Annotated in this window: 51 protein-coding genes; 28 read left to right on the top strand and 23 right to left on the bottom strand. The window is 55.7% G+C overall.

Annotated elements, in window-relative coordinates; genetic code table 11:
- Positions 1-184 precede the first annotated feature (184 nt).
- Together JX360_RS10950 and JX360_RS10945 are read left to right on the top strand one after the other, a co-directional pair.
- A complete protein-coding gene (locus JX360_RS10950) occupies positions 185-574 on the top strand; it encodes a hypothetical protein (protein WP_244350755.1) in 390 nt (129 codons plus the stop codon).
- A gap of 48 nt (positions 575-622) precedes the next feature.
- On the top strand, positions 623-2,011 hold the full coding sequence (locus JX360_RS10945; protein WP_244350753.1) for a SagB/ThcOx family dehydrogenase: 1,389 nt from the start codon (positions 623-625) through the stop codon (positions 2,009-2,011).
- A 32-nt stretch (positions 2,012-2,043) separates the two neighbouring features.
- On the opposite strand, the gene JX360_RS10940 is transcribed toward JX360_RS10945, so the two are convergent.
- The 4 genes from JX360_RS10940 to minC all read right to left on the bottom strand — a co-directional run bounded on the left by JX360_RS10940 (position 2,044) and on the right by minC (position 6,663).
- Entirely contained in the window at positions 2,044-4,314 is a 2,271-nt protein-coding gene (locus JX360_RS10940) for a cation:proton antiporter (protein ID WP_244350751.1), read from the bottom strand.
- Positions 4,315-4,699: 385 nt separating this feature from the next.
- Positions 4,700-5,002, bottom strand: coding sequence for a cell division topological specificity factor MinE (gene minE, locus JX360_RS10935; RefSeq protein WP_244350749.1), 303 nt, complete (start codon positions 5,000-5,002; stop codon positions 4,700-4,702).
- A 111-nt stretch (positions 5,003-5,113) separates the two neighbouring features.
- Positions 5,114-5,920 (bottom strand): septum site-determining protein MinD, encoded by an 807-nt coding sequence (gene minD, locus JX360_RS10930; protein WP_244350744.1) that lies wholly within the window; start codon positions 5,918-5,920, stop codon positions 5,114-5,116.
- A complete protein-coding gene (minC, locus tag JX360_RS10925; RefSeq protein ID WP_244350743.1) occupies positions 5,917-6,663 on the bottom strand; it encodes a septum site-determining protein MinC in 747 nt (248 codons plus the stop codon). Before minC ends, minD begins: the two co-directional genes overlap by 4 nt.
- A gap of 296 nt (positions 6,664-6,959) precedes the next feature.
- Here minC and JX360_RS10920 point away from each other — a divergent pair, with 296 nt between their 5' ends.
- Complete coding sequence (locus JX360_RS10920; protein ID WP_244350742.1) at positions 6,960-7,856, top strand: M48 family metallopeptidase; 897 nt, start codon at positions 6,960-6,962, stop codon at positions 7,854-7,856.
- A gap of 63 nt (positions 7,857-7,919) precedes the next feature.
- Here the strand turns inward: JX360_RS10920 and JX360_RS10915 are convergent, their stop codons facing one another.
- Entirely contained in the window at positions 7,920-8,282 is a 363-nt protein-coding gene (locus JX360_RS10915; protein ID WP_244350741.1) for a hypothetical protein, read from the bottom strand.
- A 301-nt stretch (positions 8,283-8,583) separates the two neighbouring features.
- Between JX360_RS10915 and JX360_RS10910 the strand changes: the two genes are divergently transcribed.
- Together JX360_RS10910 and JX360_RS10905 are read left to right on the top strand one after the other, a co-directional pair.
- Positions 8,584-9,024 carry a hypothetical protein gene (locus JX360_RS10910; protein ID WP_244350740.1) on the top strand — a complete coding sequence of 147 codons (441 nt, stop codon included), beginning with the start codon at positions 8,584-8,586 and terminating at the stop codon, positions 9,022-9,024.
- Between the two features lie 85 nt (positions 9,025-9,109).
- A complete protein-coding gene (locus tag JX360_RS10905; protein WP_244350739.1) occupies positions 9,110-9,931 on the top strand; it encodes an LmeA family phospholipid-binding protein in 822 nt (273 codons plus the stop codon).
- 3 nt (positions 9,932-9,934) lie between these two features.
- On the opposite strand, the gene JX360_RS10900 is transcribed toward JX360_RS10905, so the two are convergent.
- Entirely contained in the window at positions 9,935-10,219 is a 285-nt protein-coding gene (locus tag JX360_RS10900; protein WP_244350738.1) for a YiaA/YiaB family inner membrane protein, read from the bottom strand.
- A 199-nt stretch (positions 10,220-10,418) separates the two neighbouring features.
- Here JX360_RS10900 and JX360_RS10895 point away from each other — a divergent pair, with 199 nt between their 5' ends.
- The 3 genes from JX360_RS10895 to JX360_RS10885 all read left to right on the top strand — a co-directional run bounded on the left by JX360_RS10895 (position 10,419) and on the right by JX360_RS10885 (position 12,979).
- Positions 10,419-11,045, top strand: a complete 627-nt coding sequence (locus JX360_RS10895) for a GerMN domain-containing protein (protein WP_244350737.1) — start codon at positions 10,419-10,421, stop codon at positions 11,043-11,045.
- Positions 11,046-11,063: 18 nt separating this feature from the next.
- A complete protein-coding gene (locus tag JX360_RS10890; RefSeq protein WP_244350736.1) occupies positions 11,064-11,831 on the top strand; it encodes an MlaE family lipid ABC transporter permease subunit in 768 nt (255 codons plus the stop codon).
- 161 nt (positions 11,832-11,992) lie between these two features.
- Positions 11,993-12,979, top strand: coding sequence for a succinate dehydrogenase/fumarate reductase iron-sulfur subunit (locus JX360_RS10885; RefSeq protein ID WP_244350735.1), 987 nt, complete (start codon positions 11,993-11,995; stop codon positions 12,977-12,979).
- A gap of 97 nt (positions 12,980-13,076) precedes the next feature.
- Here the strand turns inward: JX360_RS10885 and JX360_RS10880 are convergent, their stop codons facing one another.
- On the bottom strand, positions 13,077-14,180 hold the full coding sequence (locus JX360_RS10880) for a peptidylprolyl isomerase (protein ID WP_244350734.1): 1,104 nt from the start codon (positions 14,178-14,180) through the stop codon (positions 13,077-13,079).
- Between the two features lie 281 nt (positions 14,181-14,461).
- Here JX360_RS10880 and JX360_RS10875 point away from each other — a divergent pair, with 281 nt between their 5' ends.
- Entirely contained in the window at positions 14,462-15,160 is a 699-nt protein-coding gene (locus JX360_RS10875) for a hypothetical protein (RefSeq protein ID WP_244350732.1), read from the top strand.
- On the opposite strand, the gene tyrS is transcribed toward JX360_RS10875, so the two are convergent.
- Positions 15,157-16,419 (bottom strand): tyrosine--tRNA ligase, encoded by a 1,263-nt coding sequence (gene tyrS, locus JX360_RS10870; RefSeq protein WP_244350731.1) that lies wholly within the window; start codon positions 16,417-16,419, stop codon positions 15,157-15,159. The genes JX360_RS10875 and tyrS overlap by 4 nt on opposite strands.
- Between tyrS and JX360_RS17605 the strand changes: the two genes are divergently transcribed.
- Both JX360_RS17605 and JX360_RS10860 read left to right on the top strand, forming a co-directional pair.
- Complete coding sequence (locus JX360_RS17605; protein ID WP_341830547.1) at positions 16,389-16,850, top strand: CopD family protein; 462 nt, start codon at positions 16,389-16,391, stop codon at positions 16,848-16,850. The two genes, tyrS and JX360_RS17605, sit on opposite strands and share 31 nt — an antisense overlap.
- A 66-nt stretch (positions 16,851-16,916) precedes the next feature.
- The gene (locus JX360_RS10860) at positions 16,917-17,228 is read left to right on the top strand and encodes a hypothetical protein (protein WP_244350729.1); all 312 of its coding nucleotides are present in this window, start codon (positions 16,917-16,919) and stop codon (positions 17,226-17,228) included.
- Between the two features lie 73 nt (positions 17,229-17,301).
- On the opposite strand, the gene groL is transcribed toward JX360_RS10860, so the two are convergent.
- Both groL and JX360_RS10850 read right to left on the bottom strand, forming a co-directional pair.
- Positions 17,302-18,948: a chaperonin GroEL gene (gene groL / locus JX360_RS10855; RefSeq protein ID WP_244350728.1), complete on the bottom strand. Its 1,647-nt coding sequence runs from the start codon at positions 18,946-18,948 to the stop codon at positions 17,302-17,304.
- A gap of 185 nt (positions 18,949-19,133) precedes the next feature.
- Positions 19,134-19,433, bottom strand: a complete 300-nt coding sequence (locus JX360_RS10850) for a 30S ribosomal protein PSRP-3 (protein WP_244350727.1) — start codon at positions 19,431-19,433, stop codon at positions 19,134-19,136.
- A gap of 308 nt (positions 19,434-19,741) precedes the next feature.
- On the opposite strand from JX360_RS10850, the gene JX360_RS10845 reads away from it, so the two are divergent.
- The 7 genes from JX360_RS10845 (at position 19,742) to JX360_RS10815 (ending at position 26,690) form a co-directional block, all read left to right on the top strand.
- Positions 19,742-20,713: an alpha-ketoacid dehydrogenase subunit beta gene (locus tag JX360_RS10845; RefSeq protein WP_244350724.1), complete on the top strand. Its 972-nt coding sequence runs from the start codon at positions 19,742-19,744 to the stop codon at positions 20,711-20,713.
- Positions 20,714-20,800: 87 nt separating this feature from the next.
- On the top strand, positions 20,801-22,174 hold the full coding sequence (locus tag JX360_RS10840) for a DUF3084 domain-containing protein (RefSeq protein WP_244350722.1): 1,374 nt from the start codon (positions 20,801-20,803) through the stop codon (positions 22,172-22,174).
- Positions 22,175-22,177: 3 nt separating this feature from the next.
- Complete coding sequence (locus tag JX360_RS10835; RefSeq protein WP_244350720.1) at positions 22,178-22,624, top strand: RuvC family protein; 447 nt, start codon at positions 22,178-22,180, stop codon at positions 22,622-22,624.
- Complete coding sequence (locus JX360_RS10830) at positions 22,605-23,735, top strand: extracellular solute-binding protein (RefSeq protein WP_244350717.1); 1,131 nt, start codon at positions 22,605-22,607, stop codon at positions 23,733-23,735. Before JX360_RS10835 ends, JX360_RS10830 begins: the two co-directional genes overlap by 20 nt.
- Positions 23,736-23,949: 214 nt before the next feature.
- The gene (locus JX360_RS10825) at positions 23,950-24,279 is read left to right on the top strand and encodes a Nif11-like leader peptide family natural product precursor (RefSeq protein ID WP_244350709.1); all 330 of its coding nucleotides are present in this window, start codon (positions 23,950-23,952) and stop codon (positions 24,277-24,279) included.
- Between the two features lie 165 nt (positions 24,280-24,444).
- A complete protein-coding gene (locus JX360_RS10820) occupies positions 24,445-25,038 on the top strand; it encodes a TraB/TrbI/VirB10 family type IV secretion system protein (protein WP_244350707.1) in 594 nt (197 codons plus the stop codon).
- A 125-nt stretch (positions 25,039-25,163) separates the two neighbouring features.
- Positions 25,164-26,690: a S10 family peptidase gene (locus tag JX360_RS10815; RefSeq protein WP_244350705.1), complete on the top strand. Its 1,527-nt coding sequence runs from the start codon at positions 25,164-25,166 to the stop codon at positions 26,688-26,690.
- Positions 26,691-27,135: 445 nt separating this feature from the next.
- Here the strand turns inward: JX360_RS10815 and JX360_RS10810 are convergent, their stop codons facing one another.
- The 6 genes from JX360_RS10810 to JX360_RS10785 form a co-directional block, all read right to left on the bottom strand.
- Positions 27,136-28,203, bottom strand: coding sequence for a 4-hydroxyphenylpyruvate dioxygenase family protein (locus tag JX360_RS10810; protein ID WP_244350703.1), 1,068 nt, complete (start codon positions 28,201-28,203; stop codon positions 27,136-27,138).
- 230 nt (positions 28,204-28,433) lie between these two features.
- Positions 28,434-29,279 (bottom strand): SirB1 family protein, encoded by an 846-nt coding sequence (locus JX360_RS10805; RefSeq protein WP_244350701.1) that lies wholly within the window; start codon positions 29,277-29,279, stop codon positions 28,434-28,436.
- A gap of 27 nt (positions 29,280-29,306) precedes the next feature.
- The gene (locus tag JX360_RS10800; protein WP_244350699.1) at positions 29,307-29,936 is read right to left on the bottom strand and encodes a hypothetical protein; all 630 of its coding nucleotides are present in this window, start codon (positions 29,934-29,936) and stop codon (positions 29,307-29,309) included.
- A 56-nt stretch (positions 29,937-29,992) separates the two neighbouring features.
- Complete coding sequence (locus JX360_RS10795) at positions 29,993-30,454, bottom strand: divergent PAP2 family protein (RefSeq protein WP_244350697.1); 462 nt, start codon at positions 30,452-30,454, stop codon at positions 29,993-29,995.
- A gap of 79 nt (positions 30,455-30,533) precedes the next feature.
- On the bottom strand, positions 30,534-31,427 hold the full coding sequence (gene crtE / locus JX360_RS10790; protein WP_244350695.1) for a geranylgeranyl diphosphate synthase CrtE: 894 nt from the start codon (positions 31,425-31,427) through the stop codon (positions 30,534-30,536).
- A 78-nt stretch (positions 31,428-31,505) separates the two neighbouring features.
- Complete coding sequence (locus tag JX360_RS10785) at positions 31,506-31,991, bottom strand: cupin domain-containing protein (RefSeq protein ID WP_244350693.1); 486 nt, start codon at positions 31,989-31,991, stop codon at positions 31,506-31,508.
- Positions 31,992-32,242: 251 nt separating this feature from the next.
- Between JX360_RS10785 and JX360_RS10780 the strand changes: the two genes are divergently transcribed.
- Positions 32,243-32,860, top strand: coding sequence for a Ycf51 family protein (locus JX360_RS10780; RefSeq protein WP_244350690.1), 618 nt, complete (start codon positions 32,243-32,245; stop codon positions 32,858-32,860).
- Here the strand turns inward: JX360_RS10780 and JX360_RS10775 are convergent.
- Both JX360_RS10775 and JX360_RS10770 read right to left on the bottom strand, forming a co-directional pair.
- Positions 32,779-33,669, bottom strand: a complete 891-nt coding sequence (locus JX360_RS10775; protein ID WP_425244390.1) for an alpha/beta fold hydrolase — start codon at positions 33,667-33,669, stop codon at positions 32,779-32,781. The genes JX360_RS10780 and JX360_RS10775 overlap by 82 nt on opposite strands.
- Before the next feature lie 14 nt (positions 33,670-33,683).
- Positions 33,684-34,349, bottom strand: a complete 666-nt coding sequence (locus JX360_RS10770) for a Crp/Fnr family transcriptional regulator (RefSeq protein ID WP_244350681.1) — start codon at positions 34,347-34,349, stop codon at positions 33,684-33,686.
- A gap of 337 nt (positions 34,350-34,686) precedes the next feature.
- Here JX360_RS10770 and surE point away from each other — a divergent pair, with 337 nt between their 5' ends.
- Positions 34,687-35,466 carry a 5'/3'-nucleotidase SurE gene (gene surE, locus JX360_RS10765; RefSeq protein ID WP_244350679.1) on the top strand — a complete coding sequence of 260 codons (780 nt, stop codon included), beginning with the start codon at positions 34,687-34,689 and terminating at the stop codon, positions 35,464-35,466.
- Positions 35,467-35,499: 33 nt separating this feature from the next.
- Here the strand turns inward: surE and JX360_RS10760 are convergent, their stop codons facing one another.
- The 3 genes from JX360_RS10760 to hisH all read right to left on the bottom strand — a co-directional run bounded on the left by JX360_RS10760 (position 35,500) and on the right by hisH (position 37,760).
- Positions 35,500-36,519 (bottom strand): pentapeptide repeat-containing protein, encoded by a 1,020-nt coding sequence (locus JX360_RS10760; RefSeq protein ID WP_244350677.1) that lies wholly within the window; start codon positions 36,517-36,519, stop codon positions 35,500-35,502.
- Between the two features lie 95 nt (positions 36,520-36,614).
- Positions 36,615-37,085 carry an EVE domain-containing protein gene (locus JX360_RS10755; protein ID WP_244350675.1) on the bottom strand — a complete coding sequence of 157 codons (471 nt, stop codon included), beginning with the start codon at positions 37,083-37,085 and terminating at the stop codon, positions 36,615-36,617.
- A gap of 6 nt (positions 37,086-37,091) precedes the next feature.
- The gene (hisH, locus tag JX360_RS10750; protein ID WP_244350673.1) at positions 37,092-37,760 is read right to left on the bottom strand and encodes an imidazole glycerol phosphate synthase subunit HisH; all 669 of its coding nucleotides are present in this window, start codon (positions 37,758-37,760) and stop codon (positions 37,092-37,094) included.
- A 171-nt stretch (positions 37,761-37,931) separates the two neighbouring features.
- On the opposite strand from hisH, the gene hemW reads away from it, so the two are divergent.
- Positions 37,932-39,134 carry a radical SAM family heme chaperone HemW gene (hemW, locus tag JX360_RS10745; RefSeq protein WP_425244389.1) on the top strand — a complete coding sequence of 401 codons (1,203 nt, stop codon included), beginning with the start codon at positions 37,932-37,934 and terminating at the stop codon, positions 39,132-39,134.
- Between the two features lie 229 nt (positions 39,135-39,363).
- On the opposite strand, the gene JX360_RS10740 is transcribed toward hemW, so the two are convergent.
- Positions 39,364-39,855 carry a YajQ family cyclic di-GMP-binding protein gene (locus JX360_RS10740; protein ID WP_244350757.1) on the bottom strand — a complete coding sequence of 164 codons (492 nt, stop codon included), beginning with the start codon at positions 39,853-39,855 and terminating at the stop codon, positions 39,364-39,366.
- A 129-nt stretch (positions 39,856-39,984) separates the two neighbouring features.
- Between JX360_RS10740 and JX360_RS10735 the strand changes: the two genes are divergently transcribed.
- Positions 39,985-40,824 carry an SDR family oxidoreductase gene (locus tag JX360_RS10735; protein ID WP_244350668.1) on the top strand — a complete coding sequence of 280 codons (840 nt, stop codon included), beginning with the start codon at positions 39,985-39,987 and terminating at the stop codon, positions 40,822-40,824.
- 214 nt (positions 40,825-41,038) lie between these two features.
- Entirely contained in the window at positions 41,039-41,404 is a 366-nt protein-coding gene (locus JX360_RS10730) for an FHA domain-containing protein (protein ID WP_244350666.1), read from the top strand.
- Here JX360_RS10730 and JX360_RS10725 read toward each other — a convergent pair.
- On the bottom strand, positions 41,388-42,764 hold the full coding sequence (locus JX360_RS10725) for a lipopolysaccharide biosynthesis protein (RefSeq protein ID WP_244350660.1): 1,377 nt from the start codon (positions 42,762-42,764) through the stop codon (positions 41,388-41,390). The genes JX360_RS10730 and JX360_RS10725 overlap by 17 nt on opposite strands.
- Positions 42,765-42,862: 98 nt before the next feature.
- Between JX360_RS10725 and mrdA the strand changes: the two genes are divergently transcribed.
- The 5 genes from mrdA (at position 42,863) to JX360_RS10700 (ending at position 48,516) form a co-directional block, all read left to right on the top strand.
- Positions 42,863-44,728 (top strand): penicillin-binding protein 2, encoded by a 1,866-nt coding sequence (gene mrdA, locus JX360_RS10720; RefSeq protein ID WP_244350659.1) that lies wholly within the window; start codon positions 42,863-42,865, stop codon positions 44,726-44,728.
- Positions 44,729-45,031: 303 nt separating this feature from the next.
- The gene (locus JX360_RS10715; protein ID WP_244350658.1) at positions 45,032-45,337 is read left to right on the top strand and encodes an HU family DNA-binding protein; all 306 of its coding nucleotides are present in this window, start codon (positions 45,032-45,034) and stop codon (positions 45,335-45,337) included.
- 103 nt (positions 45,338-45,440) lie between these two features.
- Positions 45,441-46,604 (top strand): pyridoxal phosphate-dependent aminotransferase, encoded by a 1,164-nt coding sequence (locus JX360_RS10710; RefSeq protein WP_244350657.1) that lies wholly within the window; start codon positions 45,441-45,443, stop codon positions 46,602-46,604.
- A 38-nt stretch (positions 46,605-46,642) separates the two neighbouring features.
- Entirely contained in the window at positions 46,643-47,287 is a 645-nt protein-coding gene (locus tag JX360_RS10705) for an RNA polymerase sigma factor (protein ID WP_244350656.1), read from the top strand.
- Positions 47,288-47,445: 158 nt separating this feature from the next.
- Positions 47,446-48,516: a hypothetical protein gene (locus tag JX360_RS10700; protein WP_244350655.1), complete on the top strand. Its 1,071-nt coding sequence runs from the start codon at positions 47,446-47,448 to the stop codon at positions 48,514-48,516.
- The last annotated feature ends 361 nt before the right edge of the window (positions 48,517-48,877 follow it).

Genomic DNA, 48,877 nt, shown 5'->3' with positions numbered 1-48,877 from the left:
CACCTGTAACCGCGATCCTGAACCAACCATGGCGTCTCGGAAGCAGCATGACCAGCGTACCTATCGAATCGAATTCAAAATACACACGTACTGCTATGTCACCGATTAGTTTTGTCAGTCAACCAGGTTTTGGGCTATCGTCAGCGATGAACCCACTCATCTCCATACTTTCCAAGAATACGGCTTGCGGTTTGATATCGAAGAGGCATTTCTTGACGACCAATCCAACGGCTGGAACCTCCAAAAATCCCAGATTCGCTCGGTCTGTGCCCTCTCTCGCCTCTGGTTCCTCTTGGCAATCGCCACCCTCTATGTCACCGCTCAAGGAGTTGAGGTGGTCGCGTCCGGTAAACGTCGTTGGGTTGACCCCCATTGGTTTCGCGGCAATAGCTACTTTCGCATTGGCTGGGATTGGGTGAAGGCTGCCTTAGAGAACAGTTGGCAACTCATTCATCATGCCCGATTCACCTGTAACCGCGATCCTGAACCAACCATGGCGTCTCGGAAGCAGCATGACCAGCGTACCTATCGAATCGAATTCAAAATACACACGTACTGCTATGTCACCGATTAGTTTTGTCAGTCAACCAGATCCCAGCCTCCAGGTGAGGAGCTATCCCAGTTGGCGCGATGGCATCGGCGGCGGTTGTCGCAGTTGTTGTACTTCAGCTACGGGGTGACGTTGGTGATCCCCTATGCCAACCAACCGTTCTACATGCGGGCTGCCCCATCGGCGGGAGGATTGTATCCGGCTGAGCTGTATCTGATCTCACAGGGGGTAGCCGGGATCCCGGAAGGTTTGTACAACTATCAGGTGCGCAGCCACAGCTTGGTACGGTTTTGGGATGAAAGTCGCTGGCCCCGCTTGCAGGCCGGTTGTGCAGAAGCCGCGATTTTGAACCAGTGCTCGCTGGCTTTGGTGGTTTCGGCGGTGTTTTTTCGCTCTGCCTGGCGCTATGAGGATCGGGCCTATCGCCGCATTTGCCTGGATAGCGGCCATCTGCTGGGGAATATCGAGTTGGCGGCCAACCTCACCGGTTACCGAGCTTATCTCTTGGGGGGCTTTTGCGATCAAATCCTGGAGGAGCTATTGTTTTTGGATCCCCAAGAAGAGGGGATTTTGGCGGTTGTTCCGCTGTGGGATCTGTGGCAACCGACCTCTGCCGATACACCCCAAGAGATGCCTCAGTGGCCTGCCAATGAGTTCACCGCCCTCAGCTCCCCGATTGTTACCCACGTGCCTGAGCTACAGGAGGGGGATTGGTTACCGTTTTTGCACCGGGTGAGCCGGATCGAGAGCGGATCCCTGACCCGCCCGCCCGTGCCCGCTACAACCCCTGCCGAACCACCCGCCGACAAATACAACTTTCCCTTCTGCCTGCGAGTCAGTACCGCCACTCCACCCATCGATTGGGGACCACACCTACAAGAATTGGTGCGTAGCATCCTGAAACGGCGCTCTACCCGCCACTTCACCGGCGCAGACCTGCCACTGCAGCTGCTGCTGGCACTCCTGGATTTCACCTATCACCCGGAACACTACACTGCCCAAGGGTTGGATGGCAACCCCGATTATTTTGATCGCAGCTTGGTGGAAACCTTTGTGGTGGCCAATGGAGTGGAGGGACTAGAACCAGGGTGTTACTACTACGCGGTTCAGGCGCAAGAGTTGCGGCAGATTCGCTTCAGAAATTTCCGCAATGAGGTCTTCCAACTGTGCTTGGGGCAAGAATTGGGTCGGGATGCTGCAGCTGTTGTGTTTCACACGGCGGATTTAACCAAGGCGGTAGCGCGCTATGGGGAACGGGCCTATCGCTACCTGCATCTGGATGCGGGACATTTGGGTCAACGGCTGAACCTAGCGGCCATTGGCTTAGGCCTCGGGGTGAGCGGCATTGCTGGTTTTTTTGACAATCAAGTCAATGAAGTGCTCGGGATCCCGACATCAGAGGCCGCCCTCTACATCACCACCCTTGGGATCCCCCGTCAAGCCAGCCCCCCAAAGGGTTGAGTCATAGTTGAGTCATAGTTGAGTTAAAGAACTTAAAGATCAAAATGCAGCTTCACCCCATCTACGTACTGGGGCAGAGGCTCCAGCCCAATTGGATCCCGCTCTTCCGTCAGTGGTTCGGATTCCTTTGCCGACAGGGTATTGGCTTTGGCACCCGCATCCACCGGGCTGGAAATGCGCTCCAGGTAATAAATGCGATCCCCCCGTCGCCAAATCTCCGGTTCCGGCAGATAGAAAACCCGACTCGGCTGAGACAAATCACCGCTGACCCGCACGCCGCCGCCGCGAAACCAGCGCCCCAATCGTTGAGGCCGCAACAGCAACAGCGGCAAACACAGATCCGCCTTAATCCGGTAGGCAAACTGATCCCGCAGCCGTTCCAAAACGGGATCCTCAAGGCCCATCGGGGCCGAGAAGGGGTTGAGCAGGGTCGCTCGTGCCGCCGAGAGGGATTCTTTGGCGGGCGCAAAACCCAAGCCAGGATCGGTAGTGTTCAGGCCCAAATCCGCCAACGTGGGCAGAGTGATGGAGCGTAGCTCGGCCCGGTTGGCTTCTAAATAGCTAGCCCAGCGCTGCAGTTGCGGGAAGGGGTTTTGCAGGGTGCGGATCCCTTCCGAGATGGGCATATCGGGAAGCAACACCGTCCAGATGGTGGCAGAAACCGAGAGCTTCACCATCAACTCGGCAATCGCCCAGTTTACCTGCGGATTCAGGGTCATGATCAGCAGGGTTTCCGCATGTTCGATATCCGCCTTCAACAGCGCTGATTCGCTCAGCACCGCCTCCTGCAGGGATCCGGGGGCTGATTCTGATCTCAGGGGTTCTTCTGGGAGTTTGCCGTTGCTGGGTGTGCTTTTAGCCTCGCTGGGAGCCAGTTTCTCGCCACTTTTGCTGTAGGTGCCGTTGGCCTCTGCCCCCGTATGGATTGAGCCGGCAGCCGAACGATTGGATTTGTTGGATTTGTGGCCGTTTTGACCGTTTTGCCCACTTTTAGGGGATCCCTGGGCCGACAACAACGGGATCACCTCCACCGTTTGGTTGAGGGAACGCATCAACTGGGCCAACTGGCTGGTGAGGGGGTGATCGCCAATGATCACGGTGGAGCTGCCCTGATCCAAGCCCAACCAACGGGCCACCCAAGCGGCGGTTAGCCCCTGCACCGTCACCGTTAGAGAAATCGTCAGAAACACCAGCGCCTTGAGGGCATCTCCCCCGGTAATACCGCGCTCCGTCAGCAAGATGGCAAACAACGAAGCCACCGAAGCCGCCACAATCCCCCGGGGAGCCAACCAGGCAACGAACAGCTTCTGTCGCCAGTTGAGGTCACTGTTGAGGGTACAGAGCCAAACGCTCAAGGGGCGGATCAACACCATCAGGCAAACCACCGTCGCCAGGGATCCCCAGCCCAAAGCAAACACCGCCTTCAGGGAAAGGGTGGAGGTGAGCAAAATAAACAGCACCGAGATCGCCACCACCACCAACTGGCCGTGAAATTGCCGCACGCTGCGCTCGGCAATCGCCGCCTTTTGCCGCACCACCAACCCCGCCAGCACCACCGCCATCAGGCCCGCCTCAGACCGCAACGACTGGGCCAAGACAAAGACCGCCAGTGCCCCCGCCAGCACCACCGAGTTGCGCAAATCCTCCGTCAGAAATTGCCGCGACCAGAGCAGGAAGGATCCCATCAGCCAGCCCCCCAGCGCCCCCACCGCCGCCCCAATCGCCAATCGGCTGGACAACTGTTCCAGGGCCATGAGAAAGCTGGGATGACCGGAGAGCACCACTTGTAACACCACCACTGCTAGGATCGCCCCCACCGGATCGATCAACACCCCTTCTCCCTCCAGGAGGGTACTGACCGCCGTATCCACCCGCACCCGTTTTAGGATCGGGTTAATCACCGTTGGCCCCGTCACCACCACCAGGGATCCGAACAAAAAGGCCAAGCGCCAAGGGAATTCCCCCAAATAGTGGGCCGCCACCGCCCCCCCCACCAGCGTCAGCAGGGATCCAAACAGCACCAAGTTGCGCAAGCTATCGGAAACCTGATTCAGGCGTTGCAACCTAAGGTTAAGGCCCCCCTCAAACAAAATCAGGGCCACCGCCAAAGACACCAGCGCCTCCAGCCCGGATCCCATGGCTTGCGGATGCACCAAGCTCAAGCCATCTGGCCCCAGCAACAGGCCAAACAACAACAGGAAAACAATGCTCGGCACGCCGACAAAATTAGCCAGCACCTGAGCTCCGATCCCGGCCACCAAGGCCAGCGTAAACAGGATCGTCAGCTCAAATGAGTTTTCCATGCTGAGGCTCAACCTCCCTTAGCGAGGACTCCGTCCCACTGTTGCGGTTGCGTAAGCGGTCGCGCAAGCGATGCATAGCACCATGCGTGGCATGAACGGCTTAACGACTGGATGGTTCAGTTGCAGGGGGCTCCAGAGCTGGCCAGACAAAGGTGTGAGCGAAGAAAGAACATCATTATTCAAAACTTAATGTGACATTGCTGTCGCACTTCATTACAAGGTAACCCAGGCGGAGAATAGCCTCAACTGCACGCCACCGACAACCCTGGCAAATGACTGAACAGCCTCCTGCTCAAGAAACTCCAAGAAACTCATCGAGCCTACCCTAGCCTTGACAGCACCCTGAAGTTCAGTTGGAGAATAAGGAGGGAGCCCCTCCCCTCCTCTAGGCCCCTTCGCCTTCCGGATGGCTGAGGCTGATCTCCAAGGGTTTGACGCGGCGAATCGGTAGATTAGCAATTAAGGCCGTCGTCCCCTCTTCCGTAGCCAAACTAAATTGCAACCCCTCCGAATCCAACTCCACATAGCGCGACACCACCCCCAAGATCTCTAGGCGCATCGACTCCAGGGCTGCCGGGGTGAGATCGGCGCGGTCGTGGGCCAGGATCAACTTCAGTCGTTGTTTGGCTTGGTCACGGCTGCTACCGGAGTGGCGGGAAAAAAGCTGATCCAAAAAATCGAGGAGCATAGGCTTGGGTACTAAGTTACTAACGGTACTAACGGGTCAAAGGTGCCATTCAATCGAGACAATCTAGAGAAAACCTGTATAAAAGCAGTTCAACAGCGGTCAAAAGGCTGCTCAAATCACCCTTTGATTCAAAAACCGTTTGGCCCGTTCCCAAAACGACTCCCCCAAACTGGCCACATCTGGAAAGTCCACGGTTTCGCCTTCCAATCGGCGGGCAATACGCTGTAACGCCTGAGCCGCTAGGGGCGGGTTGCTGGAAAGCACCAGAGGTTCCCCTTTGTTGGTGGAGACGATCACCTCACGATCCTCCGGCACAATCCCCACCAACGGGATCGCCAGCACCTCCACCACATCCTCCACCGACATCATCTGGCTGGCCGCCACCATATCTGGGCGCAGACGGTTGACGATCAATCGCGTCGGTCGAATTTGTGCCGCTTCTAACAATCCCACCACCCGATCCGCATCCCGCACCGCTGCCAGCTCGGGCGTGGTGACAATGATCGCTTCGTTGGCCCCAGCTATTGCATTGCGAAACCCCTGCTCGATCCCGGCTGGACAGTCAATCAGCACATAATCATGGCTGCTGGAGAGCTTATCGATCAATTCGCGCATCTGCTCCGGCTTCACTGCCGTTTTGTTACGGCTTTGGGCGGCAGGCAACAACGAGAGATTGGGGGTGCGTTTGTCTTTCACCAAGGCTTGTTCGAGGCGACATTCTCCTGCAATCACCTCTAGGGCCGTGTAAACCACCCGGTTCTCCAGCCCCAGCAAGAGATCCAGATTGCGCAGGCCAAAATCCGCATCCACCACCACCACCGAGCGACCCAGCCGCGCCAAGGCTGTGCCCAAGTTGGCCGTTACCGTGGTTTTGCCAACTCCACCTTTACCGGAGGTCATGACAATGACTCGGCTCATACCTCTCTCCGCAGAAAATCCTGAATGGTGGCGATGCAGATGACATTATCCTGCAAGTAAACCACTTCAGGTGTGTTGGGCAGGGATCCCGCTTCGGGCGGACGGGCCACTTGATCGGCAATACGCAACTGGGTGGGATCCAGCTGGAGAGCCAAAATCAGGGCCTTTTCGTCACCATTGGCCCCAGCATGAACCACCCCCCGCAACCGTCCCCACACCCAAATATCCCCCCCAGCGATAATCTCTCCTCCAGGGTTAAGATCCCCCAGCAAAAAGACCGAACCACTGTGACGAACAGCGGTGCCAGAACGAACCGTGGAGCGCAAATACAAGGGAGTGGTATCGGTCGGAACAGGAGGAATCGCCTCCAAAGGGGAAGATTGTTCCACAGAATAGCCCAAAGTGGCCGCCGCAATTGCCGTCGAGCGGATGGTGGTTTGAACTCGCCGCAGCTGCAGCTGATACTGCGATACCAGGGCAGACAGGGTTTGCAACGTGGGCAGATCCAGCTCCCAATCCTGACTCCAGAGGGTGAGGGGGGTCGCTCCGGCCCAGAAGGGTTTGCGGCTGCGCAACTGCCAAATCAAACTTTCCCACACCTCATCCCAGTCCATGCCAGCGGGTAAATGCAGATGGAGCCCTTGGGAGTCGGAACGGAAATAGACAGTACCTGCCGCCAAATTGCGTGAAGCTGGAGTGGGCGGCGGGGAGCCTTGAGGGTTCAGTACAGGGGATCCCGTCATGACAGCAACGAGCAGAGGGATGAGGAGTCAGGGTAAACGACCGTGGGACAAAAGCCTATTCAAGCTCGACCAATTTGATCACGAGTTTGATCAACAGTAGTCAATTCAACCGTAGGCAACAATTCAAGGCAATCGCTAAAACCAAACACGAAGTCTTATCGTATTCCATTCCACGCAGCCAGTGGAGTATTTCCCAACATTTACCTTTCATGGCAGAGGAATTTCACCTTTGCGGTAACCCTATCGAAGCAGAAAATCGCTAGCTTGAGGGTAAGCCCTCTTGAGGAGGCCTCTCAATGCTGCAAACTTGCCCATTACCTTGGCTTGTTCGTTCGGGGGTGGCCCTGCTGGTGATGGGATCCCTGATTGGGGCACCCGCTCAAGCCCAAGACTGGGGTCGCTTGTTGCTCCAGGGGGTGCAACTGATGCAGGTGAGCCAACTGAGCGAGGCCCAAGAAGTCAGCCTGGGTCGCCAGATTGATCAGCACCTAAAAAGTCGGGGCGAGATTCGCCTCAGTAGGGATCCCTACTGGGTGAGTCGGGTGAACCGCATCGGCCAACGGGTGGCCGCCAGTAGCGAACGGCCCCACTTGCCTTACACTTTCCAGGTGGTTGAGGATCCGGCCATCAATGCCTTTGCCACGATGGGGGGGTTTGTGTACATCACCACCGGCGCTCTGCAAGCCGCCGACAACGACGACCAAATTGCAGCCGTCTTGGCCCACGAAGTAGCCCACATCAGCGAGCGCCACGGATTGCAACAACTGCAACAGGCAGCCACCGCCCGGTTTGGGGCGCAACTGTTGGGGGTGAATGACAACAACCTGGCGGCTCTGGCCCTAGAGGTCGGGATCCGACGACCGCAAAGCCGGGAAAACGAGTTTGTAGCCGATGAAAAAGGTCTCTGGGCAGCCTACCGAGCCGGATTTGACCCGCAGGGGATGCCGCAATTTTTGGCCAAGTTGCAGTCTCGTGGATCTCTACCGGATTTCTTGCGCACCCATCCACCTGTCCCGGAGCGCATCGCCCGCCTCAACCAACTGATTGCTCAGCACGGCATGGTTAGCCCAGCGGCCCAGACGGCCCCGCTGCCACCACAAGGCTCAGGCGGCTCCATTTTGCCTGTCGGACAACCGAGCCAAAGCCAACGTACCGAAATTGAGATTTTGCCGGTGCTGCCAGTGCTGCCTTGAACAGATGGGTCCGCCCCCTCTGTGTTGGAATTTCCGATTCCGGTATGGATTCAGTTGGGATCCCTAAAGCAACGGCAAACCGCGCATCTGGCGTAACTGATTCAAATGGGCGGGGCAGTCACAGCCAAAAAGCGCAATGGCGGTGTTGCTCTCCTCCAGGGTGAACTCCAAGAAAGGATGCTCTGCGTCATCCGCCCCCCATTCATCCGCGTCAGAAGGATCGGCTGGCTCAAAGACCATCGGGGGCCGTTGCCAGGGCAAAGTGCGGGAGCGGATAACATTCAAGTCGAACTGGGGCTGAGGCTCTAGAGCGGAGGCTTGGCTGGCCTGAGCCGCCTGGTTTGACAACAGCAGCAAAGCCAAGAGAGCCGGTGCAGCCCCGCTTGCCCAACACATGTACCAACGCAAAGGGTGGATCCCTGCCATCACTCCACAACCCACTCACTCCAGATGTAGTGTATCGCCAATTTCTGGTACCGTTCAGAGGGATCCCTGCACCTGACAGAAGAGGGGTTGTCATAAACAGATTCCAGTTTCAACCTCGGTTTAGGTTTAGGATGTTAGGATATCTTTAGATTTTTAGAATATCTTTAGCATTGGGGATCCCAACCTCACCGCCTCTGTGCCCTTAGGGGGTAGTGAGCACGCAAGCCCTTTTTCCTTTTGCAGTACTGCATCGAGCCCAACCCCGTCTTGTTTTCCCATTCCGTCAATTCAGGAGATTCCCATGGCTGCTCGTAATGGTCATTCCAGCACCCTATCGGAGCAAGATGCTCCTACTGGCTCTAGCAATGGGTTGAACTTGGCCCCCCGCCCTGAACAAGACTTGGCTTCTCAAGGTGCGTCTGAAGCCAGCGCTCTCGCCAAACCCATGAATCGGCCCGTGTTTGTGGGCGACGTCAAGATTAGTGAGATTGGCCCGGACAACCGCCCCATTGGAGCCTCTAGTCTCAAGGTGGTGGAATACTTCAGCGATCGTCCGGTGACTGCCTCCAGCCTCAAAGTGGTAGAAACCTGGGGAGAAGGCCGTCCCACCGTTGCGTCGAGCGCCAAGTTCATCACGGATCGCATCCCCAATCGCCCGGTGATGGTGGATGGCCTCAAAATCGCCAAAACCTTCATGGGCAATCGCCCCATCGAAGCCAGCTCTCTCAAGATGCTTCATTGACCGGGATCCTTGAGGGATTACTCGGTGGCATCTCTGAGGGATCCCGCTTGCTAACCTGGGTTGAGGCCACATTGGGGCATGGCACATGGAGATCCTGGCCGTTCTGTTGGGGTTGTTGACGGGGTTAGGAGGGGGAGCAGGCTATCTTGCGGATCAGTCGGCGCGGCAGCTGTTGCTGGATCAGCTGGATCGAGCAGAAATTCTCGAGGTGCGCATCCAAAGTCAGCCCAACTACCGCCTTCTAAATGGCGAGGCTGATCGCCTGTTGATTGCCGGACGAGGATTGTATCGAGCCCCTTTTCCTCGGATCGAGGTTTTAGAGCTGGAAACCGATGCCCTGGCGATCAACCCTTCCTCGTTTCAGGGGGATCCCTTACGGTTGGATCGGCCCCTACAGGCAGCGGTGCGCATCGTAGTACGGGCGGAGGACTTGAATGCCGCTCTGAACTCACCAGAAATTCTCAGCCAATTCCAGAACATTCAAGCGGATTTGCCCTTTGGTGGACGCCGGGAAGAACCCAGCCGTTTTGATTTGCGTCAGCCCCGTATCGATTTATTGGATCCCAATCGCATTCAACTTTCCGCCATTTTGGTGGAGCGCAACGGCGAGATGGAGCAATCCATCGATGTAGCGTTCAATGCCGGGATCCGCGTCGAGGGGGGGCAAAGCCTCAGGCTCCAGGATCCAGAGTTTGTGGTTGCCTCTGTGCGGGTGCCGGATGAAATTTCTGAGGCTTTTCTGGGTGGGCTGAATGAAGTGTTTAACCTCGAAGAACTGGAAGAACTCGGGATCCTGCTGCGGGTACTGAGCCTAGAGGTAGGATCCGATCAGCTGGAGGTCATCGGGTTTGTCCGGGTCGAGACCCTGGCTCATCTGACGGGATCCCGGCGGGCTGCTCTGCCTTGAAGCCTACAGCTTGTCGATTGTGCCGTGTTCCGCCAGGATCTTTTCGATGCGGGCCTCATCTAGGCGGGAAAACAGCCGCGCAGCCTCTTGGTTGTCCCGAATCGTTTTGGCCAAGGTAAAGCTGGAACTCATGGTGAACAAAAAGCTGACCGCCAGATAGCCTTTGGTCTGCTCCTCAATCGGCGCGTAAAGGATCCCGAGGGTACTAAACAGTACGGAAGCGATAAAGGCAATCCAAACCTGTGCGATCCAAGCCTGGGTATCCTTCTGAAAGGGCAAAGGTTTCATATCTTGCTCCAAATCTTGAGAATGGTGGGCCATCTATAACCGCTTACCTTTCAGTCTCCCGAACCGGGCTGCCCATGGCTGCTGAGGCTGTGCCAGTTTCATCGCTGTCCCGGACGCTTGGCTCCATTTCGGGGGATCCCCGCAGAGCCGCTCTTTCTTCGCTACCCTAGAGCTAGGTGAGATAGAGGGATTGCCAACGATGAGCCACTACGGAGGGCGTATAGCAGAGTTCGGATCCATTGGGTCGGCAGGACGGCGTTCCCGCCCACGGCGTGGCACTGCCCTGCAACTGGGGATCCTGGGTTTCTTAACCGGATTGGGGCTAATGGGGGGAGTTTGGTGGTACAGCATCGGGCCGCAACAAACCCTCTCCGTCTACTGGCTAACCACCGCTGACAACGCCATCTACTATGTACAGCAAGAGCGTACCGTGCGTGCCCTCGATGCCCAAGAAGGGATCCGCCTCGCTCTGCAGGAACTGATTGCTGGCCCCAACGACCCTCAACTCAGTACGGCGATCCCACCTGAAACGCAAGTACTGGATGTGCGGATCGAGGGAAACGATATTTTTCTCAATTTCTCTCCCGAATTCACCCAAGGTGGGGGATCCAGCATGATGATGGGCCGGATCACCCAGGTTCTCTACACAGCCACCAGCCAAAATCCCGACGCACGGGTGTGGATCTCGGTGGAGGGCCGCGCCCTAGAGGTCTTAGGAGGAGAGGGACTGATCATCGATCAACCCCTGACCCGCGCTTCGTTTGTGCCGAGTTTCCAACTCCCGGCAGAACCGGATGCTGAGCCAGCAGAAGTATCAGCCTCCTAGGGGCAGGGTAGAGGGCGCATGAGCTGGTTGAACCGGGTTGGCAATAGCTGGCTCTTGGCTGGGCAAGTGATTTTGCATCTCAGCCAAGGCCGTATTCATCGTCGCAATACCTTGGATCAGTTGTCTGCGGTCGGGCTGGAATCCTTGTTTATTGTTTTGATCACGGCTGTGGTGATCAGCGGTGTGTTCACCATCCAACTGGCGCGAGAGTTTATCAACTTTGGGGCTTCCTCCCTGATTGGGGGCGTTTTGGCCATTGCCCTCACCCGTGAACTCACCCCCGTGGTAACAGCTGTGATCCTGGCCGGTCGAGTGGGATCCGCCTTTGCCGCCGAACTGGGCACCATGAAGGTGACCGAACAGATCGATGCCTTGCAACTGTTGCGCACGGATCCCGTCGATTATCTGGTGATCCCGCGGGTTATGGCCTCGGGGCTGATGCTGCCCGTACTGACCATCCTGTCTTTGCTCACGGGGCTGGTGGGAGGGATGATCATCTGCGCTTCCGTCTACAACATCTCCCCCAACCTGTTCCTCACCTCAGCTCAAAACCTGCTCGCCCCCTGGGATTTACTGGTGTGTTGTTTTAAGGCGATGGTGTTCGGGTTCTTGATTGCCATTGTCGGCTCCAGTTGGGGCCTCTCCACAACCGGCGGGGCCAAAGGGGTGGGGCGCTCCACAACCGATGCGGTGGTGACCGCGTTGCTGGGGGTGTTCGTCACCAACTTTCTCATTTCCTGGTTGCTGTTTCAGGGGCCGGGGAGTGCCCTCAGCCGCGCATTTTAAGGGATCCCGTTCTAGCTTTTTCCGACTTCATGTAAGCTAGAAAGCCAAACGAAATCCTTGTCAGGCAGTAGATTCACCTCTATTAGCCGTAGTAGATACCACTGGAATCAGCTGTACTGCCGCTAAGATGAGGTCTCTTGTCTTTGCCTGGGTCTGAACTTATGCAAGTTGAATTTCAAATCTTTCGTCAATTACCCCCTGGCCCTCCCCGTCTGCAATCCTTCTGGCTAGAGACTTCCCCCAGTGCCACGATTCTGGATTGCCTCAACCAAATCAAATGGGAGCAAGATGGCAGCCTTGCCTTTCGCAAAAACTGCCGCAATACCATCTGTGGCAGCTGCGCCATGCGCATCAACGGTAGAGCCGCCCTGGCTTGTCAGCAACATGTCGAAGAGGAGCTGCAACCGAATCGCCCCCATCCCACCCGCATCACCATTGGCCCCATGGGTAACCTGCCGGTCTTGCGGGATCTGGTTGTGGATATGCAACCCTTCTGGAATGACCTCAGCCGGGTGGATCCCTTTGTCAGTACAGCGGGCCGTCGGATCCCAGAGCGGGAATTTCTCCAATCGCCTGCCGAGCGGGATCATCTTAACGCTGCCAGTGGCTGCATTCTCTGTGGAGCCTGCTATTCCGATTGCAACGCCAAAGAGGTGAACCCGGAGTTTGTCGGCCCTCATGCTCTAGCCAAAGCCAACCGCCTTGTGCAGGATAGCCGCGACAGCCGGCGGGAGGAGCGCCTGCAAGCTCAAGACAATCTGTCTGGGGTATGGGGATGTACCCGCTGCTGGAACTGCAACACCGTCTGCCCGATGGGGGTAGCACCGCTGGATCAGATTACGGAACTGAAGCAAGGGATCCTAGCCAGATATCCCAATGAGAAACCGGTTTCTGAAGTCAGCCGTCCGATTCGCCACCGCAAAACCCTGGTGCAACTGGTGCGCTCCGGGGGCTGGGTTGATGAACGTCGCTTTGGATTACAGGTGGTGGCCAATCAAGGACGGGATCCCAAGGGGTTGCTGAGTTTGGCGCCTTTGGGATTGCGCATGTTGGGCAAAGGCAAATTCCCTTTTCGATTTAAGGCTTCCTCAGGTACTGCAACGGTACGGCGGTTGATCGATGTGGTGCGGCAGGAGGGCCTGGAGTGAGCTACTGCCACTCCATTTCTGGGAGAGCCGCCGCTGCTGCACTGGAAGGCTGCAAGCTGGTCGATTGAGTTGCAAAGGGTATCTGTGAGCTTGGCCGTTATCCTACATTTCTAAGGTTCTCCTGTCTAAGGTTCTCCTGGCCCGAAACCAACCTAGCACTCAAAATCTGGTCACCCAACTTGATCTGGTGCAGCACTTCCGTCCCTTCCGTCACGTAGCCAAATACCGCATAGCGGCCATCCATCAGATTCAACCCTGCTGGGGTTAGATCTGGCTCTGCCATGAAAATAAAAAATTGTGAGGAGGCGCTGTTGGGATCCTCTGGGTAGCGAGCCATGGCCACTGTTCCTTCTGCCGAAAAGGGCAGAGCGGGTTCCACATCCCACATGCCCAACTGCTCAAAGGTTTGGCCGTAGTGGGGGATTACCTCTCCTTTGGCGCGAATTTCCAGTGGGATGGTACGGATTTTGCCGGTAGCCGGATCCACATACCCATCGGCAGGGCCAGGGGGATCCCCCGCTTGAATCACGTAGAAATTTTCCACCCGGTCAAAACTGAGGCCATCGTAGAAGCCCCGCTGCACCAAATCGGCGAAATTGCCAGCGGTAATCGGGGCACTGTAGCCATCTAGGGTGATCAACAGGTCTCCGGCGGTGGTTTTAAGCTCCACCTCAGCTCGACCCAGCAGTTGTGGCCTATCCGCATACTCGGCAGGGACATCGTAGGGAAAAGGCCCTAACCAGTTGTCCTCCAGGGATCCCAGGCTAGCCAAGAGGCGGTCGTAAGCAGCGCGGGCGGCCTCTTTGCCCTTGGATTTGCGCTGGGTTTCCTGACTCACCACTTGGAGTTGCTCACGGATGCTGGCCATCTGTTCAGAAGCGGCAGGCAGCTTGGCTTCCGGTAACCCGGCTAGCAACGGGGCTGCATAGCGATCCAGCAACCGCTCCACCAGACGAACATCCCCTCGTACTGCTGACCAACGGTTGTATTTCAGATCAGCATCGATTTTGGAGATCGCCTCGTCCAATTCCAGCAAGCTGGACTCCTGAATGGGTAAGGCTTGTCGTAGGAGGGTACGAGCATCGGTGATGGCATTGCCTTGCGGAAGGGCCAGTGCCGGAATCGCCCAGAAAAGAACACATATCAGACCGATAAGACGGAGCTGTGGCCAGGAAAGTACCCGTTTAACTTGCTGAATCATGATTCGCCACGAAAAGCGCTTTGTTCTCAGCCTGACATCCTTGCGTTACCGGCGGCAAGCGTTGAACCTGTTGATTCGGATATCGGGAGCCATTCAGGGTTAGGGCCGTCAACCGAGGGGAGCAGCTTTGCTACACTCAGAGGTAATTTGCAGGTCGTTTGCTTGGGATCCCGAGTTCAGTAGCTGTGACACTTAGGGATGCTCCCAGCCGAAGGGTGACCAGGTTGCAGGAGCTTGAGCGGTTGAAGAGGGATCCCTGGGGTGAGGAGGACGATTAGGTCATGGTGGCAAAGCAACTGAAGTTCTACTGGAGCCCACAGCATCAACTCTTTAGCTGTGATGGGGCCAAGCTAGAGGGGCATGGCTACATTCAAACCAATCCATCCCATGATTTGGTTCATCTACTGATTGCCGCCAACGGTAATATGCCCTGGCAACCGGTGGAGACCCGGGAGCAAACCTGCTTTGCCGAGTATAACGCGGTGATGCTAGAGCATCTGTTGGTGAATTGTTTCAACACAGCCGCTGTGGGATCCATGACGGCAGAACAAATCATTCCAGAAGCACGCAAGTTTCTCAAGTGGTTTGTTTCCGATCACTATGCTCCTTTTCCCGTTTCCGAAGAAGAAGCCTTTCGTCGTTTTGCCGAACATTTGGACATCGAGTGTATCGTGCGCCTGTTCCCCTATTTTTATAACTTGCGCGCCTGGGAATGGCTCAGCCCTGACTACCGCAACGAGATCTACGATCTTGAATTTACTTCTGAGGATGATCCCGTTCAAGACTCGCCAGAATGGGCAGCAGAAACCAATGTTTTAGAGACCCAAGAACTGGTGAGACAAAAGCTCACAGAGGCTCTGGCAGAGGCAAGGGTACTCAAACCCAAACCGGAGCCTGTAGTTGCCCAATTGCAATCCAATTTATCCAGCCAGAAGAAATGGAAATCCGGGACTGGTTTTAGCTCTGTTTGGGCTTACTAATTGGCCACTACAACAAGACGACGGAAAGACTTTTTGCCCACCTGTAGGATCTTTCCCTCTAGTTCAGCTGAACTGAGAAACTCGGTTTCAGGATCCTCAATTTTTTGGCCATCCAGACGGACAGCACCCCCTTGAATTTGTCGGCGGGCATCCGCAGCACTTTTGCACAAGCCCGATTCACGCAAGATGTAGTTCAGTTTGGCCGGATACTGCAGGTGAACAATGGAAAATTCGGGAATGGATCCCGTCTCTTGAGTGCTCCCCTGCAACACCAAAGATTGGGCTGTCCGCTGTGCTTCTTCTGCGGCGGCAGCGGAATGAAACTGGGCCACAATGGTTTTGGCCAAAAGAATCTGTCGTTCTCTAGGATTATCTGGCAACTCCGTCAACGGGATCCGGGTGAGCAATTCAAAATAACGCTCCACCAGATGATCCGGCACCTTCTCCAGCTTGGAGTACATGGTGAGGGGATCCTCCGTCAGCCCGACGTAATTGTTTTTGGACTTCGACATTTTCTGGTAGCCATCCAAGCCCTCCAACAGCGGCACCGTCAGACAGAACTGCGGCGTTTGTCCTTTCCAGATTTGCAAGTCCCGCCCTGTGAGCAGATTAAACCGTTGGTCGGTTCCCCCCAATTCCACGTCCGCCTCCAAAGCCACAGAATCATAGCCCTGCAAAAGCGGATATAGAAACTCGTGCAGATATACCGGTGTACCTGACTGGTAGCGCTGGGCAAAATCCTCTTTGGCCAACATTTGCCCTAAGGTCATCTGGGCCTGAAGCTCAATCATCTCAGTCAAGGTCAGCCCCGCCAACCACTCGCTGTTTCGGCGCAGTTCCAACCGACCGGGGGTATCAAAATCCAAAATCTGGCGGGCTTGATCCAGGTAGGTACGGGCATTTTCCTCGACTTCTGCGGGTGTCAAACGGGGACGTGCCTCCGATTGCCCCGTCGGATCCCCGACCAGAGCCGTAAAATCACCAATGAGCAAAATCGCCACATGGCCCGCATCCTGAAACTGCCTCAACTTCCGCAAGGCGACAGAATGGCCCAGGTGTAAATCGGGTCGGGTCGGATCAATGCCCAACTTAATGCGCAAAGGGCGGTCCGTCTCTGCCAAGCGCTTGGCCAAGGCTGCTGCTCCACCGGGGAAAATCTCTGCGACCCCCCGCTCGGTGATCTCGGCTATCAAGGGATCCCGGTTAGGGGCAACAGCTTGCGGGACTGATGTTGGCGATGTACTCAAAATCGGCTCCATCCGGCTCGATACACTTCACGATTTTCACTTACACGGGCCTCCCAGGAAAGCCTGTTGAGGGCCTCCGTGCCTGGGGGAGGGTCTGCCCTTCTGTCCCTGTCAATGGGTTTATTGACACTCCCCGCACTGATGTAGCCACTTGGGCGATGCCGGGGTTGATCTTGGCGGGAGTGGGCATGGGTGGGATCCATCGCGGCTGGACCCTGGCGGATCCCTATGGGCAGTATCTTTGGGCCAAGTTGATCTTGGTGTTAATGATCATGGCCCTGGGGGCCCACAACAAGTTTCGCCTAGTACCGGCTTTGCGAGAAGGTCACTTGGCGGTCAGATCCTCGTTGCAGAGCATCGTCCGTTTGGAGGGGGTGGGTTTGCTCATGGTGTTGGCCCTGAGCAGTTTTTTGGTGGCTCAAGCGCCCCCCAGTCATGGCTGAGCTCATGAAAAGGGATCCCTGGCCCGTCCGGTTTGTCAAGAACAGTTGGAGGATCCCCCGATTCACTTGAGCTTTTCTCCCTGTCACCCCGGCCCCAATCAAGTGCGGGTGGAGGTGGAAGGGATCCCGATCCAGGCCTTGACTCTGGGGTTTTCTCTGCCGGGACAAGGGATCCCACCGTTTCATTGTTCTCTTTGGCCGGATCAGTCGGGGCACTGGATCCTGCCAGAGGTACAACTGGCTTTGCCCGGGGAGTGGCAGATTGATCTGGCCTTGTTGGTCAGCGATTTTGAAGCGATTTTGAAGAGCGCCGAGTCCAGTTCAGGGTGGCGCTCTCCCCCCAAAAGGGGTAGCGACTACTCCACCTCAACTCCATGAGCGCTGAAAAAGAGGAAAGCCCCCAACAAGTAGGGGCCAAGACATCAGTATCAGCAACGGATAGGAATGGGGGTTACATCATGCCCATACCGCCCATACCACCCATACTCCCTGGGCCACCCGCCGGGGCAGCAGACTTAGGTTCGGGTTTTTCTACCACAATCGCTTCCGTTGTCAGGTACATTCCCGCAATGGAAGCAGCATTCTGTAGGGCAGAACGAGCCACTTTCGCCGGATCGACGATCCCCTGGGCGATGAGATCGACATAGTTTCCCGTCAGGGCATCGAAACCAAAAGGCATCTCTTTTTCCAATACCTTCTCGACCACCACGGATCCCTCAAGGCCCGAGTTGTGGGCAATTTGAAACAATGGCGCCTGCAAAGCCCGCGAAACAATATCTGCGCCGATCTGCTCTTCCGGTTTCAGCTTCGCCTTAAAGGCAGGGATCCCTTTGGAAAGATGTAACAGAGTGGCTCCTCCTCCAGGAACAATCCCTTCTTCTACAGCAGCTTTGGTAGCATTCAAGGCATCTTCAATACGCAGCTTGCGATCCTTAAGCTCTGTTTCGGTTGCAGCTCCCACTTTGATTACAGCCACACCCCCAGATAACTTGGCGATGCGCTCTTGCAGTTTTTCGCGGTCGTACTCAGAATCGGTAGCTTCCAACTGCTTACGAATTTGTCCGACTCGCTTCTCCACCAAGGCTTTGGTGGATCCATCTGTCACAATGGTGGTCTTGTCTTTGGTCACGGTAATTTTGCGAGCCACACCCATCATGTCGAGGGTGACACTGTCTAGTTTGATGCCAATATCTTCGGAGATCATCTGGCCGCCCGTGAGGATGGCAATATCTTCCAACATCGCTTTGCGTCGATCCCCAAAGGCGGGAGCTTTCACAGCCACCACATTCAACACACCCCGCAAGCGGTTGACCACCAAAGTGGCCAGGGCTTCTCCTTCTACATCTTCTGCCAGTACCAACAGAGGGCGACCTTCACGGGCAACGCGCTCCAAAATGGGCACCAAGTCTTGCAGACTGGAAATTTTGTTGTTGGTGATCAGCAGGTAGGCATTTTCGTATTCCGTCACCAGCCGCTCTGGATCGGTTACGAAGTAGGGGGAAATGTAGCCTCGGTCGAACTGCATCCCTTCCACCAAATCCAGTTCGGTCTCCAAGGATTTGGATTCTTCGACCGTAATCACCCCATCTCGACCTACCGCATCCATTGCTTTGGCGATCATCTCGCCCACTTCACTGTCATTACCCGCAGCAAGGGCTGCCACTTCCGCGATGGTCTTACGGCCCTCTACAGGCTTGGCGTGAGCAGCAATTTGCTCCACCAAGTAAGCCGTGGTTTTCTCAATGCCTCGTCGCAAGCTGATCGGATTGGCACCCGCCGAAATATTTTTCAAGCCTTCCCGCACCATGCTTTGAGCCAGGATAGTTGCAGTGGTGGTGCCATCTCCGGCAACATCATTGGTTTTGGAGGCTACTTCCCGCATCAGCTGAGCGCCCGTGTTTTCTAAGGGATCTGCCAGCTCAATTTCTTTGGCAATCGTGACACCGTCGTTGATGATTTGGGGGGCACCAAACTTTTTCTCCAACACCACATTGCGTCCCTTTGGGCCAACGGTGACTTTGACAGCATTCGCCAGTTGATTGATGCCCTGCTCCAGTGCCTTACGGGCTTCGTCCTTGAACAGAATCAGCTTTGCCATAGAATCCACGATCCTCGTAAATTGGACTGGGCTATTTCACGCCGAGTGCCGACAGCCGCGCAGGGATCCCTGGGGAATCCATCAACCTAACCCAACACAGAGCTCGCACTCAGTTAGCACTCTAAAACCCCGAGTGCCAATCTAGCCCAAAGGCGGGATCCTGAGCAAGATGCCCCGGTTGGACGCTAAGAGTTTCCCCCAATCAAAACATCCGGAAACTGAGCCTGGGCATCACTAATGGAACGGTTGCGTCCGCCATTTTGCCAGTAGTTGATCACTTCCGTGGCTTGGTTGAGCAATTCGATGCGATCCACCTCGCTGATCCAAGTTTTGCTTTCTAGCTCAGCTTTGAGCTGTTCCCAAGCATCATCACGGGGCCAGAAGAAGTAGTGGGTGAGGGGGCTGCGGTTTTTGGCCACCACCTGATCCACGGCAATGGCCAAGTCATTTTCCAGCCACAGGGCTTTCAGGGCAAACTTCGGCAAGGCTCTCTTCTCCTTCGTGTGCTAACCAGCAATCATTCAGTGCAAGTGTTGCCCGATCCAAACCTAACCGGGCAGCCTCCTATTCTGGCACAAGTTTTCCCTAGCTGAGCTTAGAAAGACTTTCTGAAGCGACCGTTCTGGTATCCCGAACGGATGGTAGACCCGTAGATCCGTGCGCTTGGGAACAATCTTGCTCCGCAAGATGTGGAGTCCCATCATCCAATGCCAGTTGAATAGCACAAGGGCTCTACCCAAATCTGGGACAGCAAAATGGTTTAATGGGAGCTTAGCGATCTTTGCAGACCCCTATGGCAGAAACCCTCCTGTTTAATGCTTTGCGTGCCGCCCTAGACGAAGAAATGGCACGGGATCCCAGTGTGTTTGTTTTGGGAGAAGATGTTGGCCATTATGGTGGATCCTACAAGGTCACCAAAGACCTCTATCAGAAATACGGGGATTTGCGCCTGCTGGATACCCCGATTTGTGAGAACAGCTTTACCGGTATGGCGATTGGGGCAGCCATGACTGGGTTGCGTCCGGTGATCGAAGGCATGAACATGGGCTTTTTGCTCCTGGCCTTCAACCAAATTGCCAATAACGCGGGCATGTTGCGCTACACCTCTGGCGGTAATTTTAAGATTCCGGTGGTGATTCGCGGACCAGGGGGGGTCGGTCGGCAACTGGGGGCTGAGCATTCACAGCGCTTGGAGGCTTATTTTCAAGCAGTGCCGGGTTTGAAAATCGTGGCTTGTTCCACCCCCTACAATGCCAAAGGCTTACTCAAGTCCGCCATTCGGGATGATAATCCGGTGTTATTTTTTGAGCATGTGCTGCTCTACAACCTCAAAGAAGATCTGCCGGAAGAAGAATACCTCCTGCCGCTGGATCAAGCGGAGGTGGTCAGAGAGGGATCTGATATCACCATTCTCACCTACTCCCGCATGCGCTATCACGTCATGAAAGCGGTGGATAGTCTGGTGCAGGCGGAGATTGAGCCAGAGGTGATCGACTTGATTTCTCTCAAGCCTTTGGATATGGACACCATTGCGGCTTCGGTTCGCAAAACCCACCGCGTGATCATTGTCGAAGAAGACATGAAATCCGGTGGCATTGGGGCAGAACTGACGGCTCGGATTACCGAAGAGCTGTTTGACGAATTGGATGCGCCCGTGGTGCGCTTGGCCTCTCAGGATATTCCTACCCCCTACAATGGCACGATGGAAGCGGCCACCATTGTGCAACCGGCGGATATTGTTGCTGCTGTTGAGCAAATGCTGTAAGTGCTCTAACTTTCCGTCCGCGCAACCGGCTGGCCAAAATCTCTTGAGGAACCTTGCTAAGATTTGCATGGCAGGGATCCCAGGGTCATGCAAGGCGTACTGCTCATCGTCTACATGTTGTTTGTCAGTGGCCTGATCGCCGTCGTGGGGGATCGGGTCGGCTATCGGATTGGCAAGAAGCGTCTCACCTGGTTTAATTTGCGCCCGCGCCACACGGCTGTTTTGGTAGCAGTGATAACAGGAGTGAGTATTTCTGGACTGACCCTGGCCACCCTGTTGCTTTTGAACCGTTCCCTCTCAGAAGCTCTATTCAGCTACACCAGTCAAATTGCCCAAGCCGAACAGGAGTTACGGGCTCTCAACCGCGAAAAAGCTCTGTTGCAAACAGAGAACGCTGCCCTTAGAGCTGAGCGAGACAGCCTCAAAGTGGATCTTGACCTTTTTCGCAACCAGCAATCGGCTGCCCAAACCCGACTGAGCGAGGTACGCGATCAACTGACGGTGGCCTTGCAGGAGCGACAAGAGGTGGAAGCCAAGTTGGCGGCTGTGAATGAGCAGTTGGCCAATGTGCAACCCAGCCTGGATCAGGCCAATGCGGAGTTGAACGAAGTGAAGGCCGAGGTGGAGTCGGCCCGGCAACAGATTGCCATGCTGGAGGAGCAGAAACGAGCTTTGCAACTGGATCGGGATCAATTGGAGCGCTCTCTGGATGTGGTGCAGGTGGCTCTGAGCAACTTGGAGGAACAGAAAACCCAACTGGAACAGGAGATTGAGCAATTTAATCGGTTGGCGGTGAGCTTACGACGGGGAGAATTGGCTATTTTGGCGGGGGAAGTCTTAGCAACCGGGGTAGTGAATACCCCAGCAGGGGCTGAACCTAGCTCCACCCAACAGCAATTTGAGCAAATTCTGGCCCAAGCGGAACAGCAAGCCCTAGCGCTGGGATCCCAACCGGCCCCCCCTTTGGACAATGCGATCATGATACGCCGGGAGGATGCCGAACAAGCCCTTGAGAAGTTGAAGGAAACCGGCAGTTGGGCGGTGCGAGTTGTCTCCCTCACCAATCGCCTTAAGGGGGAGCCTGTGCCTGTAATTGTGCAAATTTATCCCAATCAACAGATCTTCCCCAAGGGATCCGTGTTGGCCAGCGGCGTAATTCAGCCGGGTTTGGATGAAAGTCAAATTCAGCAGCAACTGCTGGGGTTACTCAACCAGGCCAACCAACGCTCCCAGGAGGAGGGCCTTCTCTCAAATCCGATCACTGGCACAGTTGGGGAATTTTCTCAGGTGAAGTTTCTGGAAATTGTGCAGCAACTGCGCCAAAGCACCACTCCTTTGGATGTGAAGTTGGTAACAGACACAGATATCTACACGGCGGGGCCGTTGCGGGTGAGCTTCTTGATGGAGGAGACGGCTGCCCAACAGACTGACTCAACGCCCCGACGGGCGGAGCTGCCTTGAGTCATGTCCCATTCCAACCCATCAGGCTTATCCCAAGCGCCCGTGGTTATCGGTTTTGATCCGGGGCGGGACAAATGTGGAGTGGCTGTTGTGCAGGTGCAATCACAACTTCAAGTCTTACACCGGGAGGTGATTGCCTCTTCAGCAGCGTTACCCAAACTGCAAACTCTCTGGCAACGCTTTCGGGCAGAGAAGGTGATCCTGGGCAACCAAACGACAGCCCAAACCTGGAAACAGCAACTGGAATCGATCATCCCGCCGCACCAAATTATCTTGGTGGATGAACGCCACAGCTCTCAAGAGGCCCGTCAGCGCTACTGGGATTTTTATCCACCCCAAGGATGGGAGCGCCTACTGCCCAAAGGACTGCGGGTGCCGGCCAACGCTTACGATGATCTGGTGGCTTTGATTCTGGTGGAGCGGTACTGTCGTGGAGCATCTGAGGGTTAGCCGACGTGAACTCTTGCACGGGATCCTGCTCGGGCTGGCGCTGGCGGGGTGTGGTGGCCCGGATCCGAATGTGCCCTTGATTTTGGCGCTGAAACAATCGATTCCCGGCAGTCTACTCAACGAGTTCCGCCGCAGTACAACCGCTCGGTTTCAGGTGCAGTTCTTGGATGAACGGGCACAGCTATTGGCCCATTTGCAGCAAAGATCTCAGCCTTCAACCCCCGCTAGGTGGGATCCCTTGGGTTGGTTGCAACCTCGCAGTCCTTTGGTTGCTCTCTCCTTGCTAGGGGCGGATGGATTGGAGCGGGCCATTACTTCAGGCTGGCTGGATCCTTTACCTGAAGAACTTTTGGGGGAGAAATGGGCGGACTTGGATCCCCGTTGGCAGCAGGCGGTACAACGAGAGGGGCAAGTTTGGGGAGTCCCTTGGCGATGGGGAGTAACGGCTATTGCCTATCGTCGGGATCGGGTTACTGAACCGATTCGAGATTGGGCCGACCTGTGGAGATCAGATCTGGCGGGCAAAATCACCCTGCCGGATCATCCACGGGAAGTGATTGGCCTCACCCTAAAAAAACTGGGGCGCTCCTACAACGATCCCCTCAACCCTGAGGATCCTGAGCTACGGCAAGAATTGGGATCCCTGCATGCACAAGCTTTGGCCTATACTTCCTCCGACTACCTGCCCATGTTGCGGATTGCCGATAGCTGGGTAGCAGTCGGTTGGTCGCAGGATCTCTACAGCACCCAAGCCAATTATCCCGAATTGGAGGTGGTGATCCCAGCTTCTGGTTCAGCCATATGGTGGGATATGTGGGTACGCCCGCGTGCCCTAGAATCCGAAGACCTAGAATCTTTAGATTTGGGATCCCTTTTTGTGGATTGGTTTCATTTTCTGCTGGATCCAGAGTTGGCTCCCCGTTGGGTTAATTTGAGCGGGATCCCTTCTGTATTGCCAGTGGATCCGGCTCAGTTGTCTTCCCGCTTGCAACAAAGGGAGGACTTTCAGCCTGTTACTTGGCAGCGATCTGAAATTTGGCAGCCTCTTTCTCCATCTGCAGCAGCCTCTTATCTCAATTTGTGGGATCAGATGCGTCAGGGGCTCCTGTAGTTGATGAAAACAGATATGGCTTTAACAGGCACGCTTGAGCAAGGTATTTTTTGCAAAAATCAGGTAAATTTCTCATCGTGATTGACTAACAACGATCAATAAACCAAACTGTTTAGCCCAATGAAACGATCTATGGATCTCAATGCTAGAACTCAGCAACAGAACATGCTAGGTTCAAAGAAACCACCGGGTTAGGGCAGAGGAGAGGACAATAATGAGTGCACAGGCAGTCACAGAATTCTTAACAAAAGTCACAGAGAATGAAGATCTGATGAAAGAGGTCATTCAGGTACTGGATGCAGAAGATGACCGGGAGGCGGTAGCTTCCTTGGCTGCTCAGAAAGGATTTGAGTTCACCCCAGAGGAGCTTTGGGCAGAAGTATATCGCCGTCAAGCAGAGTTCTCTCGTCGTCAGGATCTGGGTGAACTGACAGATAAGGAGATCGTAGACACGGATTTCTTTCAGTCATTACAAGAGAAGGCCAGGCGCTATCGCAGCCGAATCTCATCTGAGCAAAAGATCCCCAAGCCGGAAGAGTCTTGAGTTTTGAGTTTCCTATCTAGCGGAGTCACCCTGTCTCAACACCTCTCAATATGCAGGTCAATATGCAGGGATGCCGTCTTTCTTTTGCCACTCTTCGTCATCTTCAAGACTCTGCTGTTGCCTAGAATGGAAGTAACGATGAGAGTCGGCTGGGAGGATCCGAACATGAAAGCAATTCTTGCAGCAGCTTTGGTTGGCATGAGTGGGATCCCTTTCATGGCCCCTGTGCCTGTCGTGGCTCAGCAGCTTTTTGAACTGGGTGCCTATCGCCTACAGCAGGGAACGGTCATCCCCGTAGGTAGCTTGAACAGCGAGACTCCAGAGTATTTTTACCCGGATACGGTTTATCCGCTTGAGGTTGCCGTCACTCAGAGCATCTACGACTCCCAAGGTCGATTGGTGATTCCGGCGGGCAGTCGCATCCATGGCCAGATGGAGCCAGCTCCTGGGGGATCCCGTTTCGTCGGCACTTCAATTGTCATTGGGGGACGCACCTATAGCCTACGCGCTTCTTCAAATATCATTCATGATGAGAAGGATCCCCGCCAATATTCGGGTGAGGCGATTGTTGCGGATGCTGCCATTGGGGCTGCTGCCGGGGCGGTACTAGGGGCGCTCACAGGGGGGGTTTCGGTGGGGAATGTCTTGGGTGGCGCTGTTGCTGGAGTGGTGGTGGGTAATGTCACGGCTCCTCAGGTGGTGGTGTTGCGTCCTGGGCAATCTTTCAACCTGACCTTGGAGGCACCTTTGAATTTGTGAGGCTGATGAGCTCTTTTATCAGGATCCGCACCGGCAGCGCAAGTGCTCTCAAGTTCTCTTTTGAGACGCTGAAGATCCTTCCCCCTGTGGTTCACTAGGGATCACGCCTCAAATGCTTTGTCCCTATGGTCGCAGAATCGCAATCTACCCCCACCCTCCACACCACTGAGCACACCTTTGCTGCAGGCAGTGAGACCTTCACCTACACAGCACTGGCGGGTTGGCAGACCCTCTACGAGCGGGAAAAACCCGTAGCCGAGATCTTCCATGTGGCTTACTTAAGGCAGGGATCCCTGCCGGTATCGGGTCGCCCGCTGACTTTTGTGTTCAATGGCGGGCCAGGGGCAGCCTCTGCCTATTTGCACATGGGTGCCTTGGGACCGAAACGGATTCAATTTGGACCCAGGGGCAGCCTGCCACCTTCTCCGGTGCGGGTGGTGGACAATGCCGAAAGTTGGTTGCAGTTCTCGGACTTGGTCTTTATTGATCCCGTGGGAACAGGGTTTAGTCGTGCCTTGCCGAAAGACAAAGAGAATGCCGACCCCAGTAAAGCTGGGGATCCCCCCAAATCAGCCAGTCCAGAACCTGCTGGTAAGGCGGAGGATCCCCCCAAAGAAGCCCCCTTCTGGGATGTGGAGCGAGATTTAAAATCTCTGGGGGAGTTTATTCAGGGATTTCTCTCGCGGCAGAAACGCTGGTTATCGCCGATTTTTATTGCGGGTGAGAGCTATGGCGGATTTCGGGTGGCAAGGCTAGCGAAGGAGTTGCAATCGAAGTTTGGGGTAGGTCTATCGGGGGCGATTCTGATTTCACCCGCGATTGAGTTCAGTTTGCTGGAAACGACCGATTACAACCTCACCACTTGGGCAACGCTCTTTCCTTCCTATGTAGCCTCAGCAGCCCACCATGGCTTATCGGGATGGGGAGAAGATTTAGGCGTGTTGTTGCCCAAAGCCGAAGGATTCGCCCAGCAGCAATTGTTGCCCCTCTTGGCGATGGGGGAGGCAATGCCAGAGACGGAACGGCAGAGGATCTATCAAGAGCTGGCGGCAGGGATCGGCCTATCACCCGAGTACGTAGCTCAACAAGGGGGACGGATCAAGGCCACCAGTTTTGCCCGTGAGCTTTTGCGGCCTCAGCGTCAGGTGCTGGGGCTGTACGATGCTTCTGTCACAGCCGTGGATCCCTTTCCCGATCGACCCACCTTTGAGGGATCCGATCCTACCTTGGATGGATTGGATCGCCTGTTTACCGCTGCGATTAACAGTCACTTGCGGGATACTTTGCAGGTGGACACGGAGCTCACCTACCATCTGCTCAATTTTGAGGTGTTCAAAGCCTGGCAATTTAACCAAAAAGGTGAGTTTAAGCAGGGATTCATCGGGGCGATGGACGAGTTGCGCACCAGCATGGCCCTCAACCCTCACATGCGGGTGAACATTCACCATGGCTTTTATGATCTGGTCACGCCCTATTTTGCGTCCAATCATTTGGTGGATTTAATGAAGCTGGATCCGCGCCTGAAAGCCAATCTGACCCTGCAACATTATCGGGGTGGGCACATGTTTTACACCTGGGATCCCTCGCGGTTAGAATGGTTTGCGGCAATGCAGAAGCTATACCGCGAGGCAGTTCCCTTGGATGCAGCCTGAGCAACCTTATGCTGGGGACACAGCTACTGTTGTTTAGCAAATCCGCGTTTACTTCAGGGATGCAGAACATTAAAAGTCTCTAGACTGAATCTAAATCTAAGCTGAATCCAGCTGAAAGAGTAGGGTGCCGACCGCAAGAAAGGCGTTCCGCTCCAGCCTTTCTAACTTCCAGCCCAAAGGTTTGGCCCATGCAATCACTGTCTCAGCAGAACAGGGCACCAGTTCCCAAGGTTTTTGATGGAGATCCACAAACACGTGCTTCAGCATTTTGAGGTTGGGATGGCTTTCTTGGATGGTGAATACCCAGCGGGATCCTGGCTGAACATCGCGCTGCCATTCTTGAGGACGGTTTGGATTTGTTCCTCTTGGGTGAGAATGTCGAAAAAGTCTGAGGCTACCAAAATATCGGCCCGCTCGGAAGCAAGCTCCTTGGGTTCAACCCAAATCAATGGGGAGCAAGCAGTTGTTGCTGCCGCTGCAATTGTTGCTGCTCTAGCGCTTCAAACAAAGCCTGAAAATTGCCTTCGCCAAATCCAGTGGCTCCCCCGAGTCGTTGGATGATTTCAAAGAAAAAGGTTGGTTTTCCAAACAAAGGTTGGGTGAAGGTTTGCAACAGCAGGGGTGCCGGGTTGGGATCAGAAGCAGGCAAGGTGGAATCCAAAAGAACCCCTTGTTCTTGTAAATCCGGCCAATGGATCCCGGCCATTTCCGGCAAATCGGGGCGTCGCTTGCCTTCGAGCATCGAGTAGTACCCTGCGGGCACCTGCAAAAATTCCACCCCACCCCGACGGAGCTGGCGCAGGCTGCTGAGGATATCCGGGCTGTGTAGAGCTACATGCTGGATGCCAGGGCCAGGGTAAGCATCCAAAAATTCCTGAATTTGTGAGGTCGCAGAAGTCGGCTCATTGATGGCCAACTGGATCCCTGCCTGCAGATCCCCGACCACCCAACTTTCTAACCCGGAGTGCTCCGTACCCACACTGTAATGATAGAGGCGCTCCCAACCCAGCATCTGCCCATACCAATCTGCCGCCGCCTGCAGGGATCCCTGCCCAACATTCAACACCACATGATCCAGGTGGGAAAACAAACGCGAGGGATACAGAGGAGCTGAACCTGGCTCTGGAATCAAAGAATGCCTTAATCCATAAGGAGTGCGCAGACATAAACTGGGTGAGGGACTTTCCCTCTCAGCAGGGATCCACCCCACCTCAGCGCCCCGCCTCTGCAGAAGCCCCGCCAAGTCGGACAGATCCTGCTTCCCCACCGCCAATGCCACATCCACAATGCCGGGAGAATGCTGCTGTAGATAGCGATCCACCTCATCCCCAGCATGGGCAGGCTGAGACAGACGCAAGCGAATGGATCCCTGGCAGAGATCAAGGGTGTGGGGGGCTTGCTGCTCGATTTGAAACCCCCAAACCTGGCAAAATTGCTCCTGCCAGTAGGGCAGATCCCATAGATAAAAGTGCAGGTGATGGATCCCTTGGATCCCACTTATGGGTTGGTTCATCGCCGCCACACCTAACCTCTCTGCTGCGCACAGTTGCCTCTTCTTCCTCAGGATAGGCTTGCCATGGGAAAGAGATAAACCGTTACAACCTTTTGCACCAAAGGCAGGCTAGCACGGATGTCTCCGACAGGCTTTTCTTGGTCGGTTTGCCTACGGCACCCTGTTGCTCCGCAACGCTGTCGCAACGGCACAACTGGAGAGCATTAGAGCGCTGTATTGGTTCAATTCATTCAGCAGTCAGGATGGGTTTCCAATCTCTGCAGGATCTCTCCAATCAAACGTTCATCGGCGCGGTGGGTCTCCACTGGCAAGGGGGCCTGTTGCAAGTGTTGCAGGTAGGCTTTGAGATCCTGTCGGGCTTGTTGCCAGCGGCCCAACTGGTAGTACAACAGGCCCCGATCCCGCAATTGTGGCAAGGCCTCTGGGGTCAATAACAAAATCCGTTCCACGGCAGCCAAAGCCGGTTCCAAATCGGCTCGACTGAGGTAAATCTGTTTGAGATTGTTGAGGAGACGTACCAAGATCATACGGGAGGATGTGGGCTGCAAATAGTGCTCCTGCAACGGGATCCCGGGGCCATAAATTTGGCTCAGTCTTTCCTGACAGTCTTCTGGAAACAAAATCTCCCCTTGATGAAAGGGATCCACAAAAATTTCCGATCCCTCAAACAGGGGCCGAACCAAAAAGTGGCCGGGCATACCGACTCCCGTCATGGGAAAATCCACCCGTCGAGCCAGCTCCAGATACAACACCGACAGCGTAATCGGGATCCCGGTGCGTCGGTCGATCACTTCATTCAAAAAGCTGTTGCGGGGATCGTAGTAATCTTGGCGATTGCCACGAAAGCCCAAGTCTTCGAATAAGTAATGATTCAGGGTTTTGAGGATGCGCATTGGGTAGCGCTCTGGGGGCAACCGTTCCTGCAGCTCTGCCGCCATTTCATCCAAAGCGGCCCAATACTCCTCCACATCCAAATCGGGATACGCTTCTTGAGCAATCCACAGGGCCGCCCGACCCAAATCGATCGGATCAGCTTGGATTTCAGCGGTAAACCGTTCGCGGGCAGCCACACTCATATTTTTGTCGTTTTGAACAGAAGCAACTCAGAACAGCAACGTACAAAAACTGGTCAACAGTAATGTCACCGCCGTCAAGAGAAGACTGAAACTCCAGAGCCACAAAGCGGCAATCAGAAGGATCCCGATCACCCAAACCAACAGAGCATTCCAGTAGGGGCGGTTGGGGGCTTTGGATACGTTAATTTTTTGGAAGAAGGGCAACAGGATAAACGATACATCCAGCAGCAGGCGTGGTACCCGCAAATTCTCCGATAACGGCAGATCCCGAACCGCCAAATACAGCAAGCCCCAACTGAGTAAAAGCGGGATCAACAGCAAATAATGGGACTCTGCCAAGAGGGGACGATCCACGACTAGGGGGAAAAGGGGACTGATCCCCCACAGCACATACAAATAAACGTTGAGATTTAGGAGCGGCTGGATGAGACGAGGAACTCCAAGGCGCTGACCTTGCTGACTGGCCCACTGGCCCGCCCCACTCACCTGTGCTTCCACTTTTTGGGCCAGGGATCCGGGTTTGTGAGGGGTTTTGGCTGTCGGGGTGGCTCGCCAACCGCAGTGATCACAGTAGGGAGATTTGTACCGATAGGCCGGGATCGGCTTACCACAGGAGGGACACCGCTGGATTTGCCGAGGTTGGGGAGTAGAGGTCATGACCGCAGCCGTTCACGTGTGCTTTTCACTTCTGCTCTAGCATGCCCCAATCCCGTTCAATTCGCTCCCAGCATGAAGGATAAACCGATACAAGCAGCGCCCAAAGCTGCTCCTGCGATCACCTGGACAGGGGTATGACCGAGCAATTCCTTCAGATAGGGTTCTTTGAAGCTGCCGGCACCTTTTTCTTCAAACCATTCTTCCATGAGGCGATTCAACACCCGTGCCTGTTTCCCCGCCGCCTGACGGATCCCGGCGGCATCGTACATCACCACCAGCGCAAAAACCACGGTAGCGGCAAACAGCAGGCTATCCCACCCCTCCTGCAACCCGACGCCGATGGCCAAGGCGGTGACCAACGCCGCATGGGAGCTGGGCATGCCGCCGGTTTCCACCAACACCCGTAGGTTCACCTTGCCCGACTGCGCATAGGTGAGAATCAGCTTGATGGCCTGGGCCAACAAACTGGCGATCAACGCCGTCCAGAGGACATGATTGGCCATCAACTGTTGCAGCATACGGCTCTCCAGCGCAGGAACTTGAGCGGGGCATCCAACAGAGGAGTAAGGGGTGGTAGGGATCCCATCTTGGCTTGTCCTAATGCTGACGGCGAGTGATGAAATCGGCGAGGGCCAACAGCGGTTCCGCCTGGGAGCCATAGGGGTGCAGTTGTTCTTTGGCGGAGCGGATCAGCGCTTCGGCCTTTTGCCGGGAGGCTTCTAAACCCCAGAGGCTGGGGTAGGTGGCTTTGGCAACCGCTTGGTCTTTGCCCGCTGTTTTCCCCAGTTGCTCGCTGGTGGCGGTGATATCTAAGATGTCGTCGATGATCTGGAATGCCAAGCCAATATCTTGGGCATAGCGGCTCAGGCGCGCCAATAACTGCTCATCTCCACCTGCCAGGATCCCGCCGGAGACCACCGAGATCTCCAGCAACGCCCCGGTTTTGTGGGTATGGATGTACTCCAAGGTTTCTAGAGAGATGGCTTTCCCTTCCGATTCCAGATCCACTACTTGGCCGCCCACCAATCCGGTCGCGGCGACAGCATGGCCAATGCGGGCGATCACCTGCAACACCAACTGCGGTGGTACCCCTTGGGTTTGCCGGGCAATGTGCTCAAAGGCAAAGGCAAGGAGGGCATCTCCGGCGAGAATGGCGATATCTTCTCCAAAAACCTTGTGGTTGGTGGGTTTGCCGCGGCGGAAATCATCATTGTCCATGGCCGGCAGATCGTCATGGATCAGCGACATGGTGTGGATCATCTCTAGGGCGCAGGCGGTGGGCAGGGCCTGTTCAATGGATCCCCCCGCCAGTTCACAGGCCGCCAAACAGAGGATCGGGCGTAGCCGTTTCCCCCCCGCCAGAACGCTATAGCGCATCGCCTCGTAGATGCGCTCCGGGTAAGCAGGAGCTAGGGCTGCCGATAGGGCTTCCTCCACCTGTTGCTGACGCTGGTTCAGGTAGGTTTTCAGGTTGAAGGTCTGGGCAACCAAGCGGGGTTTCCTCTCAACTCGGCAACTGGGGGATCCCTGTCGAACAGTTCCACAACAGGCTCGCAAAGTGACATTATCTCACGTTCGCCCTAGATTACAGGTCAGGATCCCGGCCCAAGCATTGAAGGGGGAGAAAGGAAGTGACTCCAGAAATGAATCATCCATGGAGGTGCGAAAATGGAACCGGCACCCTCCCTGTGTGTGGGCACGATGGGCTGAGCCAGGGCCGTAACGGATGAAGTCTCCCGCCAAAAAGACCTGGTCTTCAATCACCAGATCCCCTTCGAGCATGTAGATCTCTTCCCCCAAGACATGTTGGTGGTGCGGATACACCGCCCCAGCATCGGCCTCCAACAGCCCAACCACCTCCCGAGTTTGCGGGTTTTCGTAAAGCTTGGCAATGCGGATCCCGGGTATGGGGGTTTTCTGCCACTTCAGGTCTGCAGCTCGAATCGAGAAGAAGCTGCTGGGAAGGGGTGTGGCTTGAACTTGCTGGGATAGGCGTTGTTTCAAAAGCAGGTTGAGGAGCGGCAGAGGCAGTACCAGACTCAGCCAGCTGAACATCTTCAAGATCTTCTGGGGTATCGAGCGCCCGAAGAGCGGCGATGTCCTCAAAATCCTATTCTCGACTAGTCACGGCAGCATTCTATCCTCAATCCTCGTTTGAATGGGTTACCCACCGCAAGGCACAACCTCACAACCCTGCTTCCAACCCCCCGCTCATGGGAAAAAAAATTGTAGGAGAGTGTTCTGGTGATCTACTCTGTGCAAGGGACTAGCGTTGGCGCCAGCGTGCTCTCGGCGCAAAGGACTATATGGATACTTTAGAAACTTTTTTTGCCTCTGCTGCACAAGTGGGGCTGGGTCTGGCGGGTTTGCTGGCTGCGCTAACCTTGCTGGCCTGGATCCGCAATTGGCCCTTGAAGTTTTCGCTGGTGGGGTATACAGCCTTCACACTGGTGTTGACGGCTGGGTGCTTTGCCCTGAGCTTGGGGCCAATTTTTCGCTCACGGATCCCAGGGGCCATTCACTACACCACTGTCTATGACCAGGGGGCGGATCGAGCAGTCATCGCCGTCAGTCCTGATATCACTCCAGACCAGCTGATCCCAACCCTGAGGCAGGCTGCCAGCGACTTGGGATCCTCCGGGCGCTTTTCCACCGGCACCTCCCTATTTACCCTAGAGGCTCGCACTGTAATTCACCCGGAACCAGGGGTTTCCGTACCGTTGCGCTTGGGCACCCTGCAACAGCCCTTGGGGATGCGTCTACGCACAGATGAAGAACTGAGCCTGCAGCAGATCCAGCTCGAAGAAGATGCCTTTGCTCAGTTACGCTCCTTCCGTCAGGGTCAGGATTCTGCTTCTGGAGGTATGGCTGAAAAGGTTGCGGCTGAAGGTGTTGCAGGTGTTGCAGGGATCCCCCAATCCTGAGCTGTTAACCACTGGCGCAAATCCTGCCCCACTTGAGCAGGGATCTCCCAGGGGAAAAGATGGGCGGTATTGGGGTAGGCAATCCAGGTGCTGTTGGGTAAGGCTTGAGCAGTGGCAAGGCTACTTCTCAGGGTGATGTGACAATCCTGCTCACCAGCCATGACCAAAGCAGGGATCCGCAACCGGGACAGTTCCCCTTCGCGGTTATACCCCTGTCGGAGGGCGGCGCGTAAAGCCTGGTTCGCCTGGTGGGAGGTGCGTAAATAGGCAGGTAGAGCCGACTGAGCTAAATACCGATAGGCCGTGGGGGTATGTTGCCGAATCAGGTAACGGTAGAGGGAGCGGCGGCCAAAGGTCTCGATGTTCCACTCCCAACCGGGCCAAACCCAGTTGATCAAAGAGGCGATGCCCGTATTCACCTGATCCCACCCATCGGTGGGGGGATGCTCGCTGTGGGGACAGGCGGCGGTGGCCACCAAAACCAAACCCTTCACCCGTTCCGGCAAGCGGAGGGCCAACTCTAGGGCCAGGATCCCCCCCAGAGACCAGCCCAAGACCAGGCACTCCGACCAGCCCAGCTTATCCAGAAGCCGCTGCAAGTCCTCGAGGTGATCACCCATCCCAAAGGGATCCGCCACCTGTGAACGCCCATAACCGCGCAGATCCGGCGCCACACAGGGGTGCAACCCCGCCACCGCCTCCGCAAACACCGTCATACAGTCGCCATCACCCGGATGGCCGTGCAGCATCAGGATCGGCAGCGAAGGGATCCCAGCCCCCCAAGTGCGATAGCGCAACTGCAAGCCCATAAAGCTCATCAAAGCTAGGCGTTGGCCACTTTCTTCGGGGCAGGTTGTAGCTTCACCCCATTGGGTATACAAATTAAGTTTTGATCCAGCACCTGCACAAACCCTTTCGAACGCAGGGATCCCAGTAGACGGGTCACCGTCACCCGGGTAGCTCCAATGGCATCCCCAATTTGGGCGTGGGTGAGCGTCCACGGGAGATACATCCCTTGCTCACAGGGTTGACCATGCTCATCGATCAACAGGGTCAAGAAGCCCTTCAAGCGGTCAATGGCACGCCGTTGACCGAGGTTACCCAGCCAGAGCAGCTTCCGTTGCAGTTGCTGGCGGAAATTTTCTTGCACCTTTTGGTGCAGGTAGGGCCACTGCTCTAGGTCTTGCCAGTAGAACCACATCACCGTTGTGCGCTCGGCATGGGTGCAAGCTTTGAGCTCAAAGCGCTCCTGGTTGCTCAGCTCAAAGGGCAGGCCTGCCGTGATGAACCCAACAAAAACTTCCCGCCGCTCCGGAGTTTGGCTGACCAATCGCACGACACCCTCCTGGGTGATGTACACCAAGCCGGGTCGGGTGGGGATACGCACATCTTTCGGGAAAGTGCGACAACGGTAGTGTTCGTCGGCCCACTGGCAGAGCTCGCGCCATTCCTGAGCCTCTGTTGCCGACGCCATAGCAATGAGTGACATATGATGAACTTCCTGTCGCCTCAGCGACCTGATGGATTTTCAGATCCCACAGCCCAGCTCAAAGGAAGAGGGCGCTAACGGGAAAAACAGCAGATGGGAAACGTGGGGACGGAACAGAGAGGAAGGGAAGCACACAAAAGCTACTTTACCTTAGCTTCATAATGACATCTAGCTTCCTAGGCTGACATCGTACTATTACTGATATTGTTCCCAAAGTTACGTCCAACATTAACCTACGGAAGCCGTAGATTTTCAGGCTTTAAGGCTGACCTCAGATACCAGAGCAGATCAGGAGCGAATCATCTATGATGCAAGAGGCCGGTGTGTGTAGGCCAAGATGAACATTTTGATCAGCAACGATGATGGCATCCAGGCGGCAGGGGTGCGCTGCTTGGCCACGACTCTGGCCCAGGTGGGTGGTCACCGGATCACCGTGGTCTGTCCGGATCGAGAGCGTTCTGCTACCGGTCATGCTCTGACCTTACACAAACCCCTACGGGCGGATCCGGTTCTGGAGGGATTTCCCCCGGAAGTACGGGCTTGGGCCTGTTCCGGTACACCCTCCGATTGTGTCAAGTTGGGCTTGGATGGGCTGTTGGATCAGCCGCCCGATTGGGTGATCTCCGGCATCAACCACGGATCCAATCTCGGTACGGATGTGCTCTATTCCGGCACGGTCTCGGCAGCCATGGAAGGGCTCTTGGAAGGGATCCCCAGTTTGGCGGTGAGTCTGGCTAGCTTTACCCATCAAGACTTTCAACCGGCAGCCCAAGTGGTCCTGACTTTGCTGGAGAAACTGAGCCTGAAGCCTTTGTCTGAGCCGATGTTGTTGAATGTGAATGTTCCAGCAGTACCCGCCTCAGAGATTCGCGGTATGGTCTTAGCGCCGTTGGGCTGGCGCAAGTATACCGATATCTACGAGAAGCGGGTGGATCCGCGCGGCAAAACCTACTACTGGTTGGCGGGGGAAGTGGTGGAAGAGGGGGTGGATCCTCGGTCGGATGTACAAGCGGTGCAAGAACGCTATGTCTCCATTACGCCCCTACAACCCGATCTGACCGCCCGTGCCGCCTTCGACAGCTTGCAGCAGTGGGGCCTCTCCAGCTTCGGCACCTGAGCTCTTGAAGTGAAAAGGGATAGCCCTTAACCTTCAGGGAGTCGCCTCAGGGGCAGCACCAAACAATTTCAACCCCTCCAGTTCCGGATCAAAATCCACAGGGAAGCGGGTATTGGAACTGTAGATCGCCCCTTCTAAAAAAGCACCATTCAAGCTGGCTAGCGACAGATTGGCGCCGCTCAAATCCGCCCCCGTCAGATCGGCCCCACTCAAATCCGTACCGCGCAAATTGGCCCCGCTCAGGTTGGCTTCGCTCAAGGCGGATCCCATCAGGTCAGCCTCACGGATATCGGCAAAGGTGAGGTCACAACGACTCAGATCGGCAGTCCAGAGGTTGGCCCCACTGAGGCTAGCCCCCCGCAGGTTGGTATCTGCAAGCTGACAGGCCCGCAGTTTTGCCCCCCACAACTTGGCATCTTGGAGGTTGGATCCCTCTAGCCGTGCCTGCTCCATCATTACACCGCTCAGGCGAGCTCCTTCCAGGTTGGCCCCTGTCAAATCTGCCCGGATCAAGACCGATTCCCAGAGGTTAGCCTCCCGCAAATTGGCCTCGATCAGCTCTGCCTCCATCAGATCTGCCCCGCGCAACTTGGCCCAGCTCAGATTGGCCCCGGAGAGCTTGGCCCGGATCAGGTTCGCCCCGCTCAAGTTGGCTTCTTGCAGGTTGGCCCCACTTAGGTTGGCCCCGCTCAGGTTGGCGCCGCTTAGGTCGGATCCCTGCATCAGTGCCCCGATCAGGTTCGCCCCCCGTAAATCGGCCTTACTGAAGTTACTGGCGTAGAGATTGGCCTCGCTCAGATTGGCTCCACTCAAATTGGCGAAGCTAAAATAAGCTGCCAGAAGATCGGCCCCACTTAAATCGGCGTCTTTCAGGTTGGATTTACTGCAGTTGGCCCCACTCAGACGGGCTTGGCCCAGATCGATACTGATTAGGTTGGCCTCCATCAGGTTGGCCCCCGAGAGATTAACGCTGCGAAAATAGCGATCTCCCGCCGCATAGCGACTGAGCAGCTCGGCTGCCTCCATGGATTCCCCAGAGTTAGCTAGTGGCATAGTTGACCGCTCTGCGCAACCCTTAAACGCGAACAACAGTAGATTTCTCAGCAGATTTCACAGGCTTGACAGGACTTGGCCCATCCCCTTCCTCATCATAAAGGTTGGGAGGAAACTGTCGTTAGCGCCAGCACTCGCTCTGCAACGGTTTGAGAAACCGGCATCACCGACAATCGTGAGCCCCGCCGCACCACTTCCAGTTCCTCAGGGGTAAAGGTAGCTCGTAACTCTGGCAAAGAGAGAAATCGCCCCAAGACTGCGACAAATTGCACCCGCACCGTATACCAACGGGGATCCGCGCAGCCGGATTTGGGATCGTAGTAGGGGCTGGCAGCATCAAACTGGCTGGGATCCACCACCTGGGTTTCTAGGATCTCCATCAAGCCGGCAATGCCGGGGGGATCGGCATTGGAATGGTAAAAGAAGGCACGATCCCCTGGCTGCATTGCTTTTAAGTAGTTGCGGGCTTGATAGTTGCGCACGCCATCCCAAAGGGTTTGTCCCTCCCGTTGTAAATCCCAGATGCTGTACACACTGGGCTCGGATTTCATCAGCCAGTAGTTCATGGGGAATTAAGCCCTTTGAACGGATGCAAGGCTAGGAGAGGGATCCCGTTGAGCCACAAACCCGACAAAATTTTGCAACATCTTCAAGCCGTAGGGGCCGGATTTTTCCGGGTGAAACTGGGTGGCCCATAGGGTGCCGCGGGCGATGGCAGCCACAGCCATTTGTGTGCCATGTTGAACGGTCGCAGCGACCCAGGTGGGATCCTCGGGCACAACGTGATAGGAGTGGACAAAATAGGCCCACGTATTGACAGGGATCCCTGACCACAGAGGAGCGTGGGGTTGGGTCAGTTGCAATTGATTCCAGCCCATATGGGGAATGCGCAAGCCCGTTTCTGGACGAAAGCGCCGCACCTGTCCAGGCACAATTCCCAAACCGGCGGCATTGCCTTCTTCACTGCTATCAAACAACACCTGCAGGCCGATGCAAATGCCCAAAAAGGGCTGCTGTCGCCGCACCCCTTCCCGAATCGGATCCACAAAGCCCCGTTCTTGCAACTGCTGTATGGCCGGGTCAAAGGCCCCATCTCCGGGCAGCACTACGCCATCAAAATGCTCGAGTCCGACTGGACTTTCGATCAGATGCACTTCTGCCCCAGCGTGTTCCAGCCCTTTGCAGGCAGAATGGAGATTCCCGGCATCATAGTCGATCACCGCCAGTCGCACCGCTCCCATCGGATCCCTCCTTGTGTGGGCTTTATCAGTCTAGTGGAAGATCCATCCTCAGGAGGGGGATAGAGTCCTGCTCCGGGTTCGGCCTGGCCAGGGATCCGAGAATGGACCCAAGCTATTCTGCCAACTGCTAGGCTGGGGTTCTAGCTGCTCGGGTTCTTGCCCTCCGACTCTATGGCTGTTGCAACGGCTCCCCAAAACCCCAAAAACCCAACTTCACCCCCTCAATTGGGCTGGCCGGAAGCGGCTTATCTACACATCCCGTTTTGTCGTCAGCGCTGTCACTACTGTGATTTTGCCACTGGCTTAGGTACCCGCGAACTGATCGAAACCTATGTGCAGATGCTCTGTCAGGAAATCAGCAGCTCCTACCGCTACCGCCACTTGCCTGGGGATCCCAGCCCTCTGACCAGCCTTTTTTTCGGAGGCGGCACTCCCTCTCTGCTCACTGTGGAGCAGCTAGAGCGAATTCTATGCACCCTGCGGGAGAGGATCCCGTTTCACCCCGAGTGCGAGATTTCTTTGGAGGCCAATCCCGGCACCCTGACCCTAGATCAATTGGCAGGTTATCGAGCGTTGGGCATCAACCGCATCAGCTTGGGGGTACAAGCCTTTCAACCGGAGTTGTTGGCTGCTTGTGGTCGCTTACATGGTGTAGAAGAAGTTTATGAAACTATTCAGGATCTACGGGCTGTAGGGCTCAACAATTTCAATTTGGATTTAATCTTTGGCCTGCCTCATCAAACAGTGTCCCATTGGCAGGAATCCTTGCAAGCCCTGATTGAAATTGATCCTCCCCATGTCTCTATTTATGATTTAACCATTGAATCGGGTACCAAGTTTGGCAGACTATATCAACCGGGGGATGCACCTTTACCAACCGAGGAAATGACTGTTGAAATGTACCTGATGGCGCGAGAACAGCTCACCCCAGCCGGTTATTCTCACTACGAAATTTCCAACTTTGCTCGCCCCGGATTTCAATGTCGGCACAATCGTGTCTATTGGGAAAATCGACCTTACTTTGGCTTTGGCATGGGATCCGTTGGCTACGAGGGGGGACGGCGCATTCAACAGCCCAAAACCCTTTACGACTACTTTGAACAGGTGAAAGCTGGGATCCATCCCCTACCGCCTGAAACCGCATCAGAAGAAGCCTGGATGGATACATTAATGTTGGGGTTAAGGCTCGAGGAAGGTTTGGATCTGGCGCATTTGCAAGCCAGTTTTGGTGACAGGAAGGTCGAGCAAGCTTTGGATAGACTGGATCCCTATTTTGAGAAGGGTTGGGCCAGTTGTGATGGAGGTCGGTTGCGGCTGATCCCACCGCATGGATGGCTATTCTCTAACGAGATTCTTAAGGATCTATTTGAGTAGATTCAGGGCGGATTTGCATTCGCCCCTGAGGATATTGAGTGTGGTGTAATTGGGCCAGCAGTTCTGGTTCAGAAGCCGTTACCAACAGAAGGTAGTTGACGTAACTCTTCCCCCAAGCCGATGGAATGGATAGGCAGAGCACTGGCCAAATAGATTGGCGGCATCCTAGCAAGCCGGGATCCCTAGCGCTACCCCAAGATGGGATCCCAAAGCCAGTACCTACCAGTCTTTATCGGTAGTTAACAAACTGCAGCGCCACTGGGTAGTCTTCCTGCTTGAGCATCTGGATTACCGCTTGCAGATCATCTTTATCCTTGGCGGAAACCCGTACCAGATCCCCCTGAATAGAAGGCTGCACTTTTTTGAAGGTATCGCGGATTTGCTTAGAGATTTGTTTAGCGAGGGTGGCATCAATCCCTTTTTTGAGCTGAACCACTTGGCGGACTCGGTTGCCGCTGGCGCTCTCTGGGGGTTGAAAATCGAAAATCTTCAGGGATAAGCCCCGTTTGGCAGCCTTGGTGGAGAGAATATCTTGAATTGAGCTGAGGGCCATGTCGTTGGCAGTGGTAATGGTCAGGGATCCCTCGCCAAGCTCGATTTCCGTCTGTGTATCCTTCAGGTCGTAGCGCTGTTTGATCTCCCGCTGGGCCTGATCCACAGCATTGACCAACTCCTGCCGATCAAAATCGCTAACAATATCAAATGAGTAGGTGGAGGCCATACAACTGAGCTTGACTGTATCTTGACTGCCGTTCAGTATCATAAGCCCTAGCCCCGACAAAGGGATCCCTTGCCTCCCAAGAGGTTAGGACAGAGAGAAAAACTGGCAACAAACTTGCGGAGAACAGTCATGGTCGATGTTGTCTTGATTACGGGAGCTTCTGAGGGTATTGGCAGAGCTACAGCTTTTGCCTTTGCACGTCAGGGGTATCGGTTATCCTTGGCCGCCCGAACCCCAGAAACCCTGAGGCAAACCGCCATTGACCTGGAACAAAGCCTGAATGCAGAAGTGCTAGCCATACCCACGGATGTCACCCAACCCGAACAGGTGCAAAGCTTGGTGGAGAGAACCTTAGATCGCTACGGCCACATCGATTGCCTGATTAACAACGCGGGCATCTGCCTGAGTGGCCCGTTCCTACAAACCACTCCAGACCATTGGCAGCAGCTGATGGCGGTTAATTTCTGGGGCTATATCCATACGATTCGGGCCGTGCTCCCCCATATGCTGAAGCGCAAGCAAGGACAGATTGTCAATGTGGGATCCATTGGCGGCAAAATGCCCTTACCCCACATGAGCGCCTACTGCGCCAGTAAGTATGCGGTCAGCGGACTGACGGAGGCCCTACGCCTAGAACTGAAACCGCAAGGGATCCATGTGATCGGTGTCCATCCGGGCATCGTCAACAGCGATTTTCTCAAACGCGCCATTTTCCTGGATGAGCTGCAGTCCGCAACCTCTGCCAATGACCATGATGCCTCCGATACCGGTAGCCCAGCCCGCGAGCAAATGGAACAGGCGCTAGAGAGTTTCTTGGTCAGTCAGCCGGAGGAAGTTGCCACAGCCATTTGGGAGGCCGTCCGAGAGTCCAAGTCAGAGGTGGTGGTGGGCATGGCACAATGGGCAGTAGGCGCTTACGCTCTCTTTCCTGGCTTGATTGGCCCAATACTCCGGGATGCGTCGAGATGAGTTTTACCCCCTTGTGGGTCATTGTCCGTAATTTTGCAGGCGCAGCAGCGCCGAGAGGGAGGCTAAAGTTAGGTATAGTGTGCTGCATGGAACGATGGCTATGTCTAAAATTATCTACAGGATCAAGGGAGTTTACCCATTGGTTCGGTTCTCGGTTCAGTTTTGAACCGTTGCCCCGTTTCTTTGTCTAGATACTGGCACTTGCAACGGAATTATGGTCGATTCTGTGCCTTCTTCCCCTAGCACTCACCAGCACATCTTGGTCGTCGAAGACCGGGATGGTCGCCGTGACCAAGTATTAGGCTCCTCAAAGTACTTCATCGGTCGGGATTTAGCCAATGACATTTGCCTCAACTCCCAGTTTGCCTCCCGCTACCATGCCATGCTGTTGCGGGTTCCTGCCGATCAAGAGGGAGAGTACTGCTACCGCATTCTGGATGGGGACTTGGAGGGGAAACCCAGCACCAATGGCTTGTTGATCAACGGACAAAAGCTGACTGCTCACCAGCTCAAGCCAGGGGATGTGATCACCTTCGGTCCCGATGCCAAAGCAACTTATAAAATTACCAAAACCCCCTAGGGCCAGATTCCTGGGCAGATAATCTCTGGCGAGATAACTGTCTGCGAATCAGCAGTAGCAAAGCTAGCAGCAAAGCCACCTCTGACAGCAGCGTGGCTAATGCGGCCCCCCGCCAACCCCACATCGGGATCCAAACCCCATTCAGCACCCCATTCAGCCCAAGGGCTAGCAATTGCAAGCGGCTACGGGGTTTCTGCAACCCTGCTCCTGTCAGCATGTGAGAAAGCAAAAGGTGGATCCCTTCTAGCAAAATCACTGGGCTGAGCCAGCGCAGGATTAGGGCTGTTTCTTGGTAGGCGGATCCCAGCACCCAAGGGATCCCGTAGGATCCCAGCGCCAACCCCAGCGTGGCCAAGCTGCCGTACCCCAGCACCCAAGGGAACAGTTGCCAGGCGTAGCGCCAGGCGTGACGCAGCCCTTTTTGCCCTTGCCGACAGATCTCGGCAAAGTGGCTGGTGAGCAGAGCAATCATTGGGGTTTGGGAGAAGTTAATCAGGCGATAGGCCGCACTGTAAAGACCTGCCGCCGCTGCCGAGGCCAACCGGGGCAACAGTAACTTATCCAAATCGGTGAAGGTCTTGACCGCCGCTAACCCCACCGCAAAGTCCCAACCCGCCGTCAGCCGCTCCCGCAGTTCTCGCCAACTTAGAGCCCCAGGCAGGTTCGCCGTCTCCTGTGCCCAGCACCCCGTACCCCAAGCTGTGAGCAGCAGCACAGCCAACACCATCAACCCATACACCACAGACCATTGCGCCAGGGATCCCCACCCCAAGGCCACTGCCACCAACACCGCACTGACTCGGCCCAAAGCCATACCGGTATCGATCAGAGCCACCCCGCCTGTGCGTTCCTGCCCGATCAACTGTCCCTTTTGCACCTCCTGCAACCCAATGAAGAACAAATCCGCAGACAGCAGCAAACCCACCACCAGCGCCGGAGTACCCGCCAACCAAACGCTCAGCAGCGGCCACAGCAGTAGGCTTGTTACCCCACAGCCCAAGCTTGCCAGCCACAGACTAGGACCGACTGCAACTGCCCCAGAGTTGAGGGTTCTGGGAGCATCGGCCGCAGAGTCTGGATAGGCAACCGCCACCGCCCGATGACTCAAGCGTTGAATCAACAGCTCCGATTGCCCAAAATAGCCGAAGGGAGCGGCAAGATTACTACAGGCTAAGATGGCGGAGAACACCCCAAAGGATTCTGGCCCCAACAGCCGCGCCAGCAAGATGAAATAAGCCCCCGACAGACCCAGACGGAGACCATTGCCCACCATCAGCCAAGCAGCCTGCTGCAGCCGTCGTCGTTGCCCAGCTCGATCCTCCTCCGGCTTCTGCAGGACAGGATCAGTTCGCCGATCCATAGTGCCCCTGGACGACCCCACCGAGAGCAACGATACTGAGACTACCTGCCCGGGGATCCGGTGCTGTTTGTGTATGGTTGTGCAGTTTGCAAGTTCTCATGGCCAAACTCTACCCTGTCGGCAACCCAAAAACCTTGTTTTCTCCCCATTCCAGCCCTCGTACCCCGTGTCGGGTTATTCTCTCTCCGCAACTGGAGACCCGCACCTCCCATTGGCAGGGATCCCCGCCGGTCAAAACCGTCGGACAGAACTATCGAGCTCTTGTGTTGCTATTGCTGACCAGCCTGTTGATTGTGGCAGGTTTGGGATCCCGGTTGGCCTATATTCAGCTGGTACAAACCCAGTATTATCGGCAGCTGGCCGATACCAACCGCATCCGGTTGTTTCCCCAGCCGCCGGAACGCGGTCGCATCGTCGATCGCAATGGTGTGCTGCTGGCGGGGAGCCAATTGTCCCACTCGGTCTTTCTCTGGCCGCTGGTGCAGTCGCGGCAACGCTGGCAGGAGATGATCCCGACCTTGGCTCAGTACCTGCAAATTGCCCCGGAAGAAATTGAACAAAAGTTAGAACAGGCGGGATATCGTTCCCCTTTTCCAGTCCGCATCCTGCGCAACGCCAGCCCGCAAGTGGTGATTCAACTGGAGGAGATGAGCCGCGAGCTGCCGGGAGTGATGGTGGAGGCCGAGGCCATACGGTTCTATCCCCATGGCGACTTGGCTGCCCATGTGCTCGGCTACACCGGCGAGATCCCGCAAGAACAACTCCGAGCCAATCCCGACTATCGGCTGGGGGATATCGTTGGCTTAATGGGAGCAGAGGAATTGTTTGAGCCCCATCTGCGTGGCCAGTGGGGGGGGCGCCAGGTGGAAGTGGACGCGATGGGGGAAGTGTTGCGGGTGCTGGGGGAACAGGCGCCCCAACCGGGGAAAACCCTACAACTCACCCTTGATGTGCGCCTCCAGCAGGTGGCGGAACAAGCTCTAGCCAATCGCAAAGGGGCAGTGGTTGCCATGGATCCCCGCGATGGGTCGATCCTGGCCATGGCCAGTTATCCCACCTTTGATCCCAACCTGTTTTCCAGTCGCATCACCCAAGCCCAGTGGGACGCTCTACAGCAGCAGGAATTTCCCTTCCTCAACCGAGGCCTGCGGGCTTATGCCCCTGCTAGCACCTACAAGATCATCACCACGGCCGCTGGGATTGAGTCGGGAGTCTTTCCACCGGGTACCGTGCTGCAAACAACGGCCTATATTCAGGTGGGGGGGTGGCGCTTTTGGGATTGGAACCGGGCTGGGTTTGGGCGGCTCAACTACCGGCAGGCCATGGCCTACAGTAGCGACACATTCTTCTATCAAATTGCCCTCGGCACCAAAGTCGGCCCCTTACAGGAATGGTCGCGTCGGTTTGGGCTGGGTCAACCGACGGGGATCGGCTTGAAGGGGGAAGCTCTTGGTCTAGTCCCGGATGTCGATTGGAAACAACGGCACTGGCGGGAACCCTGGTATGTGGGCGATACGGTCAATATGTCCATCGGCCAGGGGTTTGTTACGGCTACACCTTTACAGATGGCGATAGTCACAGCAGCAGTGGCCAATGGGGGTTGGCGGGTACGCCCCTTACTCTCGCAGCAAGTGATCCCCGAAAACCCAGTGCCCCTGCGCCAGCCGGTGGGCATGTCTGCAGCAACGCTCCAAATTTTGCAGCAGGGACTGCGGGATGTGGTGGTCTACGGCACGGGTGGCAATGCCAACTTAGGGCCAGGGTTCCCCCCGACAGCAGGCAAAACCGGCACAGCAGAAGACCCGCCCCGACGCTCCCACGCTTGGTTTGTCGGCTATGCCCCCTATGACCAGCCGGAGCTGGTGGTGGTGGTGTTCTTGGAGAATAGTGGCGGTGGGGGCGGTGCTCAGGCGGCTCCGGTCTTTCGGGAGGTGATGCGGGCTTATTTCCAGCCAGAGTCTTGATCCGTCTGGATCCCAGCATTTTCCGTGGGATCCAGGCCAGATCGGTATAAAATCTCTCAAACAGAGACTCTTTTTTGCCCAAAAGCACATTAAGAGGCTCGAAAACCCGTTCCCCAAGAGGCTTCTGCCCTAACTTAGCTGTAGAATATGTCAGTGATTTGGAGTCGAACTGCCACAATCTTGCCAGTTGCAGGGCAGGCTCCGTTCCCACAAACCGATAGCGCGAGCGTGCCGCAAGGCAATGACGCTCTGCGTTGTTCGGAGGACGATCCAACCCTATTGCCTAATCATGAGGAGATCAGGATGAACAAGGCAGAGCTTGTTGATGCCGTCGCTCATCGCGCTAATGTGACCAAAAAGGAAGCTGATGCTGTCATTTCGGCAGCACTGGAGATCATCGTTGAAGAGGTCGCCTCCCGCGATGAACATGGTGAGCCAAAAGGGAAGGTGACCCTGGTGGGCTTTGGCTCCTTTGAGGCCCGTAAGCGAAAAGAACGGGAAGGCCGCAACCCGAAAACCAACCAGAAAATGTTGATCCCAGAAAGTATTGTCCCTGCTTTTACTGCAGGCAAATCTTTCCGCGACGCAGTGGCGGGCGTGAAGTCTTGATAGGCCTATGGCACTCTAGCGGGATCCAACTGCGTGCAACCTGGGGAGTCATGATTGGGTTGCGGGGCAAAGCTAGATCTGGGTAGGGATCCCTTCTCAAGGCATGTCTTGGCCTCAGCATGGTGGCAATCGCGCTTGGGGAGCAGCTGTTGCTGGCTGTTCTCCCAGCGATATTCTTGATTTCTCAGCTAATTTGAACCCACTTGGCCCACCGCAGTCGGTTTTGCAGGCCCTGGGCAAAGCTTTGTCTGAGCCGGATCCGGTTGCCATCAGCTGCTACCCAGACCCTGACTATCGGCGGCTGCGCACTCGGCTAGCTGAACATTGGAGGGTTGATCCCGATTGGATCTGCGTGGGCAACGGGGCAGCAGAGTTGCTCACCTGGGCGGCGCGAGATGCCCAAGGGGGAGAGGTATGGTTACTCAAGCCTGCCTTTGGGGACTATGAGCGGGCCCTCTGGGCGGCAGGAGCGGTGATCAAGCCCTTGAGGTACCCTTTTCCAAATGAACAGGGATCCCTAGGCTTGGCAGAGCTGCTTCGGCAATCGGGCAGTAACCCGGCAGGGCGGATACTGTGGCTGAACAACCCCCATAATCCCAGCGGTGGGTTGGCATCCCGACCAGAAATTCTGGACCTGCTGCCCCAGTTTCAGCAGGTGATGGTGGATGAAGCCTTTATGGACTTTCTGCCGCAGGACGATCCCGAAGATCTGCCTCAGCCTGATGCAGAAGAGCCTGGTGCAGAGGTGGGAGCAAGGCAAGCCCTAAGCCAAACGCTGATCCCTTACCTAGCGGATCATCCCAATACGGTGGTGATTCGCTCCTTGACCAAGTTTTATACTCTGCCAGGGTTGCGCATTGGCTTTGCCGTCGGACACCCGGACCATTGGCGGCGCTGGCAGCGTTGGCGGGATCCCTGGAGTGTTAATGGCTTAGCATCGGTGGCGGTGGAGGCGGCTTTGGCAGATAAACCCTTTCGTCAGCGCACCTTGGCGTGGCTACCCGTTGCCCGGGAACACCTACGCAAAGGGCTACAAGCCCTGCCAGGCTGGGATCCCTGGCCCAGTCAAGCCAACTTTGTGCTGGTGCGCTGCCCGGGTTCGGCAACCCAAATCCAGCGGGCCCTGCTACAACGGTATCGGCTATTGGTGCGGGACTGCCGCAGTTTCCCGGAGTTGGGGGATCCTTATTTGCGTATCGGCCTGCGTACCCTGCCCGAGCAAGACCAGTTGCTATCCGCCTGTCGGGAAATACTGGAAAATGGCTAGAGGCATTGAGCTTCAAACCTCCTGAGTCAGGGATCCCGATGAGTGAAGCGGTAGCTGTCTGGCCGGAATGTGGGGCCTCCATCGTGCGGGGGGTGGCCCATTACAGCGATCTGGACTTGCTCAGAGCGTTTCAGCAGCAGCCGGAGGTGGCTCGCTATTTTATCTGCCTATTTTGCCGCTACTGCAGCTGGGTGGATGGGGTGATCGCGGAGCAGGTGTCGCCGGAGCAGTGGGCTGCTTGTCGAGAGCAGGTGTGGCTGCGGCTCTATCCGCGCCTGCAACGTCTGGATGCCAACAGTCTCTTGAGTGGGGATCCCGAGGCTGAGGTTGCACCGGAGCCTACTCTCAAACTCTGGCTGGCAGATCAAACCCGAGAACTGGCGCATTCTTTTGTCGGCATAGCTTTGGAAGAAGCCCCTGAACCAGCCCAACCCTATCTCTCCCCCGCCTTAGCCTGTTACTTAACCACTGGCCTAGAAACCTTGCCAGGGGATATGCGTTTCATTCTGCTGTTGCGGGATCGTTTTGGCTGGTCACCCGCCCGTATCGCTGCCCAGCTCAAGGCTGACGGATATTTCCTGGCCCCTGAAGAGGTGGATGCCATTGTGGTTTCTGCTCGCCAGATTCTGTTTCAGTACTTACCAGCGGATGTACGCGCCCTCTACCTTGCGGCAAAGCCCTAGAAGAGGAATGGCGGTCTGTGGCATGGTGATAGAGTAACCCTTCGCTACGGGTGGACTCTCCTGTTAAGCTATTTCCGGCTGCATTCCTAGATTGGGCACAGATTGCTGACCCCTGATTCTTCCATCTATTTCATCTATTTATCGAGCATGGGCTGTTTATGAGTCCTTCCTCTTCCCCTTTAGACGCGACCCGATCCTTCGGTCGACCGGCTCTGAGTCCGCCTTCATCTCGGCAGCAGGCGCAACCTATGCCTCACCTCTCGCTTCAGCAAGCTCTGGCTCAGATGCATCTGGATATACTGCAGGAATTGGAGCGGTTTCGCCTCTGGCAACGTCTGCAGCGAACGGCCACTTCCCCTTCTCTGAATGCGATGCCTTCTCAGATCACGCCTGACCCAAGCCGATTCCAGCGTCCTGGACAGCCCAAGCAACAAGGTGCCTCGGTTCAGCGTTCTTCACCCGTGCTGATTCAAGAGGTCGTCGAGGATCTGGAGGTTGAGGAGACGCAACCGTCTGGCGGAGTTTTTTCTCCCTGGGTGGTGTTGTTGCTGTGGGCTCTCTCCTGTGCCGGGATCGGGTTTGGGGTACGGTGGCTGATTTGGCCAGAAGAACTGTCTCTTCCCCAGACCAGCAGTTTGCCCACCACCACTGAGCCAGAGATCCCCACCGAGGTCAATTTGGCCCAGTTGCCCCTAATCCCGTTGGGGCCAGTGGAAACCCCAGTCGGGGAGGAGTTCTATTCTGGCGGTTGGGATCCCGGTCGGTTGGCACTGGGGTTGGCGAGTACCCCCAATTTGCAGGACTTGCAAATCGACCCCCTGCAGAACACCCCCAACCTATTGGATAGCTTGCAAACGGATCTGGCCTCGCTTACGGATACAGCCTCTTCTGCTGAGCAAGAGCCAAGAATGGTCGAGCAATTGGCCGCCACTTTGGAGCGCCCCTCCCAGGAAGCTGAACCGGCGGTGACCTCCTCTCTACTCACCACCGATAGCCATTTGGACTCCCTCGGGCCGAATCGGGGGGAGGGAACCTTCTTGGTTTTGACCACCTATTTGGGGGATGAGAGCTTGGCGCGGGCTCGGCAAGTTGCCGAGGGGGCCTTTGTGAAGGATGTGGACGGCCAGAAGTTTGTGCAGTTGGCGGCTTTTGAGCAATTGGAATATGCCCGTTATCACGCCGAAACTCTTAAAAGTCAGGGCTTTAACGTCACCATTACTGAACAGTAGATCCTGAGAAGGGTTGGATTGGCCCACTGGTGCCTGCCTCCGGGAGAGATCCCAACCCGAACCCTAGAACGCCAACCAATTACGCCTCTTTTGTCACTCTAGGCAGAGGAGAACAGGATTGAGGTAGACATCCAAGGCCATCGGGATGAATTTAACTTCTCGATGAGTCGAGATAGACCTATCGATAGTTCAGGAATAGTATAAACTCTCAACCAACTCGCAAGATTGCTCAACTAGTTCCAAGGCTCAATCAGCAAATGCAGGTTGTTCAATTGGCTCTTCCAACTCTTTCCCTCTTCCCACCTCGGATTGTTCCTGAATTCCTCCCTAGATTCTTCTTCTCTAGATCTTGTCTTATTCT

This window comes from Thermostichus vulcanus str. 'Rupite' (genome assembly GCF_022848905.1).
Lineage (GTDB): Bacteria > Cyanobacteriota > Cyanobacteriia > Thermostichales > Thermostichaceae > Thermostichus > Thermostichus vulcanus_A.
Note: the sequence above shows the minus strand (reverse complement) of the source record. Positions and strands in the feature narration are given on the sequence as shown.

Bases quoted from the DNA above. Each gene is read 5' to 3' on its own strand.
- JX360_RS10940 (WP_244350751.1), bottom strand. From the start codon at position 4,314: ATGGAAAACTCATTTGAGCTGACGATCCTGTTTACGCTGGCCTTGGTG.
- minE (WP_244350749.1), bottom strand. From the start codon at position 5,002: ATGCTCCTCGATTTTTTGGATCAGCTTTTTTCCCGCCACTCCGGTAGC.
- minD (WP_244350744.1), bottom strand. From the start codon at position 5,920: ATGAGCCGAGTCATTGTCATGACCTCCGGTAAAGGTGGAGTTGGCAAA.
- minC (WP_244350743.1), bottom strand. From the start codon at position 6,663: ATGACGGGATCCCCTGTACTGAACCCTCAAGGCTCCCCGCCGCCCACT.
- JX360_RS10920 (WP_244350742.1), top strand. From the start codon at position 6,960: ATGCTGCAAACTTGCCCATTACCTTGGCTTGTTCGTTCGGGGGTGGCC.
- JX360_RS10915 (WP_244350741.1), bottom strand. From the start codon at position 8,282: ATGGCAGGGATCCACCCTTTGCGTTGGTACATGTGTTGGGCAAGCGGG.
- JX360_RS10910 (WP_244350740.1), top strand. From the start codon at position 8,584: ATGGCTGCTCGTAATGGTCATTCCAGCACCCTATCGGAGCAAGATGCT.
- JX360_RS10905 (WP_244350739.1), top strand. From the start codon at position 9,110: ATGGAGATCCTGGCCGTTCTGTTGGGGTTGTTGACGGGGTTAGGAGGG.
- JX360_RS10900 (WP_244350738.1), bottom strand. From the start codon at position 10,219: ATGAAACCTTTGCCCTTTCAGAAGGATACCCAGGCTTGGATCGCACAG.
- JX360_RS10895 (WP_244350737.1), top strand. From the start codon at position 10,419: ATGAGCCACTACGGAGGGCGTATAGCAGAGTTCGGATCCATTGGGTCG.
- JX360_RS10890 (WP_244350736.1), top strand. From the start codon at position 11,064: ATGAGCTGGTTGAACCGGGTTGGCAATAGCTGGCTCTTGGCTGGGCAA.
- JX360_RS10885 (WP_244350735.1), top strand. From the start codon at position 11,993: ATGCAAGTTGAATTTCAAATCTTTCGTCAATTACCCCCTGGCCCTCCC.
- JX360_RS10880 (WP_244350734.1), bottom strand. From the start codon at position 14,180: ATGATTCAGCAAGTTAAACGGGTACTTTCCTGGCCACAGCTCCGTCTT.
- JX360_RS10875 (WP_244350732.1), top strand. From the start codon at position 14,462: ATGGTGGCAAAGCAACTGAAGTTCTACTGGAGCCCACAGCATCAACTC.
- JX360_RS17605 (WP_341830547.1), top strand. From the start codon at position 16,389: ATGTTGGCGATGTACTCAAAATCGGCTCCATCCGGCTCGATACACTTC.
- tyrS (WP_244350731.1), bottom strand. From the start codon at position 16,419: ATGGAGCCGATTTTGAGTACATCGCCAACATCAGTCCCGCAAGCTGTT.
- groL (WP_244350728.1), bottom strand. From the start codon at position 18,948: ATGGCAAAGCTGATTCTGTTCAAGGACGAAGCCCGTAAGGCACTGGAG.
- JX360_RS10845 (WP_244350724.1), top strand. From the start codon at position 19,742: ATGGCAGAAACCCTCCTGTTTAATGCTTTGCGTGCCGCCCTAGACGAA.
- JX360_RS10840 (WP_244350722.1), top strand. From the start codon at position 20,801: ATGCAAGGCGTACTGCTCATCGTCTACATGTTGTTTGTCAGTGGCCTG.
- JX360_RS10835 (WP_244350720.1), top strand. From the start codon at position 22,178: ATGTCCCATTCCAACCCATCAGGCTTATCCCAAGCGCCCGTGGTTATC.
- JX360_RS10825 (WP_244350709.1), top strand. From the start codon at position 23,950: ATGAGTGCACAGGCAGTCACAGAATTCTTAACAAAAGTCACAGAGAAT.
- JX360_RS10820 (WP_244350707.1), top strand. From the start codon at position 24,445: ATGAAAGCAATTCTTGCAGCAGCTTTGGTTGGCATGAGTGGGATCCCT.
- JX360_RS10815 (WP_244350705.1), top strand. From the start codon at position 25,164: ATGGTCGCAGAATCGCAATCTACCCCCACCCTCCACACCACTGAGCAC.
- JX360_RS10810 (WP_244350703.1), bottom strand. From the start codon at position 28,203: ATGAACCAACCCATAAGTGGGATCCAAGGGATCCATCACCTGCACTTT.
- JX360_RS10805 (WP_244350701.1), bottom strand. From the start codon at position 29,279: ATGAGTGTGGCTGCCCGCGAACGGTTTACCGCTGAAATCCAAGCTGAT.
- JX360_RS10800 (WP_244350699.1), bottom strand. From the start codon at position 29,936: ATGACCTCTACTCCCCAACCTCGGCAAATCCAGCGGTGTCCCTCCTGT.
- JX360_RS10795 (WP_244350697.1), bottom strand. From the start codon at position 30,454: ATGCTGCAACAGTTGATGGCCAATCATGTCCTCTGGACGGCGTTGATC.
- JX360_RS10785 (WP_244350693.1), bottom strand. From the start codon at position 31,991: ATGTTCAGCTGGCTGAGTCTGGTACTGCCTCTGCCGCTCCTCAACCTG.
- JX360_RS10780 (WP_244350690.1), top strand. From the start codon at position 32,243: ATGGATACTTTAGAAACTTTTTTTGCCTCTGCTGCACAAGTGGGGCTG.
- JX360_RS10775 (WP_425244390.1), bottom strand. From the start codon at position 33,669: ATGGGCTTGCAGTTGCGCTATCGCACTTGGGGGGCTGGGATCCCTTCG.
- JX360_RS10770 (WP_244350681.1), bottom strand. From the start codon at position 34,349: ATGTCACTCATTGCTATGGCGTCGGCAACAGAGGCTCAGGAATGGCGC.
- surE (WP_244350679.1), top strand. From the start codon at position 34,687: ATGAACATTTTGATCAGCAACGATGATGGCATCCAGGCGGCAGGGGTG.
- JX360_RS10760 (WP_244350677.1), bottom strand. From the start codon at position 36,519: ATGCCACTAGCTAACTCTGGGGAATCCATGGAGGCAGCCGAGCTGCTC.
- JX360_RS10755 (WP_244350675.1), bottom strand. From the start codon at position 37,085: ATGAACTACTGGCTGATGAAATCCGAGCCCAGTGTGTACAGCATCTGG.
- hisH (WP_244350673.1), bottom strand. From the start codon at position 37,760: ATGGGAGCGGTGCGACTGGCGGTGATCGACTATGATGCCGGGAATCTC.
- hemW (WP_425244389.1), top strand. From the start codon at position 37,932: ATGGCTGTTGCAACGGCTCCCCAAAACCCCAAAAACCCAACTTCACCC.
- JX360_RS10740 (WP_244350757.1), bottom strand. From the start codon at position 39,855: ATGGCCTCCACCTACTCATTTGATATTGTTAGCGATTTTGATCGGCAG.
- JX360_RS10735 (WP_244350668.1), top strand. From the start codon at position 39,985: ATGGTCGATGTTGTCTTGATTACGGGAGCTTCTGAGGGTATTGGCAGA.
- JX360_RS10730 (WP_244350666.1), top strand. From the start codon at position 41,039: ATGGTCGATTCTGTGCCTTCTTCCCCTAGCACTCACCAGCACATCTTG.
- JX360_RS10725 (WP_244350660.1), bottom strand. From the start codon at position 42,764: ATGGATCGGCGAACTGATCCTGTCCTGCAGAAGCCGGAGGAGGATCGA.
- mrdA (WP_244350659.1), top strand. From the start codon at position 42,863: ATGGCCAAACTCTACCCTGTCGGCAACCCAAAAACCTTGTTTTCTCCC.
- JX360_RS10715 (WP_244350658.1), top strand. From the start codon at position 45,032: ATGAACAAGGCAGAGCTTGTTGATGCCGTCGCTCATCGCGCTAATGTG.
- JX360_RS10710 (WP_244350657.1), top strand. From the start codon at position 45,441: ATGTCTTGGCCTCAGCATGGTGGCAATCGCGCTTGGGGAGCAGCTGTT.
- JX360_RS10705 (WP_244350656.1), top strand. From the start codon at position 46,643: ATGAGTGAAGCGGTAGCTGTCTGGCCGGAATGTGGGGCCTCCATCGTG.
- JX360_RS10700 (WP_244350655.1), top strand. From the start codon at position 47,446: ATGAGTCCTTCCTCTTCCCCTTTAGACGCGACCCGATCCTTCGGTCGA.